Origin of the sequence: Barnesiella sp. ET7 (assembly GCF_024733785.1) — a bacterium.
Lineage (GTDB): Bacteria > Bacteroidota > Bacteroidia > Bacteroidales > Barnesiellaceae > Barnesiella > Barnesiella merdigallinarum.
Genome location: NZ_JANRHM010000021.1, coordinates 1 through 57,671, shown reverse-complemented (window position 1 = coordinate 57,671; position 57,671 = coordinate 1). Strand labels below are relative to the sequence as shown.

The 57,671-nt window shown below is 55.1% G+C and carries 55 protein-coding genes and 1 riboswitch (1 of these 56 running past the window's edge); of the genes, 38 read left to right on the top strand and 17 right to left on the bottom strand.

What is annotated here, in order from left to right; translation table 11 throughout:
• From ftsH to NW211_RS12215, 6 genes are all read left to right on the top strand, one after another.
• Positions 1 to 679 carry the 3' portion of an ATP-dependent zinc metalloprotease FtsH gene (ftsH, locus tag NW211_RS12240; protein ID WP_258328011.1) on the top strand. Its footprint begins 1,412 nt before the window's first position, so the window shows 679 of its 2,091 coding nt (coding positions 1,413-2,091); its start codon lies off the left edge, out of view; the stop codon is at positions 677 to 679.
• A gap of 235 nt (positions 680 to 914) precedes the next feature.
• Entirely contained in the window at positions 915 to 1,760 is an 846-nt protein-coding gene (locus NW211_RS12235) for a phosphatidate cytidylyltransferase (protein WP_258328010.1), read from the top strand.
• Positions 1,761 to 1,822: 62 nt separating this feature from the next.
• Complete coding sequence (locus tag NW211_RS12230) at positions 1,823 to 2,992, top strand: AIR synthase related protein (protein WP_258328009.1); 1,170 nt, start codon at positions 1,823 to 1,825, stop codon at positions 2,990 to 2,992.
• Between the two features lie 33 nt (positions 2,993 to 3,025).
• Entirely contained in the window at positions 3,026 to 3,637 is a 612-nt protein-coding gene (gene udk, locus NW211_RS12225) for a uridine kinase (RefSeq protein WP_087409675.1), read from the top strand.
• A gap of 4 nt (positions 3,638 to 3,641) precedes the next feature.
• Positions 3,642 to 5,036: a transglycosylase SLT domain-containing protein gene (locus NW211_RS12220; protein ID WP_258328008.1), complete on the top strand. Its 1,395-nt coding sequence runs from the start codon at positions 3,642 to 3,644 to the stop codon at positions 5,034 to 5,036.
• Positions 5,037 to 5,328: 292 nt separating this feature from the next.
• On the top strand, positions 5,329 to 5,880 hold the full coding sequence (locus tag NW211_RS12215) for a DUF3332 domain-containing protein (protein ID WP_087409677.1): 552 nt from the start codon (positions 5,329 to 5,331) through the stop codon (positions 5,878 to 5,880).
• A 113-nt stretch (positions 5,881 to 5,993) separates the two neighbouring features.
• Here NW211_RS12215 and NW211_RS12210 read toward each other — a convergent pair whose 3' ends face one another.
• The gene (locus tag NW211_RS12210) at positions 5,994 to 7,454 is read right to left on the bottom strand and encodes an aminoacyl-histidine dipeptidase (RefSeq protein WP_258328007.1); all 1,461 of its coding nucleotides are present in this window, start codon (positions 7,452 to 7,454) and stop codon (positions 5,994 to 5,996) included.
• A gap of 317 nt (positions 7,455 to 7,771) precedes the next feature.
• On the opposite strand from NW211_RS12210, the gene NW211_RS12205 reads away from it, so the two are divergent.
• The 3 genes from NW211_RS12205 to NW211_RS12195 all read left to right on the top strand — a co-directional run bounded on the left by NW211_RS12205 (position 7,772) and on the right by NW211_RS12195 (position 9,545).
• Positions 7,772 to 7,963: a hypothetical protein gene (locus NW211_RS12205; RefSeq protein WP_258328006.1), complete on the top strand. Its 192-nt coding sequence runs from the start codon at positions 7,772 to 7,774 to the stop codon at positions 7,961 to 7,963.
• 29 nt (positions 7,964 to 7,992) lie between these two features.
• Positions 7,993 to 8,592, top strand: a complete 600-nt coding sequence (locus tag NW211_RS12200; protein WP_258328005.1) for an OmpH family outer membrane protein — start codon at positions 7,993 to 7,995, stop codon at positions 8,590 to 8,592.
• A gap of 92 nt (positions 8,593 to 8,684) precedes the next feature.
• Positions 8,685 to 9,545, top strand: coding sequence for an SGNH/GDSL hydrolase family protein (locus NW211_RS12195; protein ID WP_258328004.1), 861 nt, complete (start codon positions 8,685 to 8,687; stop codon positions 9,543 to 9,545).
• A 53-nt stretch (positions 9,546 to 9,598) separates the two neighbouring features.
• Here the strand turns inward: NW211_RS12195 and radC are convergent, their stop codons facing one another.
• From radC to efp, 3 genes are all read right to left on the bottom strand, one after another.
• Positions 9,599 to 10,300, bottom strand: a complete 702-nt coding sequence (gene radC / locus NW211_RS12190; RefSeq protein WP_258328003.1) for a DNA repair protein RadC — start codon at positions 10,298 to 10,300, stop codon at positions 9,599 to 9,601.
• A 2-nt stretch (positions 10,301 to 10,302) separates the two neighbouring features.
• On the bottom strand, positions 10,303 to 11,298 hold the full coding sequence (locus tag NW211_RS12185) for a glycosyltransferase (protein ID WP_258328002.1): 996 nt from the start codon (positions 11,296 to 11,298) through the stop codon (positions 10,303 to 10,305).
• 233 nt (positions 11,299 to 11,531) lie between these two features.
• Complete coding sequence (gene efp, locus NW211_RS12180; protein WP_008862476.1) at positions 11,532 to 12,095, bottom strand: elongation factor P; 564 nt, start codon at positions 12,093 to 12,095, stop codon at positions 11,532 to 11,534.
• Between the two features lie 187 nt (positions 12,096 to 12,282).
• Here efp and rpmH point away from each other — a divergent pair, with 187 nt between their 5' ends.
• Entirely contained in the window at positions 12,283 to 12,438 is a 156-nt protein-coding gene (gene rpmH / locus NW211_RS12175; RefSeq protein WP_008862477.1) for a 50S ribosomal protein L34, read from the top strand.
• 86 nt (positions 12,439 to 12,524) lie between these two features.
• Here rpmH and NW211_RS12170 read toward each other — a convergent pair whose 3' ends face one another.
• From NW211_RS12170 to NW211_RS12155, 4 genes are all read right to left on the bottom strand, one after another.
• Complete coding sequence (locus NW211_RS12170; protein ID WP_258328001.1) at positions 12,525 to 13,826, bottom strand: phosphatase PAP2 family protein; 1,302 nt, start codon at positions 13,824 to 13,826, stop codon at positions 12,525 to 12,527.
• A gap of 96 nt (positions 13,827 to 13,922) precedes the next feature.
• Positions 13,923 to 17,180 (bottom strand): exodeoxyribonuclease V subunit beta, encoded by a 3,258-nt coding sequence (locus NW211_RS12165; RefSeq protein ID WP_258328000.1) that lies wholly within the window; start codon positions 17,178 to 17,180, stop codon positions 13,923 to 13,925.
• A 13-nt stretch (positions 17,181 to 17,193) separates the two neighbouring features.
• On the bottom strand, positions 17,194 to 17,538 hold the full coding sequence (locus NW211_RS12160) for a translation initiation factor (protein ID WP_258327999.1): 345 nt from the start codon (positions 17,536 to 17,538) through the stop codon (positions 17,194 to 17,196).
• A gap of 206 nt (positions 17,539 to 17,744) precedes the next feature.
• Positions 17,745 to 19,418 carry a T9SS type A sorting domain-containing protein gene (locus NW211_RS12155; protein ID WP_258327998.1) on the bottom strand — a complete coding sequence of 558 codons (1,674 nt, stop codon included), beginning with the start codon at positions 19,416 to 19,418 and terminating at the stop codon, positions 17,745 to 17,747.
• Between the two features lie 289 nt (positions 19,419 to 19,707).
• Between NW211_RS12155 and porU (NW211_RS12150) the strand changes: the two genes are divergently transcribed.
• From porU (NW211_RS12150) to NW211_RS12085, 14 genes are all read left to right on the top strand, one after another.
• Positions 19,708 to 23,136 carry a type IX secretion system sortase PorU gene (porU, locus tag NW211_RS12150; protein ID WP_258327997.1) on the top strand — a complete coding sequence of 1,143 codons (3,429 nt, stop codon included), beginning with the start codon at positions 19,708 to 19,710 and terminating at the stop codon, positions 23,134 to 23,136.
• Positions 23,137 to 23,176: 40 nt separating this feature from the next.
• On the top strand, positions 23,177 to 23,794 hold the full coding sequence (locus NW211_RS12145; RefSeq protein ID WP_258327996.1) for an NYN domain-containing protein: 618 nt from the start codon (positions 23,177 to 23,179) through the stop codon (positions 23,792 to 23,794).
• Between the two features lie 234 nt (positions 23,795 to 24,028).
• Positions 24,029 to 24,676 carry a redox-sensing transcriptional repressor Rex gene (locus NW211_RS12140; protein WP_258327995.1) on the top strand — a complete coding sequence of 216 codons (648 nt, stop codon included), beginning with the start codon at positions 24,029 to 24,031 and terminating at the stop codon, positions 24,674 to 24,676.
• A 6-nt stretch (positions 24,677 to 24,682) separates the two neighbouring features.
• Positions 24,683 to 25,300: a fumarylacetoacetate hydrolase family protein gene (locus NW211_RS12135; RefSeq protein ID WP_258327994.1), complete on the top strand. Its 618-nt coding sequence runs from the start codon at positions 24,683 to 24,685 to the stop codon at positions 25,298 to 25,300.
• Positions 25,301 to 25,316: 16 nt separating this feature from the next.
• On the top strand, positions 25,317 to 28,709 hold the full coding sequence (porU, locus tag NW211_RS12130) for a type IX secretion system sortase PorU (RefSeq protein ID WP_258327993.1): 3,393 nt from the start codon (positions 25,317 to 25,319) through the stop codon (positions 28,707 to 28,709).
• 52 nt (positions 28,710 to 28,761) lie between these two features.
• The gene (porV, locus tag NW211_RS12125; protein ID WP_087409568.1) at positions 28,762 to 29,970 is read left to right on the top strand and encodes a type IX secretion system outer membrane channel protein PorV; all 1,209 of its coding nucleotides are present in this window, start codon (positions 28,762 to 28,764) and stop codon (positions 29,968 to 29,970) included.
• Entirely contained in the window at positions 29,967 to 30,443 is a 477-nt protein-coding gene (gene ispF / locus NW211_RS12120; protein ID WP_087409569.1) for a 2-C-methyl-D-erythritol 2,4-cyclodiphosphate synthase, read from the top strand. The genes porV and ispF overlap by 4 nt, the downstream gene beginning before the upstream one ends.
• A 538-nt stretch (positions 30,444 to 30,981) precedes the next feature.
• Entirely contained in the window at positions 30,982 to 32,091 is a 1,110-nt protein-coding gene (mnmA, locus tag NW211_RS12115) for a tRNA 2-thiouridine(34) synthase MnmA (protein WP_258327992.1), read from the top strand.
• The gene (locus tag NW211_RS12110; protein ID WP_258327991.1) at positions 32,088 to 33,686 is read left to right on the top strand and encodes a S8 family serine peptidase; all 1,599 of its coding nucleotides are present in this window, start codon (positions 32,088 to 32,090) and stop codon (positions 33,684 to 33,686) included. Before mnmA ends, NW211_RS12110 begins: the two co-directional genes overlap by 4 nt.
• Positions 33,683 to 34,948 (top strand): exodeoxyribonuclease VII large subunit, encoded by a 1,266-nt coding sequence (gene xseA / locus NW211_RS12105; RefSeq protein ID WP_258327990.1) that lies wholly within the window; start codon positions 33,683 to 33,685, stop codon positions 34,946 to 34,948. Before NW211_RS12110 ends, xseA begins: the two co-directional genes overlap by 4 nt.
• A gap of 8 nt (positions 34,949 to 34,956) precedes the next feature.
• Complete coding sequence (xseB, locus tag NW211_RS12100) at positions 34,957 to 35,160, top strand: exodeoxyribonuclease VII small subunit (RefSeq protein ID WP_087409573.1); 204 nt, start codon at positions 34,957 to 34,959, stop codon at positions 35,158 to 35,160.
• 107 nt (positions 35,161 to 35,267) lie between these two features.
• Positions 35,268 to 36,785, top strand: a complete 1,518-nt coding sequence (gene gltX, locus NW211_RS12095; RefSeq protein ID WP_258327989.1) for a glutamate--tRNA ligase — start codon at positions 35,268 to 35,270, stop codon at positions 36,783 to 36,785.
• Positions 36,785 to 37,864 (top strand): hypothetical protein, encoded by a 1,080-nt coding sequence (locus NW211_RS12090; protein WP_087409574.1) that lies wholly within the window; start codon positions 36,785 to 36,787, stop codon positions 37,862 to 37,864. The genes gltX and NW211_RS12090 overlap by 1 nt, the downstream gene beginning before the upstream one ends.
• A 27-nt stretch (positions 37,865 to 37,891) precedes the next feature.
• The gene (locus tag NW211_RS12085) at positions 37,892 to 39,139 is read left to right on the top strand and encodes a 3-deoxy-D-manno-octulosonic acid transferase (protein ID WP_258327988.1); all 1,248 of its coding nucleotides are present in this window, start codon (positions 37,892 to 37,894) and stop codon (positions 39,137 to 39,139) included.
• Positions 39,140 to 39,191: 52 nt separating this feature from the next.
• Here the strand turns inward: NW211_RS12085 and NW211_RS12080 are convergent, their stop codons facing one another.
• Positions 39,192 to 39,668 (bottom strand): low molecular weight protein-tyrosine-phosphatase, encoded by a 477-nt coding sequence (locus NW211_RS12080; protein WP_375379592.1) that lies wholly within the window; start codon positions 39,666 to 39,668, stop codon positions 39,192 to 39,194.
• Positions 39,669 to 39,945: 277 nt separating this feature from the next.
• Between NW211_RS12080 and NW211_RS12075 the strand changes: the two genes are divergently transcribed.
• On the top strand, positions 39,946 to 42,072 hold the full coding sequence (locus tag NW211_RS12075) for an Ig-like domain-containing protein (protein WP_258327986.1): 2,127 nt from the start codon (positions 39,946 to 39,948) through the stop codon (positions 42,070 to 42,072).
• A 166-nt stretch (positions 42,073 to 42,238) separates the two neighbouring features.
• The gene (locus NW211_RS12070; RefSeq protein WP_258327985.1) at positions 42,239 to 42,877 is read left to right on the top strand and encodes a recombinase family protein; all 639 of its coding nucleotides are present in this window, start codon (positions 42,239 to 42,241) and stop codon (positions 42,875 to 42,877) included.
• Positions 42,878 to 42,958: 81 nt separating this feature from the next.
• Here NW211_RS12070 and NW211_RS12065 read toward each other — a convergent pair whose 3' ends face one another.
• Together NW211_RS12065 and NW211_RS12060 are read right to left on the bottom strand one after the other, a co-directional pair.
• Complete coding sequence (locus NW211_RS12065; protein ID WP_258327984.1) at positions 42,959 to 43,729, bottom strand: glycerophosphodiester phosphodiesterase family protein; 771 nt, start codon at positions 43,727 to 43,729, stop codon at positions 42,959 to 42,961.
• A gap of 35 nt (positions 43,730 to 43,764) precedes the next feature.
• Positions 43,765 to 44,721 (bottom strand): HAD family phosphatase, encoded by a 957-nt coding sequence (locus tag NW211_RS12060; RefSeq protein ID WP_087409590.1) that lies wholly within the window; start codon positions 44,719 to 44,721, stop codon positions 43,765 to 43,767.
• A gap of 448 nt (positions 44,722 to 45,169) precedes the next feature.
• On the opposite strand from NW211_RS12060, the gene NW211_RS12055 reads away from it, so the two are divergent.
• The 4 genes from NW211_RS12055 to NW211_RS12040 all read left to right on the top strand — a co-directional run bounded on the left by NW211_RS12055 (position 45,170) and on the right by NW211_RS12040 (position 49,791).
• Positions 45,170 to 45,799, top strand: a complete 630-nt coding sequence (locus NW211_RS12055; RefSeq protein WP_258327983.1) for a hypothetical protein — start codon at positions 45,170 to 45,172, stop codon at positions 45,797 to 45,799.
• A gap of 27 nt (positions 45,800 to 45,826) precedes the next feature.
• Positions 45,827 to 46,393: an RNA polymerase sigma-70 factor gene (locus NW211_RS12050; protein WP_258327982.1), complete on the top strand. Its 567-nt coding sequence runs from the start codon at positions 45,827 to 45,829 to the stop codon at positions 46,391 to 46,393.
• Position 46,394: 1 nt separating this feature from the next.
• Positions 46,395 to 47,360 carry a FecR family protein gene (locus NW211_RS12045; protein ID WP_258327981.1) on the top strand — a complete coding sequence of 322 codons (966 nt, stop codon included), beginning with the start codon at positions 46,395 to 46,397 and terminating at the stop codon, positions 47,358 to 47,360.
• 121 nt (positions 47,361 to 47,481) lie between these two features.
• Positions 47,482 to 49,791, top strand: a complete 2,310-nt coding sequence (locus tag NW211_RS12040; protein WP_258327980.1) for a TonB-dependent receptor — start codon at positions 47,482 to 47,484, stop codon at positions 49,789 to 49,791.
• 112 nt (positions 49,792 to 49,903) lie between these two features.
• On the opposite strand, the gene NW211_RS12035 is transcribed toward NW211_RS12040, so the two are convergent.
• From NW211_RS12035 to NW211_RS12025, 3 genes are all read right to left on the bottom strand, one after another.
• Complete coding sequence (locus NW211_RS12035) at positions 49,904 to 50,083, bottom strand: DUF4250 domain-containing protein (RefSeq protein ID WP_025279088.1); 180 nt, start codon at positions 50,081 to 50,083, stop codon at positions 49,904 to 49,906.
• Between the two features lie 127 nt (positions 50,084 to 50,210).
• The gene (locus NW211_RS12030; protein ID WP_087409583.1) at positions 50,211 to 50,849 is read right to left on the bottom strand and encodes a hypothetical protein; all 639 of its coding nucleotides are present in this window, start codon (positions 50,847 to 50,849) and stop codon (positions 50,211 to 50,213) included.
• Entirely contained in the window at positions 50,837 to 51,349 is a 513-nt protein-coding gene (locus tag NW211_RS12025; protein WP_258327979.1) for an NAD(P)H-dependent oxidoreductase, read from the bottom strand. The genes NW211_RS12030 and NW211_RS12025 overlap by 13 nt, the downstream gene beginning before the upstream one ends.
• Before the next feature lie 405 nt (positions 51,350 to 51,754).
• On the opposite strand from NW211_RS12025, the gene NW211_RS12020 reads away from it, so the two are divergent.
• The 6 genes from NW211_RS12020 (at position 51,755) to NW211_RS11995 (ending at position 54,999) form a co-directional block, all read left to right on the top strand.
• Positions 51,755 to 52,084 carry a helix-turn-helix transcriptional regulator gene (locus NW211_RS12020; protein WP_087409585.1) on the top strand — a complete coding sequence of 110 codons (330 nt, stop codon included), beginning with the start codon at positions 51,755 to 51,757 and terminating at the stop codon, positions 52,082 to 52,084.
• A gap of 78 nt (positions 52,085 to 52,162) precedes the next feature.
• Positions 52,163 to 52,393, top strand: coding sequence for a thioredoxin family protein (locus NW211_RS12015; RefSeq protein WP_087408833.1), 231 nt, complete (start codon positions 52,163 to 52,165; stop codon positions 52,391 to 52,393).
• Positions 52,394 to 52,404: 11 nt separating this feature from the next.
• Entirely contained in the window at positions 52,405 to 52,809 is a 405-nt protein-coding gene (locus NW211_RS12010; protein WP_258327978.1) for a nitrophenyl compound nitroreductase subunit ArsF family protein, read from the top strand.
• Positions 52,810 to 52,819: 10 nt separating this feature from the next.
• Entirely contained in the window at positions 52,820 to 53,533 is a 714-nt protein-coding gene (locus NW211_RS12005; RefSeq protein ID WP_258327977.1) for an aromatic aminobenezylarsenical efflux permease ArsG family transporter, read from the top strand.
• The gene (locus tag NW211_RS12000) at positions 53,530 to 53,979 is read left to right on the top strand and encodes an arsenate reductase ArsC (protein ID WP_258327976.1); all 450 of its coding nucleotides are present in this window, start codon (positions 53,530 to 53,532) and stop codon (positions 53,977 to 53,979) included. Before NW211_RS12005 ends, NW211_RS12000 begins: the two co-directional genes overlap by 4 nt.
• A gap of 51 nt (positions 53,980 to 54,030) precedes the next feature.
• Positions 54,031 to 54,999: a permease gene (locus tag NW211_RS11995; RefSeq protein ID WP_258327975.1), complete on the top strand. Its 969-nt coding sequence runs from the start codon at positions 54,031 to 54,033 to the stop codon at positions 54,997 to 54,999.
• A gap of 121 nt (positions 55,000 to 55,120) precedes the next feature.
• Here NW211_RS11995 and NW211_RS11990 read toward each other — a convergent pair whose 3' ends face one another.
• The 3 genes from NW211_RS11990 to NW211_RS11980 all read right to left on the bottom strand — a co-directional run bounded on the left by NW211_RS11990 (position 55,121) and on the right by NW211_RS11980 (position 56,421).
• A complete protein-coding gene (locus NW211_RS11990; protein WP_258327974.1) occupies positions 55,121 to 55,483 on the bottom strand; it encodes a DUF190 domain-containing protein in 363 nt (120 codons plus the stop codon).
• Position 55,484: 1 nt separating this feature from the next.
• Positions 55,485 to 55,862 carry a fluoride efflux transporter CrcB gene (gene crcB, locus NW211_RS11985; protein ID WP_087408837.1) on the bottom strand — a complete coding sequence of 126 codons (378 nt, stop codon included), beginning with the start codon at positions 55,860 to 55,862 and terminating at the stop codon, positions 55,485 to 55,487.
• A gap of 22 nt (positions 55,863 to 55,884) precedes the next feature.
• Positions 55,885 to 55,947: riboswitch (Fluoride riboswitch) on the bottom strand.
• A 126-nt stretch (positions 55,948 to 56,073) separates the two neighbouring features.
• Positions 56,074 to 56,421 (bottom strand): helix-turn-helix domain-containing protein, encoded by a 348-nt coding sequence (locus NW211_RS11980; protein WP_087408838.1) that lies wholly within the window; start codon positions 56,419 to 56,421, stop codon positions 56,074 to 56,076.
• A 156-nt stretch (positions 56,422 to 56,577) separates the two neighbouring features.
• On the opposite strand from NW211_RS11980, the gene NW211_RS11975 reads away from it, so the two are divergent.
• Complete coding sequence (locus NW211_RS11975) at positions 56,578 to 56,961, top strand: nuclear transport factor 2 family protein (protein WP_087408839.1); 384 nt, start codon at positions 56,578 to 56,580, stop codon at positions 56,959 to 56,961.
• Between the two features lie 18 nt (positions 56,962 to 56,979).
• Positions 56,980 to 57,519: a flavodoxin family protein gene (locus tag NW211_RS11970; protein ID WP_087408840.1), complete on the top strand. Its 540-nt coding sequence runs from the start codon at positions 56,980 to 56,982 to the stop codon at positions 57,517 to 57,519.
• The last annotated feature ends 152 nt before the right edge of the window (positions 57,520 to 57,671 follow it).

The window sequence follows — 57,671 nt, the reverse complement described above, 5'->3', positions numbered from 1 at the left end:
GGTGACCATCGTACCACGCGGTCGCGCGCTGGGCGCTGCCTGGTATCTGCCCGAAGAGCGGCAAATCACCACCCGCGAGCAGATGCTCGACGAGATGTGTGCCACGCTGGGAGGCCGGGCCGCCGAAGAGGTATTCCTCGGACGCATCTCGACCGGCGCCTCGAACGACTTGGAGCGGGTCACCAAGCAGGCCTACGCCATGGTGGTCTACTTCGGTATGAGCGAGCAGTTGCCCAACCTCTCCTACTACGACTCTACGGGTCAGGAGTATGGATTCACCAAACCGTACAGCGAAGAGACGGCCAAACTCATCGACAAAGAGGTGAGCCGAATCGTAAACGAACAGTACGAGCGCGCCAAGTCGATTCTGCGCGAGAATGCCGAGAAGCATGCCAAACTGGCCGAGGTACTGATTACCCGCGAGGTTATCTTTGCCGAAGACGTGGAGCAGATATTCGGCAAGCGTCCGTGGATTTCGCGTACCGAAGAGATACTGCAAGACGAAGAGGCAGCCAAGAAGGAGGAAGAGGCCGAACACAAAAAACCGGAGGCCGAAGGCAACCCGACACCATCTGACGAAAAACCTCAACCGACAGCCGAAGGCACGGCCGACCAACCCAAGGCTGAAAACGGCGAAACAAAAGGAAATGAAAAAGATACCTCCGACTCGAAGGCCTAACCGCCCGACAAGCGAGAGAATCTACATGATACAAGAGATACAGCCGACAATCGACTGTATCTCTTTTTTTATCGCTTTATCACAAAAAAAAACTACCCAGAAGGGCCGCTTTATGGGATTATACCTATATTTGTAAACTATATGAAAGCGTAAAGCACAGCCTATGCCGAGTACCCGCTGCCCGCAACTGTCGCTATATGCCTTATAATTCACCCAACATCAAAAATAAGGAACCGTGAAAAATCTACTGACCCGAACTTTTACCGGTATACTGTTTATCGTTATCATTACTACGGCTGTCTTGTCGGGAGCCTATACCTTTCTGGGCATTTTTGGTATCGTCGCCCTGCTTGGCTATGTCGAATTTCTCATGCTTACCCGATTCGGCAGGCCATTCGATCAACTCACTTTTGTCATCGATATGGCAGGAGCCTGCGCCCTGTTTCTCACGGCCTTTTCCTATTCGGGCCAATTAGGCGAGTCGCTTCATAAAGCCTCGATACTCACCTACCTCATCTATCTGGTAGCACGCCCCATCATCCAGCTCTACCTGTCGCCCGACAAGTTGCCCGTCATGGGTTGGGCATACAGCATATTGGGACAAATCTATATCGTTCTGCCCCTTGCGCTGCTCGGTGTATGGGGATACAGTACCGAATATCAACTGCTGTACGGTCACCCCGAATACATACTGATGGCCCTCTTCGCCTTCATCTGGATAAACGATACCGGCGCCTACGTCGTAGGCAGCACGCTGGGGCGCCACCGGCTCTTCGAGCGCATCTCGCCCAAGAAGTCGTGGGAGGGATTTTTCGGCGGCCTGCTCTTCTGCATCATACTCGCCCTGTGCCTGAACTACATCATACCCGGCATGCTCACCACCGTGCAATGGGTAATCATGGGGATACTCACCTCGGTATTCTCGACCTGGGGCGACCTGTGCGAATCGCTGCTCAAGCGTACGGCCGGAGCCAAAGATTCGGGCAAACTGCTCCCCGGGCACGGCGGCATTCTCGACCGGTTCGACAGCGAACTTCTGGCATCGCCCGTGATATTCATCTACCTGACACTCGTTTTATAAACCAGATGCTTGCACCGATGCCATTTTTGCACTAATTTTGTAAGCATCAATTACACATACCTATGAGCGACCAACGTTACAACCTGCGCGGCGTATCGGCTTCGAAAGAAGATGTACACAACGCTATCAAGAATATAGACAAGGGTATCTTTCCCAAAGCCTTCTGTAAGATCATTCCCGATATTCTGGGCGGCGACCCCGAGTATTGCAACATCATGCACGCCGACGGTGCCGGCACCAAGTCGTCGCTGGCCTACATGTATTGGCGCGAAACCGGCGATCTGAGCGTGTGGCGAGGCATTGCACAGGATGCCCTCATCATGAACATCGACGACCTGCTCTGCGTAGGAGCCACCGACAACATACTGGTTTCGTCGACCATCGGCCGAAACAAGCTGCTGGTCCCCGGCGAAGTGATTTCGGCCATCATCAACGGCACCGAAGAGCTGCTTGCCGAACTGCGCGCACTGGGCGTGAACGCTTACAGCACGGGCGGCGAGACGGCCGACGTGGGCGACCTGGTGCGCACGATTATCGTCGACAGCACCGTGACTTGCCGCATGAAGCGCAAGGATGTGGTATCGAACGAGCACATACGCCCGGGCGACGTCATCGTGGGACTCTCGTCCTACGGCAAAGCCTCGTACGAAAAAGAGTACAACGGCGGCATGGGCAGCAACGGACTCACCTCGGCCCGCCACGATGTATTTGCCAAATACCTCGCAGCCAAATACCCCGAGAGCTACGACAACGCCGTACCCGAAGAGCTGGTATACTCGGGCAAGTTGAAACTGACCGACCAGATTGCCGAACTGGGTATCGACGCCGGCAAACTGGTGCTCTCGCCCACTCGTACCTATGCCCCCGTCATCAAGAAACTGCTCGACGAGATGCGTCCGCGCGTGCACGGTATGGTACACTGCTCGGGCGGAGCCCAGACCAAAGTGATGCACTTCGTGGAAAACATGCGGGTCATCAAGAACAACCTCTTCCCCGTACCCCCGCTGTTCAGCATCATCCAGGAGCAATCGGGTACCGACTGGCACGAGATGTACAAGGTCTTCAACATGGGTCACCGCATGGAGGTCTATGTCGACGCCGAGGATGCCCAACGCGTGATCGACATCAGCCGCTCGTTCGACATCGATGCCCGCATCATCGGCTACACACAGGCAGCCGACCACAACGAGCTAATCATCGAATCGGACAAAGGCCGGTTTGAGTACAAATAACGATCAAGTCACACCCCTAAAACCAGAAGCGTCATGTTAATCATAGGAATAGCCGGTGGAACCGGGTCGGGCAAAACCACCGTCGTGCGAAAAATCATTGAGAGCCTTCCTCCCGGACAAACAGCCGTTATTCCCCAGGACTCCTATTATTGGGACAGCAGCGATGTGCCGGAAGACGAACGTCAGAACATCAACTTCGACGAGCCGGCAGCCATCGACTTCGACCTGCTGGTCAAGCACCTCAAAGAGCTGAAGGCGGGCCGCCCCATCGAGCAGCCCATCTACTCGTTCCTCACCTGCACCCGGTCAAAGGAGACGATTACCGTCGAGCCTCGCGACATCATCATCGTCGAGGGTATCCTGATTCTCTGCAACGAAGAGTTGCGCAACATGATGGACATGAAAGTATTTGTCGATGCCGATGCCGATGACCGCCTCATCCGGGTCATCAACCGCGACATCATCGAGCGGGGACGCACGGTCGAGATGGTAATCGACCGCTACCAACGGGTACTCAAACCCATGCACCTGCAACACATCGAACCTACCAAACGCTACGCCGACATCATCATCCCGCAGGGCGGTCACAACACGGTCGCCATCGAGATTATGACCAACTTTATCTCTCACAAGCTCAAAGGGTAAGCCTATGCCGAGGAACATATCCCGCTGGATATATGTGCTCCTCGCCCTCTGTCTGCTCACGGCCTGCGGAGGGAACAAGCAGCACACCGCCGAAGAGGTGCCGAACGACTTCGACTCCATCTGCGAGCGGGGCGAACTGCGAGTTCTCACGCTCTACAGCTCCACCTCCTACTTCCTCTACCGAGGCGAAGAGATGGGTTATGAATACGAACGCATCAAACAGTTTGCCGACCACTACAACCTCAAGACCACCGTCATCGTAGCCGACAACATCAAGCACCTCACCGAGATGCTGCAACAGGGCAAGGGCGACGTCATCGCCTACGAGATGCCCATCATCGGCGACGCCAAAAACGAGTGGCTCTACTGCGGTGCCGAAAACATCACCCACCAAGTGCTCATCCAGCCCCGCAAGCCCAAGGACGAAATGATAAACGACGTGGTCGACCTCATCGGGAAAGATGTCTACGTCGAAGCCGGCTCGAAATACGAAGAGCGCATCAACAACCTCAACAACGAATTGGGCGGCGGCATACACATCCACCACATCGACAAGGATACGGTGGTGACCGAAGAGCTCATCGAGATGGTCTCGACCGGCGAGATACCCTACACCCTGGCCGACAACAACCTGGCGCAGTTGAACCGCACCTATTACAACAACATCGACATCCACCTGCAGGTGAGCTTCCCCCAACGGGCCTCGTGGGCCGTGAGCAAGACCTCGCCCGCCCTGGCACACGCCATCAACCAGTGGGTGAAGGAGAACCAGAAATCCGACTCCTACCGCAGCATCTCGCGCCGGTATTTCGAACTGAGCAAGTCGTTCCCCAACTCGGCCGTGCTGTCGGTCTCGAAAGGACAAATATCCATCTACGACCACCTATTTAAAAAGTATGCCCGCGAACTCGACTGGGACTGGCGCATACTCGCCGCACAGGCCTACAACGAGTCGCACTTCGACACCCTGGCCGTATCGTGGGCCGGAGCCCGGGGACTGATGCAACTGATGCCTCGCACGGCACAGGCCTTCGGGGTATCGGCCCAGGAGATTACCAACCCCGAGAAGAATCTGAAGGCGGCCGTCAAAAGCATACAATCGCTCAACAAAAGCCTCTCGGCCATCCAGAACAAGAACGAGCGGCTCAAGTTTATCCTCGCCGCCTACAATGCCGGGCTCGGCCACGTGCTCGACGCCATGGCGCTGGCCGAGAAGTACGGCAAGAACCCCTATGTATGGGACGACAACGTGAGCGACTTCATCCTGCTCAAGAGCAACCCCGAGTATTTCAACGACGAAGTGTGCAAATTCGGCTATTTCAGAGGACGCCAAACCGTAGCCTATGTTCATGAGGTTCTGCGATATTACAAAATATATCAAGAAAAAATCCCCTTATAAAAACCTTTTTCTCCAAAAGTTTTTTATCTTTGTAAAAGATAGAAGTCAATCGGTCTGGTAGAAGAACGTCGATTTTCACCGGTCTCTGTACTCGTCAGTCCTCCCTCTCCCCGACAAGAGACGGGAAATGCCGTGTGTGAGTCTCCTGCTCGATGAACCTGAAATTGGCCCTATCGCCATCAAATGAATTGCCGTGCAGCATGTTTCGCGCCATCTTTTGCCACCATGCCGCCCTCTTTTTCAACTTACTAAATTTTGCGTATTACATATTTCTAACTAAAAATTTAAAACGATGAAAAAGAACAAACTGAATGTGGCTATTGCCCTTACCTTAGCAGCGACTCTCTGCTTCTCGTCTTGTATCGGATCGTTCAGCCTCACCAACAAGGTACTTAGCTGGAACGGCGGTGTAGGCAACAAATTTGTAAACGAACTCGTATTTATCGCCTTCCATATTATCCCGGTATACGAGGCAACCGTATTTGTTGACCTCATTGTGCTCAACTCTATTGAATTCTGGACCGGCAGCAGCCCCATCGCTCAGGAATCGACCAAGGAAGTGAAAGGCGAAAACGGTGACATCTATCTGGTAAAGACCGATAAAGACGGCTACACCATTACCAACACGGCCGACAACTCGACCATCGGTTTCGTATTCGACAGCAACGACAACTCCTGGTCTCTCTCGGCTAACGGCGAAACGACCAAATTCATGACCTTCGTCGATGACAACCACGTACAAATGGTAGGTGCCGACGGCAACAACATGACCGTAGAGCTTTCGCAAGCCGGTGTACTGGCCTACCAACAAGCTGCACAACAGCTCAATCTGGCTATGAAATAAGCACCGTATCACATACAAAAAAGGGAGGCAATCGCGCCTCCCTTTTTTTGTATCTATCCCCGCCAACGGCGAGACTATGCCGGGGAGGGAATCCCCTCCCCGAGCGGAATGTATCAATGCTCGGCAGCCACCTTCTCCAGAATGAGAACCAGGTGGTTCCAGAACTTCTCTACGGCCGGGATGTGCATCATCTCGTCGGGAGAGTGTACGCCCCGCAACGTGGGACCGAACGAAATCATGTCGAGTTGCGGATACTTCGTCAGGAACAGGCCGCACTCGAGACCGGCGTGGATAGCCTTGATGGCCGGGGTCTGCTGGTAAAGCTCCTCATAGGCAGCCACGGCAATATCCTTGATGTGCGAGTGCATGTTGGGTTTCCATCCGGGGTAACCGTCGCCATGCGTAGGCTCGGCACCGGCCATCCGGAAAAGACACTCTACCTGATAGGCGATGTCGTACTTCTCCGACTCGACCGAACTGCGCTGGCTCGTAGCCACCACAATCTTACCCGGCTCGGTCATCTTCACCGAGGCCAGGTTGGTCGAGGTCTCTACCAACCCCTCAATATCGTGGCTCATGGCTATCACCCCGTGAGGTGCCGCATAGAGGGCACTGACGAGCGAACGGGCCACTCCATCTTCAATCATGAACTCGGGTGCATCGGCCGTAGCAACATCTACCGTCACATTCGGGTCCACGCCACTCAACTCGGCAGCCACATCGGCAGCAAAGTGGTTGACCTCGGCCCGGATAGCCTCCTTATCCTCGGGATTCACGGCAATCACCGCCATGGCCTCGCGCGGTATGGCGTTGCGCAGGTTACCGCCGTCGATGGCACACAGGTGAATCTCGTGACGTTGCATGCACAGCCACAGGAAGCGGGCCAGCAGTTTGTTGGCATTGCCGCGGCCCAGATGAATATCGCCACCCGAGTGGCCGCCCAGCAGGTTCTTTACCTCGACCCGCAAGTAGAACTTACCGGCCGGGAGGGGCTCCTGCTTATAGGTAAAGGTCGACGTGGTATCGATACCGCCGGCACACCCGATAAAGATTTCGGCCTCGTCTTCCGAATCGAGGTTCAACAGATATTTGCCGTCAATCATACCGGCTTCGAGACCGAAGGCACCCGTCAAGCCCGTCTCTTCATCGACGGTAAAGAGGGCCTGTATGCGACCGTGCTTCAGCTCCTTGTCGGCCAACACGGCCAGGGCGGCAGCCATACCGATACCATTGTCGGCACCCAACGTCGTGCCCCGAGCCTTCACCCACTCGCCATCGACATACGTCTCGATGGGGTCATTCTCGAAGTCGTGTTTCACATCGCCGTTCTTCTCGCACACCATATCCATGTGAGCTTGCAAGATAACGGTAGCAGCCCCTTCGCAACCCGGGGTAGCCTCTTTGGTAATCACTACGTTGCCCGTCTTGTCGACCTGGGCTGCCAGATTTTGTTCCCGGGCAAAAGCCAACAGGAACTCACGAATGCGCTCCTCCTTTTTCGAAGGACGGGGAACCTGAGTAATGGCATCGAAATAGTGCCAAATTGATGAGGGTTTCAGTTCTTTAATCTCCATTTTTTTCTATTTTAGTTACAATTTGTTCATTGCTAAACTTTCTGTACTCGAAGAAATTTATGTTAAATTTCCCGTTTTTACCGATTCTATCGTCAAAATATTTCCATTCTTCGACCAAATTCACATTTTCCTTTCCTATATTTGCACAGCAAAGACGGCCGTAAGGCATACACAACCAACACGTTTGTTTCTGCCCGCTCGGGGGTCTTTGTTTTACTATACAAATATAGTGAAAGGGAAGTGCAAAGACAAATGAAAACCGAGTTTTCAAATTGTGAAAAGCCCAACCGGCCATCTGTATTTTAATATTGGAAAGAATGTGGACAATTATCCTTTTTACCGCAGGGTTTCTTGCACTGGCAGTCGTACTGCTGGGCGTACGGGTCTTCTTCGTAAAAGGTGGACGTTTCCCCAGCCCGCACATCAGCGACAACAAATATCTGCGTAAAAAAGGAATTTCCTGCGCCGTCTCGACCGATGCTCAGGAGAGGAAGGAGAAACTTGTATAACGATATAAAATTTTAGACTGATAAATAACATGAAGACTTTTACCCTTGCAATCCGGACTGTAGCTGTGATTGCCGTTTCTTTATTGATGGTACAATGCGGCAACAAACAAAACGCATCGAATCAACCCTCCAACAGCACCGCATCGTCGGCCTCCTTCGAAGGGAAATTACCCATCGCTTACATCAACGTAGATTCTTTGCTCTCCAAATACAACTATGCAAAAGATCTCAACGAAAAGATGATCAACAAACAGGAGAACGCCCGCGCCTCAATCAACGAAAAGGCCCGGCAGTTGAAGAAAGAGCAGGACGACTTCCAACGCAAATACCAGAACAACGCTTTCCTCTCGCCCGAAAGAGCTCAACAGGAGTACCAACGCCTCGAAAAGAAAGCTGCCGACCTGCAAGAGTACGCTCAACGCCTCGACAACGAGAACATGCTCGAGCAACAAAAGATGCTCATGCAGATGAACGACTCGATCAACACCTTCATCAAAGAGTATAACCAAGAGAAAAAATACGAGGCTATCTTCAACAACGCCAGCACACTCTACATCAATCCCGCCTACGACATCACCAACGAGGTTGTCGAGTTGCTGAACAAGCGCTACGCCGCCGCTAAAAAATAAGATTACAAAACATTTTCCATAAGACAGGGAAGGGCTGTGTCGAAAACAATTTCAGGCGCAGCCCTTCTTCATTACAACAACAATCACACGGCATGACAGCAATTCGCTCCATTCTCTCCATCGGCATCGGACTGATGCTGCTGACCGGTTGCCAGCAGCAAGAGCAGGTTCAACCCGAAGCCCCCGCATCACTCGTCGGGAAACAACTGGTTGCCCTGGGCAACAGCATCACGGCACCCAGCGACTCGTGGGCCTGGGTCACGGCCCAACACTTCGACATGTCACTGACCAACCTGGCCGTGTCGAGTGCCTGTTGGATTGACTACCCCGGGACAGCAGTCGACACCAACCCCCAACCTGTATACGACGGCAACAACACCAACAACGTCATCTCCAACCAGGTATTCCGCCTCCTGCAAATGGTCGTCCCCGAGGGAACGGTCATTCCCGAAACCGAGGGCGAACCATTTCACAGCGACACCCCTGCGCCGCTCGTTGGGCACAAGCAGGCCGGCTCTGATTTCGGCCCCTTCCTCGTGATTATCTCGTGCGGTACAAACGACTCGGGCAACGGAGTTATCGGCGACATCTCCGAGCTGGAGAAGCCCTACAACGAAGCCAACCGTGAGACCCTCTACGGAGCCATCAACTGGGCCGTATCGGCAATACGAAAATATTGCCCCGAGACTCAAATCATACTGCTCACCCCCATACAGCGCGCTCCTATGGTCGACCGCTTACCCCTGTTTGTCGAGGCCATACAACTGGCGGGCGAAAAACTGGGCTGCCCCACCATCGACATGTACAACGAGTCGGGAATCACCGAAGCCGAAGAATCGCAAGGGCACAAATACCTCTACGACGGCTTGCACCCCAACGCCGAAGGGAGCCGGCTGATGGGAGCAACCGTCATTCGCCACCTCGAAAGTCTATATCCGACAGAAAAGAAATAAGAAAAACAGGCCACTCCCATGGCCCAAAAGATTGAGGGAAGAGCGACAATGTTTTACAGCCTCCCCTCGTCGGCATAGCTGAAGTACCCCTCTTCGCCCACGATGATATGGTCGAGCACCGCCATATCGAAGAGGGCGGCAGCCGCCTTTATCTTGGCCGTCACCTTGTCGTCGGCCGCACTGGGTGTGAGATTGTTCGAGGGGTGGTTGTGACACAGGATCAGGGCCGAGGCCAACTGCTGCAAGGCCGACCGCATAATCAGCTTCACATCGACTACTGTCGCCGCAGTGCCACCCTGGCTTACCCGCAAGGTATCAATTACCCGGTTGGCCCGGTTGAGCAGGAGCACCCAGAACTCCTCGTGCGGCAAGTCAATCATTTGCCCCCGCATGAGGCTGTACACATCGGCACTATGGGTAATAGCAGGACGCCTGGGCAACTCCTCGTCGCGCCTGCGGCGCCCTATTTCCAACGCCGCCATAATGGTAATGGCCTTGGCTTCGCCTATCCCTTTGAACGGTTTCACGAAATCGTCTATCCCATATTTACCCAGCCGGTTCAGGCTGTTGCCTGCCGCATTGAGAATGCGTTGCGACAGCTCCACCGCCGTCTCGTCGACATTGCCCGACCCAATGAGAATCGCTATCAGCTCGGCATTGCTCAAGGAGCGGATACCGTGCAGCATCATCTTTTCGCGCGGACGGTCTTCGGCCGCCCACTCGGTTATCTTCAACTTGTCGCGCTTGCGGTCCATGGCTACTTTCCTTTACGCAGGCGCACCTCTTCGGCTTCGTCCCGACCACGACCAAGAATCACCTTCAAGAAGTAGGCTTTCAAGAAACCCACACCATATCCGCACAATTGTATGAGACTGGCTACCACCGACAACGCGGCTATTTTGAGCCGCTTGTTCACGCACCACGACACGATAAAGACCGCCAACAGATAGGCAACCAACGGCAGAATGGCCGGCCACCAGAAGAGCGACCCTATAATCATGACCAACGCCCCTACGACAAAACAGGCCGGCAGCCAGTGCACAAGCTTCAGCGTATCGGGGTAAAGCAGGTAGAGCGAAATGCGCGACATCCCGAATATATAGACCTGCCTGAAAAACAGCCGCAGGTTCACCCTGCGCTTGTGGTAGACAAAGGCATCGCGTATGAGGGTAATGGAGAATCCGGCCTGACGGATGCGGGTACTCATGTCGATGTCCTCGCTGAACATCTCGCGGAATCCGCCCACCCGCTCGTAGACCTCACGCGAAAAGCCCATGTTGAAGGTACGCGGGGTAAACTTCTCGAGCTGGACCTTCCCGCCCCGGATACCGCCCGTAGTGAGAAACGAGGTCATCGAATAGTTGATAGCCTTCTGCACATCGCTGAACGAGTCGTGAGCAGCATCGGGACCTCCGAAACAGTCGGTATAGTGCCGTTGCAAGGCCGCACTCAGCACCTCGAAGTAACGGGCCGGTATCACGCAATCGGAATCGAAAAAGATAAAATAGCGACCCGATGCCCGCTCCATACCGTAGTTGCGAGCAATGCTACGCCCCTCGTTCTCCTTATAATAGTAGTGTATGTCGACCGATGACTCGTAACGCGCCACGGCATCGGCACACCGCACGGTCGAACCATCTTCGACCAAGACGATTTCAAAATCCTTACAGGTTTGTTGCGACAGGCTCGCGAGCAGGTCGCTCACTTCGTCGGGCCGGTTGTATACCGGTACAATAATCGAGAAATAGGGCATAACGGTAATATTCTGTTTCGTACAAATATATAAAAAGGTAAGTGCAGAAACAAATGAGAAAACAAGTTTTCAAATTCGACTATGCCGAACCGGCTCCTATATCCGTGAAACAGATATACATCTTTCATCTCAAACACCCATCCAAGAGCTGGGCCGAAACATATCGGGCACAAAAAAACGGGCCCCGTTTGCACGAGACCCGTTTTTTATGGCATGAATGCGGAATCGATTCTTTATTTGGCACGCTCGATATACGAACCGTCGCGAGTATCGACTACAATCATCTCGCCCGTTTCGATAAAGAGAGGTACACGTACCGTAGCACCCGTCTCGACCGTAGCCGGTTTGGTGGTATTGGTAGCGGTATCGCCTTTGAGACCCGGCTCGGTGTAGGTCACCTCGAGCTGTACCTTTACCGGCAATTCGGCAAAGAGCACCGTCTCGGTCGAAGCATCGGAAACCACCTCGACAACCATACCCTCTTTCAGGAAGTCTACACCCGTGATAAGGTCTTTGTTGATAATCAGGTCGTCCCAAGTCTCCTGATTGAGGAAGTGATAGTGTTCACCCTCGTTGTACGAGAACTGATACGGACGACGTTCTACCCGTACATCTTCCAGTTTTTCACCGATATTGAAGCGGCGTTCAAGCACACGACCCGATACCACATCTTTGAGTTTGGTACGCATAATCGTGTTTCCCTTACCCGGTTTTACATGTAAAAATTCTACACAGAAATAGAGCTTTCCGTCCAAACGGATACAGGTTCCGTTTTTAATGTCTTGCGAGTTAATCATACTTTGTATACTGTTTTGTATTTATATTATTCTTTGTTTCTGAACTTTCGAGGTACAAAAGTAAACTAAATCAATAAAATCTCAAAAAGAAAATCCCCAAAAATGGGTAATCTCTTGGTTTATTAAAAAAAAGTATCTATTTTTGCAGTCCGAAAAAAGGAATAATAACGATAAAAATATAACGGCAATGAAAAGAACATTTCAACCTTCGAACAGAAAAAGAATTAACAAACACGGATTCCGTTTGAGAATGTCTACTGCAAACGGTCGTCGCGTACTGGCCAGCCGTCGTGCAAAAGGTCGTGCTAAATTGACGGTTTCGGACGAAAGACATCCTTTCTAAAAAAATTTATCCGACATATGAAACGGGGCTGTATCCGACGATACAGCCCCGTTTCATATTATATCGGCTCCTCCGGCCGATACCTGTCAGAACAGAATATTGGCCGAAGCTCCCCACGTGAGCGACCGGATAGCACTACTCCCCGAGCGGGCCTCCGAAACGCCCAACTCCTGCGAGGGCAACAGGCTGTACGAGACCAAGGCCGAGGTGTAGTCACAAAAGAAACGGGCCCCGAAGTTGCGCTTCATCATGTAACCAATCGACACACCGGTACTCCATACGAAGCTGTTGCGACCAAATTCGATAGACTCACAGTTCAGGGCATTCGACGGGATATAGTTGTACCCGGCCAATACCTTTCCGCCCAACGACCAGCGACTCGAACAGGGATATTGCAAGTAAACACCGGCCATGGCCCGCCCCTCGTCGATAGGTTCCAGTGCTGCATCGGGCCGGGTATTGAGCGAAACCGGAATATTCGACACCGTAGCCAAACCACCGCACCCGATGTATTTGTTGAAGAAATAGGCTCCCTCCACACCTATCCGGCTGCCAATGCCGGTATTGAGTTTCATGCCGTTACCGAGGCCTATACGTCCCAGCCCCGACGAAAAGCCCATGTAGAGGCCCACAAACGAAGGCTTCTCGAGCAAAGGGTAGTAGGTAGGATCGAGATTCAAACCCTTGTCTTTGAATATCAGATCGGCCAGGTAATAGCCCAGTTCGGTCGACAGGATACCGATGCCGGCACCGGCCAGTACATCGGAAACCCAGTGACGATTGTTCAACTGCCGGCTTACGCCGGTTACCGCTGCTACCGTAAAAGCCGAGATGCTGTACCAGGGACTGCGGTCGCCATACTCCTTGTGCAGCATCATGGCCGTCATAAAGGCCGTAGCCGTATGGCCCGAGGGGAACGACTTGTAGTTGCTGCCGTCGGGGCGCTGCACATGCGCCGTATATTTGACGGTGTTGACAACCGTAGCCATGATGGCGGCCGAAAAGGCATCGGATACCAGCATGCGCCCCCACGAACTGCGACTCTCTACGCCGAAGCCTTTCAGCCCCAGCATCACCACAGCCGGAGCATACTGCAGGTAATTGTCATACTCGTATTTGAACTTGGGTACATAGTCGTTACGCAACTGGCGGAAACGCTCGCGCCCCGGTATGGTAGCCACACCGGCAACCACCAGGGGCACCCCTACGTAAGTCATCTGGAAGCCCTTGGTCGAGGTAAACCGGTCGACCTTCTGGTTGAACCGCTGCCACGAGTTGAGCGGCCGTACATCGATTGTCGTATCGCGGGCTACGGACTGGAGCGTGATTTCGGCACGTGCCGGTAGCATGGACAGGACCACGACAACGGCAATCCACAATCTTGTCATGTGTTTCATCTTGTTTAAAAAACTTTTAGCATAACGGTATTACCGCACAAAGGTAAGGGCAATTATGCGGTATATCCAAAAAACAGAGCCTTGTATTTACTCGACCGCCTCTATCTTTCCCAACGAAAGATACCAGATGAAGCCCGACACGCGGGCATACCCCATCTCGCCAATCAGCTGCATGTAGGTGCGCACCTGCTTCTTGTAGGACGAACGCTCTATCGCACCGAACTTATAGTCGATTACCACCACCTCGTCGGGGGTCTCGACCACGCGGTCGGGCCGATAGAACGAGCCGTCGGCCTGCAAGATTTCCCGCTCGCTCCACACCTTGGCCCCGGGCAGAAACCACGACCTTACCCGCTCGTCACCCAGCCACGCCTCGAGTTTCTCGAGGGTTTCGGCTGCCTCGGCTGCCGAGAGTTCGCCGGTCTGTACAAAGGACTCGACCGTCTCGTCCAGACGATCGAGGGTATCGACCTCGCTCAAGATGCGGTGCATCAGGGTACCGTAGGCGCGGTCGTTACCCTCGCCAAAGACACCCTTGCCCTGCAACCGCAAGTGCAGCCGGTTGCCCGGCTCAATCGAGCGATAGGGCCCCGAGAGTAGCGTCAAGGCCGTCGATTCCGCCGTCGGCCGCACCTCGGCCCGCCAGTCGCTCCCCTCCTCGTAGTGCAGGTCTCCCCCATCGCCTCCGTCGGGGAAAAGTATCTCGTTCAACAACGCCGATATGCTGCCCACACTCTCCCGTTTGCCCCGGTTCTTCTGGGCCGGAGCGAAGATATGCAGCTCTTCACCGGCGCGGGTAAAGGCCACATAGGCCACGTTGAGGTTGTCGATATAGGCGTGCATCTTCTCGTCGAAATATTCGGTAGCGTAGTAGGTCTGGGCCAGCCGGCTGCCATACCGCAGGGGCAACACGGGAATCTGCGAGAAGGGCTCGCCCTGTGTGCGGCACCAGATGAAGTTGGTCTTGTCGGTACGGTGGTCGAGTTTCCAGTTGCAGAACGGGATAATCACCACCTTGAACTCCAGCCCCTTCGACTTGTGTATGGTCATCACCCGCATGGCATCCTGCTCTTGCGGGGTCGTGACCGAGAGCTTGTCTTCGTTGTCGTCCCACCAGGCCAGGAACGAAGCCAAATCGGCCGTATGCGTGCGGCAATACTCCAGCACATAATCCTGGAATGCCTGTATATAGACCCGCTCGCCCCGCTCGTCGTCGACCTGGGCAAAGCGGGCGATAATGCGCTCGCACATTTCGTAGAGCGGCTCCTTGCGCACACTCTCGACAAAGCGCATGAAGTCGTCGTCGAGGTGTTGCCCCACATCGCCGCGACGCTCGAAGTAGGTGAGTATCGCGGCCGTCTCGTCGCTGCCGGCAGCCTGCTGCCGGTTGTACTCATAGACTGCCATCACCCGGTTCAACTCGTCCGAGGGGTTCTGGATATAGCGCAGAATACCCACCAGCAGCCCGATGACCGGCGAGTTCTTGATGAGTAGAGACTCGCTCGAGATGACATCGAACCGGTAGCGCGGGTCGCTGTTCTCTTCGTTGAGGCGCAACAGCAGGTCGACCAGCAGCGTACCCTCGCGGGCCGTACGGGTGAGGAAGGTTATATCGCCGGGCGAATAGCCCCGGTCCTGCAACTCGCGCAACAGATCGGGGATACGAGCCAGAGCCTCTTCACAAAAGTCGTCGCGGGTATCGGCCTCCCACATCGTCACCGACACCCGTCCACCCCGTGCAAGGTTCGAACCGCACACCCGTTGCGCTATATCGGCATAGGCCTTGCGCACCTTCACCTCGAAACTGCCATCGACCAGAGCCGACTCGGCCACCTCACTCTCCAGCCCCTGTTGCAACCGCTCGGCCGCCTGACCGAATATCCGGTTGTTGAACTCGACTATGCGTGCACAACTGCGGTAGTTGGTATCCATCGTCCGCTCCTCGTACTGCGACGGGCGGAAACGCGATTGAACCCCCTCGTTCAGCAGCGACCAATCGGAGTTTCTCCACCGGTAGATGCTCTGCTTCACGTCGCCCACAATCAGGTCGGTATAGTCGTGGCTGAGACTCTCGCCGATAAGCGGCGCAAAATTGCCCCACTGCAGATTCGAGGTATCCTGAAACTCGTCGATCATAAAGTGGTTGACCCGGGTCCCTATCTTTTCGTAGATAAAGGGGGCATCGTTCTCGTTGATTACCTCGTTGAGAATACCGGCCGTATCGGAGAGCAGCAGCACGTTGTGCTCCCGTTCATACTCCTCGATGCGGCGGTCTATATCGACCAGAATGCCCAGGGCATAGATATATTTCGAGCTCTGTACCGCCGTATTGTAGCGCACATAGGGCTCGCCGAAGGCATCGACAATCGTCTGCATCACCGGGTTGAGCTCGGCATACAGGGCATCGAAGCACCCGGGCCGGCTGCTTTTGACGAACCAGTTGTCGCCGTTGTCGACATTTCCCCTGAAGGTTGCGGTAGGCGGGTCGAATTTTCCGCCGGCCAACTTGTCGAAATAGAAAGCCCACGAATTACTCTTACCCTTGAAACTCTCGGCTGCCACACCGTGCCGGTCGAGCACCTCGCGGCCCGTCTCGCCCAACTCGCGCAAGAGCGACTCATACTCGCTCTTCACCCGGCGCATCTCGCGCAAATAGCGGTCGAGCACCGTTTTGTCCTTGATCTGGGCGAGAATCGACTCGCGGAAAAGTTTGTAATTCTCCTTCGACAACTCGCCGGCCAACTCGCGCAGGTCGTCCTTGCGGTCGGCCCGGTTGCCCAGGCTCCACCAGTTGCCCGACTCGATACGCTCCTCGGCATAATGCACCAGCCAGTTGAGCAGCCCCTTCTGGCCGTCGTCGGAGAGGTCGGAATACATGCGGTCGATAGCCGAAGCGGTGACGAAATCGTTGTCCATCTCCACCTCGAAACTCCCCTGCAACCCCACCTCGCGGGTGAAGTTGCGCAACACCTGCTGGAAAAAGCGGTCGATGGTACTGATGTTGAAGTAGGAAAAGTCGTGCAGCAGCACATACAGCGTATCGGCCGCCGTCGCCTGCACCTGCTCGGGACCACAGCCAAACAGCCGCGTCAGCTCACCCAGGTAGGGCGACCGCCCGGTGTGGTGAGCCAGCAGGTCGAGCTGCGCCACGATGCGGTGCTTCATCTCCTCGGTGGCCTTGTTGGTAAAGGTCACCGCCAGGATGCGCCGATGCGCCGAATCGCTCTTGCGGTAGATGCGATAGTGCCCCTCTTCGTCGCGGTAGCCCAACAGCAGTTTTATGTATTCGAGCGTGAGGGTATAGGTCTTTCCCGACCCGGCCGATGCCTTGTAGATGTGCAGCATAGCGATACTCCTCTCAGATTATGCGGGCCCGATACCCGTCGGCCAGCAACAGTTCCAGTACCTTCTGGCGGAAGTCGCCCTGTATCAAAATCTCGCCGTCCTTGTCCGAGCCACCCACGCCACACTTGGTCTTCAGCTTCTTGGCCAGCGTGTGCAGGTCGTCGGCCGTACCCACGAAACCTGTCACAAGGGTGACCGACTTGCCGTTTCGGTTGCGCTTGTCGAGCGAGATGCGCAACTTCTGACGGGCCGGTTCCAGCGTATCGGGTTCGACCTCTTCGTCGGTTTCGAACTTAAAATCGGGATTGGTCGAATAGACCACATTGAGCCTATCTTTCCAGTCGTTATTCTTTTTCATTGCTGTTGTTTCTTGGATTCATACTCTTGAACAAAGATAGCGAAAGGAGAGAGCAGAGACAAACGGGAAAACTTGTTTTTCAAGTTTGGCTATGCCGAACCGCATCCTATCTTCGTGTAACAAAGATAGTGAAAGGCGAGTGAAAATACAAAAAGAGGGAGCCCCCGTATGCAGGAGCTCCCTCGGTATGATGTGACTAAAATCGATTATTTCACGAATTTAACAACCTTTCCGTCTACTACGGCCATGTAAACGCCACCAGCCAAAGACGATACCGAAACGGCATCGACATCGGCAGCGCTCATCACTACACGTCCGCTCAGGTCGTAAACCTTCACGCTGTGTGCGCCTTCGGCATAGAGCACGCCGGCAGCATAGTAAACAGCCGTGGCTTCAACCTCGTCGATACCCGATACAACCTGGAAGGTAACGGCAATCGCTACGCTCTCCTCTTCGACCGTAAAGTAGTAATAGTTATCGTCTTCGTTGGCCGTGAGAGCCTCGCCGTTTTTCGTCACGGTGCTTACGGCATAACCTTCGGCAGCCGTAACAACGGCACGCAACTGAGTACCGTATGCAACCTGAGTAAGGTCGGCCACTTCGCTCCACGTGTTGTCACCCTCGTTGAGAGCCTGGATTTCTACCGAGCCCTTGTCGGCCGGAACATCTACCGTCACAGCGCCATATTGCGTGGCAGCACCCTCTTCGGCAATCTTGACTACATAGTCGCAGTAGTTCAACTCGGTAGCCGTCGTAGTGCAGGGATTTCCATCAAAGGTAGCGCCTTCGGCCGTTTTGCAGACAATGAAACGGATAACCACCATTTCGCCTACCGAGAGATCGGACGGGATGGTAATGGGGAAGGTTGCCGTCTTGTCGGTGGCCGAAGCCGTAGCACCCGATTGAGTGTCGTTATTTATATTGGTATAAAGTTCGCCCGTACCCGCGCCGTTGTACCAGCTACCCTGGTAAGTACCGAAAATCTTGTCGGCAGCACTCGGTGCTACATCGCTTCTCAACAGGAATACCGTCAAACTACCCCAGGCATCGGAATAAGTAACCTTCAGATCGAAGGTGGCACCGGGATTGGCCAGGATAGGATTGTCGCTGTTGGCCCAAGCCTGATTAGCATTCGTTCCGGTGGGAGTGAAAGTCAGCGGCGATTCGGCCAACAGGCCTACACCGTTCAGCACTTCGCCTTTAGTTTGGGCCCGCTTGTTACCGGTAGTACCGGCTGTGGGTTTGCCAAAGTCATCGTAGCTGGCCTCTACAACCGGTTCCGGTTCTACGACCGCATTGTTTTTCTCCAGCTTAAACGAAGTGAAAGCATAGTAAGCCCAACCCGAAACGGGGACATTGGCGGCAAACCCCATGTTGTAGTTGGCACTCTCGTCGGCCGTAAACACATAGGTATAATCGGCATAACTGTTTGTTAATTCCACGTTCTCACCCACAAATACCTTCTCGGCACTGGCAGGATCGCCCTTGGAATAGAAGAAGCCCAGGTTTCCCACATTCTTCGAGCTGGGATATTTTGCCCGGAACGTAAACCGATACTCACCCGGCTCGAGCGTACTCTTTATGCAGAAAAAGTCGCCACGATTTCCATTACTAATAAGATAGAGCGGATAAATGCCGTTTTCCTTATAATTGGCATTGTATTTCAACTCACCATCAGAACCGCGTCCCGGGATATTGGCATAATAATTTTCGGGCAGCGAAGCCAACAGTTCACTTGTTCCCATGGATGTCGTCGAGGTCAAATCTTCTTCACTTACCAAAGTCCAATCCCCTTGTGCATACGATAACGACACGCAGCCCATAAAGGCTACAACCGTCATTACCAACTTCTTAAAATTAAAAAAAGTAATTTTTTTCATAAGAATATTGTATTAGAAAACTGTATTTTTAATGACAAGCAAATGTAACATTTTTTATGCAATTCCTCAAATTTATAACAAAATTATCGGCCCGATAATCGCTAAAAAAACATTTTTTATCAATTGAACCAACAATCTACCCGGGCAACAACGATCGAGCCCGCTGTCAAAAACCACCATATCAATCTGTAAACCAAATATTTAAACTACATCTGAATATTCCAAATCAATCGACTATATTTTCACGCGACTGCAATAATCGCACGACTTCTCCGTTGTATAAGATACGATGAAAGCAATTATACGACACACACTATATATACCTCACCTGCTCACCCGGCTACAGCTATGGCTGTGCCTGAGCCTTATCGTACTGGCAACCGGCCCGTTGCAGGCACTGAATGCCAGCCGCTACGCCTCGCGGTCGCAGCTGGCCGACGGACGGTGGGTGAAGATTGCCGTTTCCGAATCGGGTATCCACCAAATCACCTACCGGGAGTTGAGCCGATGGGGATTCTCCAACCCGGCGGCCGTGACCATATACGGGTATGGCGGCGCCATGTTGCCCGAAACCTTCTCGGACGACGACCCCGACGACCTCGAACAGATACCCTCTCTGAATACAGGCTCCAAGATTCTTTTCTATGCACAAGGGCCCGTGACCTGGAGCTACAACGCCAAGACTCAGGAGTATGACCACGAGACCAACACCTACTCTACGGCCGGGTACTACTTCCTGACCGACAGCAAAAGCGCCACCGCCACCCTGGGCCAACGCGACGGCGGAGCCACGACGGGCATGACCGACATCACCTCGTTCGACGAGCATGCCGTCTACGAACAAGAGAGCTATTCGCCCGGCGCTACGGGCCGTGTATTCCTGGGCGAAGACTTCCGCTACACGACTTCGCGCAACTTCACCTTCGAACTTCCCGGTGTCGACAACTCGGAGGCGGTGAAACTGCGCACCTCGTTTGCCGCCAAAATTATAGGCGGCACCGGTAAACTGGTCTTCACCTATCAGGGGCAGACTCTGCCCGAAAGCTCGACCGACAACCTCGCCTCGGGCTCGGAGAGCTCTTACGAATTTTTCAAAGCTACCTCGACCCTCAAGGAGGTCAACCTCGACAGCGAGGAGCTGGCCTTCTCGCTACTGTTCAAGCAAAACGGGGGCAGCCTCTCCCTGGCCCGGCTCAACTACTTCCGCTTCAACTACAAACGCAAATTGCAACTCTATAACGGCAGCATCCAGTTCCGTCTGAAACAGGTGCCGCAAAACAGCTGCTACAACCTGCAGGGCTACACCTCGACCACGCAAATCTGGGACATCACCGACCCGCAGCGCCCGGTCGCCGTCACCCCCGCGGTGAGCGGCAGCAATGCCCGGTTCGTGCCCTTGCAGGCTCACGAAGAGTATGTGGCCTTCGATACCCAGGCCACCGTAGGCTCGGTGTCGTTTGTCGAGGCCGTTGCCAACCAGGACCTGCACGGCATGGCCACCCCCGACATGGTGATACTCACCCCCAAGGAGTACCTCTCCTACGCCCAAAGCATCGCCCAGCTGCATAGCCAGCTCGACGGCATGGAGGTGGCCGTCATCGACCACGAGAAGGTGTTCAACGAATTTTCGTCGGGTACCCCCGACGCCACGGCCTACCGCCGGCTGATGAAGATGTTTTTCGACCGTGAGGGAGGCGTCAACGGCAAACAGCTCTACCTGCTGCTGTTCGGCAAGGGACTCTACGACAATCGCAAGATAGGCGAGACCGGCAAGTACATCAAATACCCCACCCTGCTCACCTACCAGCACGGGAGCGGTAACGACGAGCGGGCCTCCTACACGACCGACGACTACTTCGGCTTTCTCGACGACGACTCGGGTACCCGCATCGCTGCCGACAAGCTGCGTGTGAGTGTGGGCCGTCTGCCCGTGAAAAGCGAACAGGAGGCTCAAGATATGGTAAACAAGCTGACCGCCTACGTGGCCAACACCGACAAAGGGTCGTGGAAAAACCAGGTGTGTGTCGTAGCCGACGACGAGAACTACGCCATCCACATGCAACAGGCCGAAGACATCTGCTCCATCTTCAAGAACAGCGACGCCCACTGCTTCATCAACAAAATCTACACCGATGCCTATACGGCCGAGATCACCTCGACCGGCCGCACCTATCCCTCGGCCAAGAAGAAACTCTTCCAGGTACTCGACGACGGAGTGCTCGTAGTCGACTACATCGGCCACGGCAGCACCGTGGCCTGGACCCACGAAGACCTGCTCAACATCACCGACATACAGTCGATGTATCTGAAACGGCTGCCCCTCTTCATCACCGCCACCTGCGACTTCGGCCGCTACGACCACGAGGATACCTCGGGCGGCGAGATTCTCTGCCTCAACCCCAGCGGCGGAGGCATCGCCCTCATCACCACCACCCGCGTGGTATACATCAGCGACAACCACTACCTCAACACGGGAGTGGCCAACCAGATATTCACGCGAAACGAAAACCACGAGTATCCCCGCCTGGGCGACATCCTGCGCGAGGCCAAGTGCAGCATACAACAGACCGACAGCAACAAACTGAACTATACCCTGTTGGGCGACCCGGCCCTGCGGCTGCTCTATCCCGACTATCAAATCAAGGTAACCGAAATCAACGGCTACGACATCACCCAGACGACGCCCACCATCCAGGCCCGCGACTCGGTATTCATCAAGGGCGAAATCTACACCCCGCAAGGGCAAAAGGCCACCGACTACAACGGCATCATCTGCCCCACGGTCTACGACTCGGAGGTATCGGTGGTGACCCACGGGTATGGAGAGGAGGGCAAAGCCTTCGAGTTCTCGGAGCGCAGCAACCGCCTCTATGTGGGCAAAGACTCGATTGTGGGGGGCGAGTTTGAAATCGCCTTCAAGGTGCCGCGCGAAATCAACTTTGCCGACGACAAGGGGCTGATAAACCTCTACAGCTACAACGACGCCGGCCAGGAGGGGAGCGGCAACGAATCGAACTTCGTCGTGGGCGGCTTCAACGACGACTCGAACGAAGACTTCGACGGGCCCGAGATTTACTACGCCTTCCTCAACTCGCAGGACTTCCAGAATGGCGATGTCGTGAACGAGTCGCCCCTGCTGGTAGCCGAGGTGTATGACCCCTCGGGTATCAACATCTCCGATGCAGGCATAGGCCACCAGATGACCGTCACGCTCGACAACCACACCATCTATACCGACGTGGCATCGTACTTCGACCCCGCCATCGGCGACTTCGGCCGCGGCTACATCAACTACCCGCTGAGCGACCTGAGCGAGGGCAACCACACCCTGCGGCTGAAGGTATGGGATACCGAGAACAACTCGTCGGAAATCGAAATCGCCTTTACCGTACAGGCCGGTCTGAAGCCCGTCATCTACGACCTCTATGCCGACCAGAACCCGGCCAGCACGTCGACCAACTTCTACCTGCGGCACAACCGCCCCGACGCCCTCATCAACGTGACCATCTCGGTCTACAACCTCATGGGCGTGGAGGTATGGCGATACACCGGCAAGGGACTCTCCGACATGTACCGCTCATACCCCGTCAACTGGGACTTGACCGACAGCAGCGGCCGACGGGTACCCGGCGGTATCTACCTCTACAAGGCCGTCATCTCGACCGACAACGAGCACGAGACCACCCGCTCGAAGAAGCTCTGCGTCACCGGGCAATAGCACGGTCTGAAAAAAGATTCGAACTTAACCATTACACACCATGAACAACACCTATCAATCGATTGGACTCTTTATCGACGGAGGTTACTACGCCAAGGTGAACGAAGCCTTGAGCGACCACTTCGACCTGAACATAAACCTGCGTGCCCTGATGACACTCATCCGGGAACAGATAGCCCGGATGAGCGGGGTGGCGCCCGCCTCGTGCCACATCACCGAGAGCCACTACTTCCGCGGCCGCTATCGGGTGAACAACGCCCACGACAAACGGCTGCTGTACAGCGAACGCAAGTTTGAGGACACGCTCATCGAAAACGACGTCATCTTCCACTACAAACACCTGCGCGAGATTCGCAAAGAGGGCGAGACAACCGTCATCGAGAAGGGCATCGACGTGTGGTTTGCCCTCGAAGCCTACGAGCTGGCCCTCTTCCGCAAGTTCGACTATGTGGTGCTGATTACGGGCGATGCCGACCACGAGATGCTCATCAAGAAACTCAAGGCACTTAAGATAGAGACCATCCTGCTCACCTGGGATGTCGAGGAGAACTCGAGCACCTCGGGCCTGCTCAAGGACGAGGCCTGCATACACCTCGAGATAAGCAAGCTGCTGGCCGAAGACCGCAATCTGCTCAAACGTCTCTGCCAGGCCGGATAGCCCCGGAGCCCGACCCTCCGGACCACAAACAGCAGAACCGCCTCGCACGAGCCGGGCGGCACCCGCTCCGCGACAAAAAAGAATGGCTAAAAAATCTTATTTGTCCCAAAATTCGGTATTTTATTATACCTTTGTAAATCAAATGAAACAGACCCTCTCCGGCATAATCGGGCGTGCACCCGTTTCTGCCGGCGGTTCGTCGTTTCGTTGTAGGGATAAAACAGATGAAAGAAGATGTACAGTTCTGATTCGAAATCTACCGTTAAGTTACCGGAGCCCTCGCTTCGCCGGCTCCCCTGGTATTTGGCTTACATCAAATTGCTGCAAACCAAAGGCGAGGAGTATGTCTCCTCCACACAGATAGCAAAAGAGATTGGCGTAGATTCGTCGAAAATAGCCAAGGATCTCTCATTTATCAACATCTCGGGGAAAACCCGGGTGGGATACGAAATCAATTCGCTGGTTGCCGTACTGGAAGAGTTTCTCGGATTCACCTCCATGCACAAGGCCTTCATCTTCGGGGTGGGCAGCCTGGGAGCCGCCCTCATGCAAGACTCGGGTCTGTCTCAATACGGGCTCGAGGTGGTAGCCGGCTTCGATGTCAAGCCCGAGCTGGCCGGCACCTTTGTCAACCACATACCCATCTACCACCTCTCCCAGTTTGCCCAAAAGCAAAAGGAGATGGGCGTGCAGATCGGGATTCTCACCGTCCCCATCGACAAAGCCCAAAGTGCTACCGAAGAGATGATTGCCGGAGGCATCAAGGCGATATGGAACTTCACCCCCTATCGTATACGCGTGCCCAAGCACATCGTCATCCAGAATACATCGATTTATGCCCATTTGGCCGTCATGTTCAACCGGCTGAACAACATCAAGTAACTGCCTATGAAAATTATTGCCGTTGGCTGGAACTATCAATCGCACAATGCCGAAATGGCCCAACAGGAGCTGCCGCAGGCACCCGTTGTATTTACCATGCCCGAGACCTCGCTGCTCAAAGAGGGGAAGCCCTTCTTCCTGCCCCAGTTTTCCAACCGCATCGAATACGAAACCGAACTGGTGTTCCACATCTCCCGCCTGGGGAAAAACATCGCCCCCAAGTTTGCCTACCGCTACTACGACGCCGTGACCGTAGGCATCGACTTCACGGCCCGCGACATACAGGCCGAGGCCCGGCGCACGGGCAACCCGTGGGACATCTCCAAGGGGTTCGACTACTCGGCTCCCATCGGCCGGTTCGTGCCGCTGCCCGAGATGCCGCCCAAGGCCGACAACATAGAGTTTTCCATGCGGTTGAACGGCGTCCCGGCGCAACAGGGCAACAGCCGCGACATGATTTTCTCGATCGACCGCATCATCGCCTACGTGAGCCAGTTCTATACCCTCAAAATCGGCGACATCATCTTTACGGGCACTCCCGCCGGAGTAGGCCCGGTGAAGATAGGCGACCACATCGAGGGGTTCATCGGCGATACCCGAGTGCTCGATTTCTTTGTCAAATAGCCCGTCCGTCACACCCATGCGTCCTTTTGCCCGAAACATCATCGTACCGATACTCACCGCACTCTGCCTGCTCATGGCCCCGGAGGCCTTCGGCCGGCCCGGCAGCGACTATGCGGCAACCTCGGTATTGGCCGAAGGGAGCTGGGTGAAAATATCGACCGACGAGGCCGGCATCTACCAGATTACCGACGAGCAGCTCGCAGCGTGGGGATTCTCCGACCCGTCGAAGGTCAAGCTCTTCGGCTACGGGGGTCTCGTCATCGACGAGCTCTTTGCCAACGACGACAACTACATCGACGACCTGCCGCAGATTCCCCTCTGGCGGCACAACGGCAAACTCTATTTCTACTCCACCGGGACTACCCGCTGGACGCTCGACAACGTCAACCTCGAGTTTGCCCACCGGCTGCACCCCTATTCGACCCACGCCTACTACTTCCTCACCGACCGGGAGGTACCGGCTGCCGAGATGCCCCTCCGCAACGGCATACCCACCGGCAACGAGAGCGCCGTCTCGACTTACGACGCCTACACGGTACACGAGCAGGAGCTCGTTTCGGTAGGGAAAACCGGGCAGAACTTCTTCGGCGAGAGCTTCACGCAGACCGCCGAGCAGGATTTCACCTTTCACCTGACGGGGGCCCAATCGGCCACCCTGAAGATACGGGTGAACTTCGGGGCCAAAATCAGCAGCGGCGAGGGCTATATACACATATCATACAACGGCACCGAACTGCCGGCAGGCACCGCCAACCGCATCTCGAAATACTACGACTCACACGAATTTCTGCGGCAGGCCACTCCGCTGCACACCGTAGGCCAGGCTACCGAAGAGTCGACCATCGGGCTGCGGTACGAACACAGCGGTCCATCGGAGTATGCCTACCTCGACTACATTCGCCTCAACTACCGGAGGGCTCTGCAACTCTACGACGGACAAGTTGCCTTCCGCTTCATCAACCGCCGGGACAACGATTGCTATCAGATAGGCAACACCACCGACTCGACGCAGGTGTGGGACATCACCACGCCTCATGCACCGCAACAAGTCGCGACCGCCTTTGACGGGCAAACTACCCGCTTCGTCCCGGGCGACATCCAACTGCGCGAGTTCATCGCCTTCGACCCCGGCTACACGTTCCCTTCACCGACCTTCGTCAAGCAGGTCGAGAACCAGAATCTGCACGCATCGCCCATACCCGACCTCACCATCATCACCCCCACCGTCTTGCGAAGCGAAGCCGAGCGAGTAGCCCGCCTGCATCAAGCCGAAGGACTGACGACTCTGGTCGTGGACCAGGAGCAGATTTTCAACGAATTTTCGTCGGGAACCCCCGACGCCACAGCCTATCGCCGATTGATGAAGATGTTTTACGACCGGGCTGCCAACGAGAGCGAACGCCCCCGTTACCTGCTGCTCTTCGGCGACGGCTCCTACAACAACCGCCAGGCCATGGCCTCGCTGCATACCCCGCAATGCAACAGCCTGCTCACCTACCAGTCGAAGACCAGCATCGACGAGCGGGAATCGTTCGTGGTAGAAGACTATTTCGGATTTCTCGAGGACGGTTCGGGCACGGAAATCAAGACCGACCGCGTGTGTCTGGGCATAGGCCGCTACCCCGTAACCTCGCTCCAGACCGCCAGACTGGCCGTAGACAAACTCTACCAGTATGCACAGAACACCGACCTCGGCCCGTGGAAGAATACCTTCTGCATAGCAGCCGACGACGGTGACGAAGCCGTACATACCAAACAGGCCGACCAGGGATGCGACACCCTGCTACTCGAAAACACCGATACCCCCCGGCTGGAGTTCCGCGTCAACAAGGTGTATGTCGACTCTTACTACCTGGACCCCGTTTCGAAAAAATGCCCCGATGCCAACCGGGAGTTGATGAAGAATCTCGACGAAGGGGTACTCGTGTTCAACTACATCGGCCATAACGATGCCGAAGTAGGGTTCACGGGCGAAGGCCTCTTCTCGCGATACGAGATGGACAACCTCACCAACAGCCGCTGGCCCCTCTTCATCACCATCACCTGCAGCTATACCCGGTTCGACGAAGAGGACCTGACAGCGGGAGAAAACGTGCTGCTCAACCCCACGGCCGGAGCCATCGCCCTCATCACCACCACCCGCGTGGTCTATACCGACGGCAACGACAAGATAAACCGGCGACTGATGAACCGGCTGCTGTCGCGCGACGAGAACGGCAACTCCCTGCGCATAGGCGACGTTTTGAAACTGGCCAAACGCGACTTCAATACCGAAATCGATAAAAACAAACTCAATTTCGTGCTTCTGGGCGACCCGGCCTTGCGACTATTCTACCCGCAGAACAAGCTGAAAATCACCCGAGCCGGCAGCACGGGCGAACGGTTGGCCGTCTACATGAAACCCGGCAAAAGCTACACGGTCGAAGGCGAGGTATACGACTACGGAGGCCAACTCCTCGACGACTTCAACGGCGAGGTATACTACTCGCTCTACGACGAGAAGAAAAGCTTCACCACCCTGGCGCATCAGGATAAAAAGACCTATACCTACAACTATCGGCCCGACCTCCTTTCCACGGGAAAAGGCTCGGTAGAGAACGGCCGGTTCCACGTCGATGTCACCCTGCCGGTCGAGAACTCCCATTCGGGCAAATCGGCCCTGCTCATCCTCTATGCCTGCGACCCCACGTCGGGACAAGAGGCCAACGGATATACCGAGGAGCTGTTTGTCGACAGCATTGCCGGCAATTCAACCCTCGACAGTCAAGGCCCTGCCATCCAGTATGCCGGAGTCAATACCCGCTCCTATGCCGATGGCGCCTCGGTAGCCAACCCGGCCACCTTCTATTGCCAGATGTCCGACCCCTCGGGTATCTACACCGGCAACACGCTGGGCCGGCAAATGATGCTGTTGCTCAACGGTTCGACCCTCGACGACAACCCTGTGCGTTACTTCCGCCCCTCGACCGACGGCTCGACCGGCGAACTCGCATTCCCCTTGCCCACCCTGCAGAGCGGTAACTACACGATTACCCTCCGGGTATTCGACAACGCAGGCAACTCGTCGGAGGTCAACACCACCTTCGAGATTACCCCCGAAACCTCTTCCTATATCCTCTCGCTCGACGAGAACCCGGTCACCGAACTGGCTACCCTGTCGTGCCTCGACACAGAGGGCCGTGAAATCGGAGAGGTGAAACAGGCTCGCATCGCCATCGTCAACAGCCTGGGCGAAGAGGTGTGGTATCGCGAGACAACCGGCAGCAACCCCTTCCCGATTACCTGGAACCTGCTCGACCTCAACGGTCAACGGGTACCGGCCGGCCGATACGAATGCCGGGCCTACCTCGAAACCGAATCCGGAACCCTCGCCACGCCGTCCAAAAAAATCGTGGTCATCACGCAATAATCGGGGGGAATCTCTGTTTATTATATACATGTAATTTGTAATACCCTGTACAATGAAAAGAGGCTTTTTGCATATCATACTCCTTACGCTCGTGTCGCTCGTCTTCCCTACGGGTGCCCTTGCCGCCGGCGGTAATACGACCAAAAACGAATTCAACCCCATCAACACCGGTGTCACCTCGTTGAGCATCACGCCCGACTCGCGCGGTGCCTCGTTGGGCGACCTGGGTGCGGCTACCGACCCCGATGTCAACTCGCAATTCTGGAACCCCTCGAAATATGCCTTTGCCTACAGCCAGGCCGGTGTGTCGCTCTCGTACACCCCGTGGTTGCGCAAGTTGGTCAACGACATCTACCTGGCCTATCTGGCCGGCTACTGGAAGCTGGGCAGTAACGACATGCAGGCTATCAGCGCCTCGCTGCGCTACTTCTCGCTGGGCGAAATCACACTCACCGACAACCAGGGTAATGCCCAGAACAGCATCACCCCCTACGAAATGGCCTTCGATGTAGGTTACTCGCGCAAGCTCTCCGAGAAGTTCTCGATGGGTGTCGTATTCCGCTACATCTACTCCGATCTGGGTTTCCACTACGACGAGTCGAGCGTATCCGACGCCTCGGGTGCTTCGGCCTTTGCCGCCGACATATCGGGTTACTACACCACCTACCCCATCATCGGCCGCAACGAGTGCCAGTGGTCACTGGGTTTCAACATCTCGAACATCGGTACCAAAGTATCGTATGACGGGGGTAACGAAAGTGCCTTCCTGCCCACCAACCTGAAGATAGGAACCTCGTTCCTCTTCCCGCTGGCCGACTACAACACGCTCTCGCTCAACCTCGACTTCAACAAACTGCTGGTACCCTCGACACCTCAGGTAGCCAACTACGAGACCGATGCCGAGTATGAAGAGGCCAAAGAGAAGTGGCAAAACACCTCGCCCATCTCGGGTATCTTCCAGTCGTTCAGCGATGCCCCCGGCGGATTCAAGGAGGAGTTGCGCGAAATCAACTTTTCGATTGGTGCCGAATACTCCTACAACCAGCAGTTCTTCCTGCGGGCCGGATACTTCAACGAAAACAAATACAAGGGTAACCGCAAATACTTCTCCTTCGGTGCCGGCTTCTCGCTCAACGTGCTGAAAATCGATGCCGCCTACATGGTGGCTACCGCACAGACGAGCCCGCTGGACCAGACGCTTCGTTTCACCCTCTCGTTCGACATGGACGGACTTAAAGAACTGGTAGGACATCGCCGATGAAGACACGTGTAGGTTTTGGTTTCGATGTGCACCGGCTGGTCGAAGGCCGGGAGCTTTGGTTGGGCGGTATCCGCATAGACCACTCGTTGGGATTGCTGGGCCACTCCGATGCCGACGTGCTCATCCACGCGCTGTGCGATGCCCTGCTGGGGGCCGCCAACATGCGCGACATTGGTTATCACTTCCCCGATACGGCTGGCGAATATGCCGGTATCGACAGCAAGATTCTCTTGAAAAAAACCGTGGAACTCATCCACGGCAAAGGCTATTCCATCGGCAATGCCGACATCACCGTCTGTGCCGAACGCCCCAAACTCAACCCTCACATCCCGGCCATGCAACAGACACTGGCCGCCTGCATGGGCGTCGACCCCGACGACATCTCGATCAAGGCCACTACCACCGAACGCCTGGGCTTCACGGGCCGTGAAGAGGGAATCTCGGCCTATGCCGTCGTACTCCTCGAAAAATAAACGAAGAGAAAGCTATCACCCAACAGCTCTCTCTTCGACATTCTGCGTAAAGCCTAACCAAACAATTTTACCGGCATACGAGCTATGACCCAATAAGTAGTTCATATACCGTATTCGTTTATGGCCTTTTGCAGAAAAAAGTAAACCGAAAATTCCCCTTCTTTGTTATAGCCCCATCTCGTCGCGGCTCATGAAATACAGAGCCTGATAAAAAATAAAAAGCGTGAGCCCGATGGTTTATCCTATTCGAGGTCCAGCAAAAACCGTAGGTGGATAAAACAACCGGCCCACGCTTGCTTTATGTAACAAGCGCAGGCATTTAGTTGTCAATTACCCCACCTAAGAGAATTTTGCTGATTCCGAATAGAGGTAATTTTCTAAACGCTTATATTTTCAATATTTTCGTCAAAGATATTCTTTTTCTGTTAAATAGTCCAAGAGCTCCCCACACTTTAACATTTCAGGTTTATATGTTTTTTAGAATATAATTGCTCCCCGCCTCATAAAAGTTAATTATTTTTGTACCCTTATGAAACGTATGGAACCGAACAAACGAGTATTGATAGGCATGAGCGGAGGCATAGACAGCTCTGCGGCCTGCATGATTTTACAGGAACAGGGCTACGAGGTCGTAGGGCTCACGATGCGCATGTGGGACCTGCCCCGCCACTTTCCCCGCGAAGGACAGACCATCCCGCAGTTTGCCCTCGAGGCCCGGGAGCTGGCCGAGAAAATCGGCATCGAGCACCACATCCTCGATGTGCGCAACGAGTTCAAGAGCTCCATCATCAAAGGCTTTATCGACGAATACCTCAAGGGCAACACCCCCAACCCGTGCGTCATGTGCAACCGCCTGTTCAAGTGGCACTACCTGTTGCAGGAGGCCGACCGGCTGGGCTGCTCGTGGGTGGCGACCGGCCACTACGCCCGCATACTCGACCGCGACGGCTACCGGGTGCTGGCCCGGGGCGTAGACCCGAAGAAAGACCAGTCGTACTTCTTGTGGCGGCTGGGGCAGGAGGAGCTCTCGCGCACCATCTTCCCGCTGGGTGGAGTCACCAAAGAGGAGATCAAGCGCTATGTCGAGGGCAAAGGATTCCACGAAAAAGTCGAGAAAAAGGAGAGCATGGAGGTCTGCTTCATCCCGGGCGACTACCGCGACTTCCTGCGGGAGCAGTTGCCCGATCTGGCCCAACAGGTGGGAGGCGGATACTTTGTCGACTCGATCGGCCGCAAGCTGGGACAGCACAAGGGCTTCCCCTTCTATACCATCGGGCAGCGCAAAGGGCTCGAGATTGCTCTGGGCAAACCCATGTTCGTCACCCGCATCAACCCGATCAAGAATACCATCCGGCTGGGCGACCGCGACGAGCTGCTCACCCGCCGCATGGTCATCACCGATGTACTCGAGGCAACACCCGGCATACTCGAATCGGCCGGCCCCGTCGACGTGCAGATACGCTACCGCAGCAGTGCCATACCGGCCACCCTGCAAAAGGGCGACACTCCGGGCGAATGGCTCGTCTGCTTCGAGAGCGACGCCTCGGCCGTCACGCCGGGACAGTCGGCCGTCATTTACAGCGACAACACCGTCATCGGCGGCGGCATCATTGCCGACCAACGATTGTTGAAAAAATATAAGGAATGAAACTACGTCTACTCACCCTGCTCGTCGTGCTGGCCACGCTCCTCGGCAGCGAGGCTCAGGAGTGGCATTACCGTCTGTGGTTCAGCAACAAGGGAGAGTCGGGCTACTCTCTCGACAGACCCGATGAGTTTCTGTCGGCCCGGACTGTAGCCCAACGCGAGAGGTGGGGCATCGCCATCGACTCGACCGATCTGCCCATACCGGCCACCCGGCTGCAACAGCTGTCGCAACTGGGCGGTCGCATCCTGGCCGTGTCGAAATGGCTCAACACCGCCACCATAGCCCTGACCGATACCGCCCTGTTCGGCAACATCGAGCGGCTGCCGTTCGTCGCCCGGTACGACTACCTGGGTTCGCCCGTGCAGAGCAGCAATACCGTGAGGCCCCGACAAAAGCAGGTAGAAGAGACGGACGACACCACCTACGGCGATGCCGCCTGGCAAATCGCCCTGCACAACGGCGACCGGCTGCACCGGGACGGATTCCGGGGCGAGGGGATGACCATCGCCGTCATCGACGGCGGTTTCCTCAATGCCGACCGAAACCCGCGCTTCGACCCCGACCGCATCGTCGGCTACCACGACTTCATCGACGACGAAATGGACTTCCGCAACGGCAACGCCCACGGCTCGTCGGTACTCTCGACCCTGCTCACCAACGACAGCAACTACTTCGTCGGCACCGCTCCGCAAGCCTCGTACTGGCTGCTGCGGTCGGAAGACACCGACACCGAATACCCCACCGAAGAGGACTACTGGGCCACGGCACTCGAATATGCCGACAGCCTGGGCGTCGATGTCGTCACCTCGTCGCTGGGCTACACCGGTTTCGACGACCCGCGCTTCAGCCACACTTGGGAGCAACTTGACGGCCGCACCGCCTACATCTCACAGGCTGCCGCCCGGGGGGTACGGAAAGGACTGCTCATCGTCGTGAGTGCCGGAAACGAAGGGGGTGGCGACTGGAAGAGACTGACCGTGCCCGGCGATGTCGACGGGCTCCTCACCGTGGGGGCCGTCACCCGGGAGCGGCAACGCGCCTACTTCTCGAGTGTGGGCCCCACCGCCGACGGACGCATCAAGCCCGACGTCGCGGCATTGGGTGCCGGAGCCGCTACCATCGACCCCGACGGGAACCTGCTGCAGAAAGACGGCACCTCGTTCTCGACCCCCATCATCGCAGGGCTCACCGCCTGCCTGCGGCAAGCGTTGCCCCACCTCTCGGCCCGGGAGATTATCGATCTCATCCGGCAAAACAGTTCGCAATACCTCACCCCCGACAGCCTGCTGGGATACGGTATCCCCGACTTCTATGCCGCCTACCGCCAAGGCTCGGGCTCCGAGACCATCCGCACCGGCCAGACTCCGCTGCAACTCACCTACCGGGAAGGCAGCCCCGTCGTCACCATTGGCCCGCTGCCGCCCGACGAGAGCGAAATCGCCCTCGGCATCTACGATCTGGAGGGGGCGTTGCTGCAGGAATACCGCCTGCCCGAAGGGGCCGAACTGGACCTGCACGATTTGAAGAAGGGAATATACCTGCTGTCGGCCCGCGGTCGGCAACACAGTTGGACTCAAAAAATACAGCGGTTATGACCGAAGCACGAAAAGAGTTATCGCTGTTCGAGCTGAATGCCCATGTGCGCGACGCCCTGCAAGAGGCGTTGCCCGAACGCTACTGGGTGCGGGCCGAGGTGAGCGAAGCCCGCGTACACCCCTCGGGCCACTGTTACCTCGAGCTTATCGAGAAAGAGGAGGCCACGGGACGAACCATCGCCAAGGCCCGGGCCACGATATGGGCCTCGACCTTCCGCCTGCTGCGCCCCTGGTTCGAGCAATCGACCGGGCAAATCTTCACGGCGGGCATCAAGATACTCATCTCGGTGAGCCCCATCTTTCACGAGCTCTACGGCTACAGCCTCACCATCCACGACATAGACCCGGCCTACACGCTGGGCGATGCAGCCCGCCGGCGGGCCGCCATCCTGCAGCAACTGCGCGACGAGGGGGTGGCCGACATGAACAAGGAGCTCGTCTGGCCGGCACTGCCGCAGCGCTTTGCCATCATCTCCTCGCCATCGGCCGCCGGGTATGGCGACTTTATGAACCAGATTCAGAACAACCCCTACGGGTATAAAGTATACACGGCGCTCTTCCCCGCTTCGATGCAGGGCGAGCAGACCGAGAGCTCCATCATCGAAGCCCTCGACCGCATTGCCTGCCACGAAGAGCTCTTCGACGGGGTGGTCATCATCCGGGGCGGCGGTGCCACCTCCGACCTCAACAGCTTCGACAGCTACCCGCTGGCCGCCAACATCGCCCAGTTCCCCCTGCCCGTCATCACCGGCATCGGCCACGAGCGCGACGATACCGTCATCGACCTGGTAGCCAATACACGGGTCAAGACCCCAACCGCCGCGGCCGAGTGGATTATAGCCCGCCTGCACGAAGCCGACCTGCACGTGGCCGGCCTCTCCCTGGCCGTGAGCGACGAAGTGCACAACCGCATCCTGCGCGAGAAGCAGACCCTGCAACGCACCACCTCGTCGCTGCCCCTGCTCATCGAGCGACGCATCGCGGGCGAACGGCACAAGACGGCAATGTGGCTCGAGCAGATACGCCACGCCCTGCGCTCCCGCCTCGACGCCGAGCGCAACCGCCTCGACACGATGGAGACCACCGTCACGCTGGTATCGCCCCAATCGCTGCTGCAACGGGGCTACAGCCTCACCCTGCACCACGGCCGGGTAGTCAAGAGCATTGCCGACGTCGCCCCGGGCGCAACCCTCGAAACCTTGCTGGCCGACGGCTCCGTCACCAGCCGGGTCGAAAACATCCAACCTTCGAAAACAAAATAGATACCGATATGGCCCAGAATACCGAACTCTCCTATGCCCAGGCGATAGCCGAGCTGGAGAAAATCGTCACCAAACTGCAAAACAACGAATACGAAATCGACGAGCTGCAAAAGTGCACCGCCCGGTCGCTCGAACTGCTCAAGTTCTGCAAGTCGAAACTCTTCGAGACCGACGAGGCCCTGCAGAAAATCCTGAACGAGCTGAACGAGTAGCCGACCCGTCGGCCGCCCGGCCCAGCGCCCCACATAGAATATATGCGGGGATATAGGCTAAATCAAAAAAAATGTTTAATTTTGTCGCGTTTTTCAACGATATGAATATGACCGAAAGAAAAGTACGGGTGCGTTTCGCACCAAGTCCCACGGGCCCCCTGCACATTGGCGGAGTCCGTACCGCTCTCTATAACTATCTGTTTGCCAAGCAACACCACGGCGACATGATTTTTCGCATCGAAGATACCGACTCCCAACGGTTCGTACCGGGAGCCGAGGCCTACATCATCGAAGCCCTCGAATGGCTGGGCATCCACTTCGACGAAGGGGTGAGCTACGGCGGCAACTACGGCCCTTATCGCCAATCGGAACGCAAAGAGATCTATCGCAAATACGTAGACCAGCTGCTCGAAGCCGGCAAAGCCTACATCGCTTTCGACACTCCGGCCGAGCTCGATGCCAAACGTCACGAAATACCCAACTTCCAATACGACGCCTCGACCCGCATGCAGATGCGCAACTCGCTCACGATGAGCAAAGAGGAGGTCGACCGGCTCATTGCCGACGGCACCCAGTACGTGGTGCGGTTCAAGATTGAACCGGGCGAAGACGTGGTAGTCGATGACCTCATCCGCGGCAAGGTGACCATCAACTCGTCGATTCTCGACGACAAGGTGCTCTACAAGTCGGCCGACAACCTGCCCACTTACCACCTGGCCAACATCGTCGACGACCACTTGATGCTCGTCTCGCACGTCATCCGCGGCGAAGAGTGGTTGCCCTCGGCCCCGCTGCATGTACTGCTCTACCGCGCCTTCGGCTGGGAAGATACCATGCCCCGCTTTGCCCACCTGCCGCTGTTGCTGAAACCCGACGGGAAGGGCAAACTGAGTAAACGCGACGGCGACCGCCTGGGATTCCCCGTATTCCCGCTCGAGTGGCACGATCCCAAGACGGGCGAAGTTTCGTCGGGCTACCGCGAGGCCGGATACCTGCCCGAAGCTGTCGTAAACTTCCTCGCCCTGCTGGGCTGGAACCCCGGCAACGACCAGGAAATCATGTCGATGGACGAGCTCATCCAACTCTTCTCGCTCGAGAAGTGCAGCAAGAGCGGCGCCAAATTCGACTACGAAAAAGGCAAATGGTTCAACCACAAATACATCCAGGAGAAGAGCAACGAAGAGCTCACGACCCTCTTCATGCCCATCCTCAAAGAGAAAGGCATCGAAGCCGACCCCGCTACCGTGGCCCGCATCATCGGACTGGTCAAGGGCCGTGTAAGTTTCGTCAAGGAGCTGTGGGACCAGGCCGCCTTCTTCTTTGTCGCTCCCACCAGCTACGAAGAGAAATCGGTGAAGAAACGCTGGAAAGAGGATACTCCCGCCATCATGCGCGAGCTCATCGAGATACTGCGCAACCTCGACGACCTCTCGTCGGCTCATGCCGAGAAAGTGGTCCTCGACTGGATCGAGCGCAACGGCTACCACCTGGGCAACGTGATGAACGCCTTCCGGTTGGCCGTAGTAGGTGAATGCAAAGGCCCCCACATGTTCGACATCACCGAAATCATGGGCAAAGAAGAGACTATCAAACGCATCGAGAGAGCCATCGAATACCTGGGTTGATGAATCGTCGCTGCACACATACGCTACTGCTCGTCGCCCTCGTGGCCGCCCTGCTCCCCGCCCGGGCGCAGGAGGTGGCGTGGAGTGTCGACATGACCGCCTTCTTCGACAACCGGGAGTACAGCTACTCCAAGGTCGAGTCGCAAACCTTCTTCGGCACGCGGCTCTCGCCCGAGATAGGCTTGCGTATGGGCAACAGCTCCATCATGGCCGGCGCCTCGTGGGTACAGCCCATCGACGGCTCTACCGACCATGCCCGCATACACCCCACGGCCTACTACCGGTACCAGTCGTCGAGGTTCCGCATGTCGATGGGTATGTTTCCCCGCACCCAACTGCTCGAGAACGTACCGGCCATTCTGCAATACGATTCACTCACCTACTTCCGCCCCAACATCGCGGGTGCCCTGTTCCAGTATGTGCACCCCAAGGGCTTTGCCGAGCTCTATGCCGACTGGCGGCAGGTACAGACCGAGGTGAAACGCGAGGCCTTCATGGTGGTCTTCAACGGACGGTGGCAACCCCTGCCCTACCTCTTCGCAGGCGGGCATCTGGTGATGAACCACCTGGCACGCCCCCGAAACTCGGACGACCGCTACACCGTGACCGACGACCTCATCGCCAGCCCCTACGTGGGTCTGGACCTCACCCCCTGCACCCCGCTCGACACGCTCACCCTCAAGGTGGGCTACCACGTCAGCCTCGAGCGGCTGCGCAACGTGGGCACCTGGCACCACCCGCAAGGCATCCTCATCGACCTGTTGGCCGAGTGGCGGTTCCTGGGGCTGCGCAACACCTTCTACAAGGGGGGCGCGCAAATGCCGTTCTATCCCCAGTTGGGCGCACAGCTCAACCAGGGCGACCCCTTCTACCAGTCACCGACCTACAACCGCACCGACGTATATGCCTATATCTTCCGCAAGAGCTACCTCAACTGCATGGCCTCGATCAACGTGCACTACACACCGGGGCACTGCGACCTGCAACAACAGCTCATCGTGCGGTTCTATCTCGACGACCAGGCCTGGAAAGACCGGGGGCAGACAAAGAAACGAGAATATCTGAAAAACATCTTGTAAACCCGACAAGAGAATTTTTGGTTGGCTATGAAATGTATCTATAATTTTGGAATATATTGCTACAAACAACTGGTCGCTCTGGCCGGCATGCGCAACGCCAAGGCCCGCAAACTGACGCAGGGGCAGAAGGGTATCTTCGACTACCTCTCCCGCAAGGCCGACCCGCAGGGCGGATACCTGTGGATACACGCCTCGTCGCTGGGCGAGTTTGAGCAAGGCCGCCCGCTCATCGAGGCCATCCGCAAGGCGCGCCCCGAGACCCGCATCCTGCTCACCTTCTTCTCCCCCTCGGGATACGAGGTGCGCAAGAACTACGAGGGGGCCGACCTGGTGTGCTACCTCCCCTTCGACCTGCCGGGCAACGTGAAGCGTTTTCTCGACCTCACCCGCCCCACCGAAGCCATATTCATCAAGTATGAATTTTGGGCAAACTACCTCAACGAACTCAAACGTCGGGAGATTCCCACCTACATCATCTCGGCCATCTTCCGCCCCAACCAGATATTCTTCCGTTTCTACGGAGGCTATTTCCGCCGTATCCTGCGCAACTTTACCCACCTCTATATCCAGAACGAACAGTCGCGCCAACTGCTCGCCGGCATCGGCATCACCAACGTATCGGTGGTGGGCGATACCCGCTTCGACCGCGTGAGCGACATACGGCGCTCGGCCAAGGAGCTGCCCCTCATCGAGCGCTTCGCCCAGGGCAAAAAGGTACTCATCGCCGGCAGTTCGTGGCCCAAGGACGAGGAGTTCCTCATCGACTACTTCAACCGTCGCGACGACATCAAGCTCATACTGGCTCCGCACGAGATTCACGAGTCGCACCTGCTCTTTATCGAGAGCCTGCTGAAACGCCCCGCCCTGCGCTACACGCGGGCAACCGAGGCCGAGGTGACCGCGTGCGACTGCCTCATTGTCGACTGCTTCGGGCTGCTCTCGTCGATCTACCGCTACGGCACGCTGGCCTACGTGGGCGGCGGGTTCGGTGCCGGCATCCACAACATTGCCGAGGCGGCCGTCTACGACCTGCCCGTCATCTTCGGGCCCAATCACCAGCGGTTCAAGGAGGCTCACGAACTGATAGCCTGCGGCGGCGGATTCGCCATCGCCTCGAGCGAGGAGTTCGACACCACGGCCGACCGTCTGCTCGACAACCCCGAAGCCCTGGCCACAGCCAGCCACAACGCCGGCCACTACATCTCGTCGCACACGGGGGCAACCCGGCGCATTCTCCAATCGCTCTTCGGTATCGAAAGCGAAACAAAAGACTAATTGTCAAAGGGAACCTCCTGCCCCTCCCGGCAGCACACCAAGAGCGCGAAAGCTACGCATCGACCAACGAATCGATAAGCCCCTCGCAGGCATCCTCGAGGATATTCAGCACATTTTCAAAGCCATCGGCCCCACCGTAATAGGGGTCGGGAATGCAATCGACCGGATAGTACCGGCAATAGTCGGTCACGCGTTGCACCTTGGCCGTCTGCTCGGGCGTGTCGGCCATCGAGCGGAGGGTGTCGATGTTGTAGTCGTCCATGCCCAGAATCAGGTCGAAGCGGTCGAAATCGTCGGGCTGCACCGGACGGCTGCGATGCTCCAGCAGATACCCGCGACGGGCGGCATGTGCCCGCATGCGAGGGTCGGGCAAATCGCCCGCATGACCACCGTAAGTCCCGGCCGAATCGACCTCGAAACAATCGGTCACCCCACGCTCGCGCGCCAGGTGCAGAAACACCCCCTCGGCCGCCGGCGACCGGCAGATATTCCCCAGGCATACAAACAAAATCTTGACCGGTTTCTTTATCTCGTCCTTTTTCATTGTGTCAGTTATTTGAGTCAATAGATGCTGCAAAATAAATAAAAAGCGGGCGAACCCGAAGGGCAATATGACATTTTCATTAAAAAAGGAAAGTTTCTTCCCGAAACGCTTTTACTTTCAAGAGCTATTTTATATTTTTGTTATTCCTTAACCAAGGCACTCAAAACGAAAGATATAGAATACGAGAACTCTAAAAATTATATCTATGAAGAAAAATTACTTTTTTCGCACAGCTATCTTATTAGTAACGCTGTTATGTGGAATGAATGCAGGTTGGGCCGACACCTATACCAAAATCTCCACCCTCGACGAACTGACCGACGGCAAATATGTGATTGCCTATGGAACGACTTGTGCAATGAACAACACGAATGCAGGTAAATATTTCAATCCGACCGATATAACGCCTGTTGACGGTTCTATTCTCAACCCCGACGCCTCGATTGTTTGGGAAATAAAAACGACCGAGACCGGCAGCACCATAAGTAACGGTGATATTTTTGTTTACTGCTCGGGCGAAAAAAATGTTCCTGCCAAAGCTTGGGCCGACGGAGACAATAAGTTTTACTGGACCTTCACAGAATCGGATGGCGAATTTATAGCAAAAAGCGTAGGGTCATCAACTGCATTGTATTTGAAGTACAACCCTTCAAGTCCTCGCTTTACGACTTACAAATCGGGACAACAAGACCTGACTCTCTACAAGCTGGAAGAATCGGGCAAATCGAATCCCAACCTGGCCTTTACCGGCATCACGGGCGATGTAACCAAACAACTCTCCGAAGGCAGCTACAGCAGTGTGGCCACTACGGCTTCCGACGCTACCATCACGTATAGCAGCAGCAACCAGGAAGTGGCCACGATTGCCCAGGACGGTCTCGTTACGCTGGTTGCCGGCGGTACGACTACCATCAAGGCCGAAGTAGCCGAAACAGCTACCTACGAAGCCTCTTTCGTAGAATATACCTTGACCGTTGTTGACCCGGCTATGATCAAGACCTTTGCCAAAGTGACCAGCGGTGCCGTAACCGATGGCAAATACATCATCGTATACCAAGACAGTGACGATGCTACCTCGGTAAAAGCCATGAACACCACCAACGAGAAGAGCTACTTCATGTATACCGACGTTGACCTTACCGACGGTAAAATCGTAACCGACGACCAATCGATTATCTGGGACATCACCACACAAGCCAACGGTAGCATGTCGATCAGCAATGGCGACAATATTTTCGTAGGTTACAGAGGTAGCGGCAACAACGCATACATCTACGAAGCATACACCGAAGAGAACTGCGATTGGACATTCACGTTTGCCGATGGCCTCTTCACTTGCGCAAACGGTTCCGTAACGAACCGTCTGCTCCAATACAATACCAATTCTCCCCGTTTTGCCTGCTACACCGGCAGCCAGAAAAACCTCACCCTCTACAAACTCGATGAAGGCAAACAGTCTGTAACTGTAGCTTTCAACGAAGTTAGCGGCGACAAAGAGGTATTCTTCACCGAGAGCTTTACCTACAACAGTGCCGCCACGGCTACTCCCGAGCGCCCCATCACCTACAGCAGCAGCAACCAGGAGGTGGCCACCATCAGCACCGAAGGTATCGTAACGGTAGTTGGCCCGGGTACCACGATTATCAAAGCTACCACCGAGGGCAATGACACCTACGAAGAGGGTGCCGCTCAATACACCTTGACGGTACGGGCTGCATCGGTTTCGCTGCCCTACTCGACAGACTTCAAATCGGGTCTGGGCGAATGGCTCACCTATGTTACCTACGGTACGACCGAATGGGGTTCGACCTCTTACGGTGCACAAGCCAACGGCTTTAACAAGGGCGACGGCGAGACTTACCTCGTTTCTCCGGCCGTAAGTGCTTCCAGCATCGTGCTCTCCTTCGGTAGCGAAGTGGCTTTCACGGGTCCTGCCGCCCAACTCTTCTACTCAAGCAATTTCGACCCCAGCACCATGACGCAACCCGCTGAGGCTACCTGGACCGAAATTACCGACATGGCCACTTGGGCTTCGTCGCAAGAGACTACCCCCTCGGGCGACATCGAGCTGAAGAACCTCACCGCTCCTATCCGCTTCGCTTTCAAATACACCTGCTCCGAGGCCGAAGGTGCTGCCCGCTGGACCATCACCGACCTCAGCATCAAAGAGGGTGTAGCTTCGGGTATCGAAACGGTAGAAGCCAACGGCATGAAGATTATCAACGGTAAGGGTCAGGTAACCATCGAAACGGCCGAGGCTGCCCGGATTGCCGTCTATGCCCTCACCGGCGCACAAGTTCGTCAAATCGAACTCGTCGAAGGTACCAACGTCGTAGAACTGCCTGCCGGCATCTACGTAATCGGTCACCAGAAAGTAGTGGTATTCTAATCGAATACAGCAATCGATCATCATACACAGGAGACGGGCTCGCGCCCGTCTCCTTTTTTTATACCCACCCGCCGACCTCATCGAGCCCGCCATCTCCGGGGCAGTCTCATTTTCTCACCCTCGCGGAAATACCATACCTTTATCCTCCGACAAAAAACAATACAGTATGGTAATTGCATATTTAAGAATCAGCACCAGCAGACAGCACCTCGACAATCAGGCCGACGAAATCAGACGTTTTGCCCGCTCTCGCGACATGAACATCGACCGGTGGGTAACCGAGATTGTAAGTGGAAAGAAAGACCAACGAGAGCGAAAACTCGGAAGGGTAATCAGACAATTGAAACCGGGCGACACCCTTATCGTAACCGAAATCTCGCGATTGAGCCGTACCCTCACCGAAATCATGGCCATCATGGGCCGATGCCTCGAGAAGCAAATCACCATCTACTCGACCAAAGACGGCTATGCCTTCGACAACACCATCAACAGCAAGGTGCTCTGCTTTGCCTTTGGCCTTGTGGCCGAAATCGAACGCAACCTCATCTCGATGCGAACCAAAGAGGCGCTGGCCCTGCGCAAGGCCGAAGGGGTGACCTTGGGACGCCGCAAGGGGAGCATCACCAAATTGCGTCTCCTCATCGACCACGAACCCGATATTGTCGAGCGGCTGGCCCGAGGCGAGTCGATTCGCTCGATATGCCGGGGATACGGTGTATCGACCGACACCTTTCTCAAGTTGCGCAAGCTGTCGCCCCGGGTAGAGTGCGCCTTCCGCTACAAACAGCTACCGGCCCCCGAATAAAAAGGGGGCTGTACCCGGATGTCACGGATACAGCCCCTTGTGAGAAATAGTCTAATCGCCTATTTAAAGTTCAGTCGTATCTTATTTCTTCAGCATCTCCAACAGCAGCACCGGCTCGTTGGTGGTGATATAGTCGGCCTTGTGGTCGATGAAGTATTGCAGGTCTTCGGCCTTGTTGACCGTCCACACATTCACGGTGAGGCCCAGGAGGTGTGCCTCGTCGATCCATTGCGGATTGGCTTTCAATACCTTATAAGCATAGTCGAGGCCGGTATAGCCCAACTCCTTGAGTTCGGCCGGGGTCTTGTCGCCGTTGAGATAGGCCACCTTGGCCTCGGGTGCCAGCTTTATCAGTTCGGTCCCCACCAGGTTGCTGAAGGCAATATACTCCACCTGCGCCTCCATCTTCTTGGCCTTCACCATATCGACCACCTTCCGGGCCAGTTCGATATTGCGCTCGGGAGTCGACTGGGTTTTCAACTCCAGCACCAGAATCATGGGAGCCAGTTTCTTGCCGGCATCGAGGTAAGCCTCGAGCGAAGGCAGATTCTCGCCGTTTTTCAGTTTCGACCGGGTGAGCCGGTCGAAATTGCTCTTCTCGATCTCCAGCCCGTCGAGTGTATGGGCATCGTGATTGACCACCAGCCTGCCGTCGGCCGTGAGCCAAATATCCAGCTCCGACCCCCAGCAACCGGCCTCATGAGCTTTTTGCAACGAGGTGAGCGAATTTTCGGCCGAACCTTCACACTTCCAATAACCGCGATGTGCCACAGCATGAGTGGTGTACTGAGCATAAGCACTCTGCGACAGGGCCAGCAATAGAGCAGCCGCCATAAAGAGTTTCGATTTCATAGTTATCTCACGTTTTTATTGGGTTTATAACTTGTTCAAGGTTTCATATTCTCGGCATTGGTCCTTATCTCGAAGAGAGCCGTCTTGAAATCGACCTGCGTATCGCGCACATCGTTGCAACGGACGATAAGGGCCCCCTCCTTCTCCCAATACGACTTCACGGTGTGGCCGTTCATGGGACCGTCGGCTTCGCCCCGCACGGTTACATCGTCGGGGTTGACGACAATCTTCAATCCCCGCGATTCGTTGAGCATGTCCATATCGCCCCGACTGTTCCCCCCCACAATGAGGGGCACCGCCTTGATGTAGGTAGGTATCACCTGTGCCTTACCGTCGTCCTGAGGTATGGGCATGATAATCTCGTCGCTCATCACACCGTTCTTCACCACCCCCTTCACGCCCAGTACATGCGTCACGGGGATACCCAACTCGTCGGCCACAAAGCGCTGATAGAGGAACTCGGGCGAGGCGGTAAGAATCCATACTTCAAAGCCAAACTCCTTCAGATTGGCAATCAAGGCCTTCATCTCGGGATACATTTTCCCCTTATAAGAGCGCATGTAGCAGTCGTAACCGATTGTCGCAATCTCCTCGGGAGTCATGCCGGCGAAGAAATGGACCCGATCCTCGACATAGGGTTTGCCCACGTTGTTGCCATCCTTCACCATGCGGTCGATAATCGCCATCTTCTGCCGGGCCAACCGGTCGGTGCGCTCCCGGTAATGCGTCTGGGCATAGGCATAGAGAGCCTCGTCGGCCAGATAGTAGGGGGCTTGCCCGAATACGGTACCATCGCAATCGAAGACGGCAACCTTGCGGTCGGTAATCGAGAGAGTCGTTTGCAGAAACTCCTCTATGCGTTCATTCGTCTCGGCGGGCCAGGTCGAAATGGGCCGATAGGTTTGAGCCGACAACACTGAGACTACACTCACGGCGAGTATTACCCAGGTTTCACGCAGCCGACTCAATCGGGGAAAATCTATCCTCTTCATATAATTATCATCGGTATGGTTTACAACATCGACAAATATACAAATTTTATTCTTCTCCACGGTTTTCAAAGGGAAAAATTTCGAAACAAAAAGCAAATTAAAAAATCAGAAATCGAAAGGAAACGAAAATTTAATATCTCTGTAATCTCCCTGTCAACAGACAAAGCAACCCAATGCCCCGGACAATCGCCTCGAATATTACGAAAGGCGATAAAACCGGAACGATAATTCCGAAAATTTTATTTTGCTGATAATAAGATAGATACGAAAAATTATGAAAATTTTTTTCAGCACAGGTAGGGGGATTTTCAAACTCCGGCGTTATAAGGTCAAAATCACATAGCTAAGCGACCCACACGGGAAAGCAAAAGCAGCCGGCTTCCCACCACGCACAACGCGGAGAGAAAAAACGGCTCACCATTTACACAACGAAAAAAATTAACAAATTATGAAAATCAAATTTATTGCATTACTTTTGTGCGCAGCCGTAAGCAGCCATGTTGTAAAAGGACAAGAAACCACCGCTAATAACACCCAGTCTATGCCCCGCCACGAAATACGCCTCTCGGCCAGCGACGGACTCACACTCGGACTTGCAAACGTCTTTGGCATGGGCTTGAGCGACGCAGTAACAGGCAGCAAGCGCAGCGACGAAAAATCGAGCCTGGTATACAGTCTGGGTTACAGATACTCGATTGCCCAATTCAGAGTAGGTGCCGACCTGGGATTCGTTCAATCGACCGGCAAGCTGACCCTGGCTGGTGAAACAGCCCCCTCGCTGAAAGAGAAAGACCTGAACTTCATGTTGTTGCCCACGGTCGAATTTGTATACTTCAAACGCGGTGTCGTTGAACTCTACGGTGGTGCTGCCGCCGGTGTAAATCTGGTGAACCACACCGAAAAGAGCCTGAACCAGACGGCTACCAGCAACGCCAAGAAGAGCGACCTCTCTACCACCTTTGCCTACCAGGTAAACCCCATCGCCCTGCGAGTTGGCAACCAACGCATCGGTGGATTCCTCGAAGCCGGCCTCGGATACAAAGGCTTTGTGACCGCCGGCGTAAGCTTGAGATTCTAATCACCCCATAACCTGCGAGTGCTACTTATGCGAGAGACCAGAAAAGAAACCTTCAAGTCCCTGTTCCAGAAACACTATCCCCGGCTATGCCATATAGCCTACGGATATGTGCTGGACCGAGACGACTCGGAAGACATTGTGCAAGAACTCTTCATCAATGTCTGGGACAAAGGGAAAGATACCTTGCCCGAGAAAGAGTTTGCCGCCTACATGACCACTGCTATTCGAAACAGCTGCATCTCTTTCCTGCGCAAGAAACAGGGCGCCTTCGTTTCGATCGACGACTATCCCACTGCCGCCATCGACACGCCTGATGAAATCTATGATGAAGCCGACGAAGCGAAATCGCCCGACAATCTCCTGCAAGTAGCACTCGCATCGTTACCTCCTAAATGCAAAGAGGTCTTTTTGCTGGCCAAACTCAAAGGTATGAAATACCGCGAGATTGCCGAGAAGCTGAACCTTTCGGAGAAGACTATCGAGAATCAAATGACCCGGGCTATCCGACTCCTGCGCACCTATGTGGCCGAAAACAATGCCCTGCGCATGATCCTTATCACAATCGTTTTATCAATCTTCTTAAACTGCATGTAAAATGGGAAATCACGACGACATAGACGAACTGTTGGCCAAACACTTCGCTCACGAACGGCTCACCGCCGCCCAGCAGGCCAAACTGGATCAATGGAAAGCTGCATATCCCGAAGAGAGCCAACGATTGCAACGGCTTATCGAGATGCCTATCTTCAGCGACACCTCGTTCAAGGTCGATACCGAAAAAGCCTGGGCCAAAGTCGAACCGCAACTCAAGGAGCACTCCCTGAAAATCGGTCGCTTCTCGCACAAAGCCTGGTTCTACTCCGCTGCCGCAGCCATTGCCCTCATACTGATAACTACCTGGATGATACTCTCTCACGAGACCGACACCCAAACCGTACGCTACGCCGATATAACCCAAACCGAAAACGTTCTTTTGCCCGATGGGTCGGAGGTTACCCTCTATCCCCATGCAACCCTGGCATTCCGATATGCCGACGACGGGACCGCCCGTCAGGTAGAGCTCACCGGGAAAGCGTTCTTTCACGTAAAAAATCGTGACAACGCCCCCTTCAAAATCTCTGCCGGACAGATGACGGTCGAAGTCCTGGGGACTTCGTTTCTCGTCGATGCCGCTCACGACAACAAGTCGGGCGTGTTTGTCGAGAGCGGACGGGTGAAGGTCTCTACCTCATACAACAACGTCATTCTGGAAGCCAACGAAAAGGTCGAAATCGCCGACGACCAGATGACACTGGGCCTGATCGAAGACCCCGCCTCCTTCTTCGGGAGGGGCGACTCGGTACTGGTTTTCAAAAACAGTCCCATCGCCACGGTGGTCCAGGAGGTGGAAAAGCAGACCGGTGTAAAAATCGAGCTGGGTAAAGGACTCGACCGAAACACGGTCACCACCAAAATCAATGTGAGCGAGCGTGAGAGCATAGCGGCCGAACTGGCTTTCGTGTGCGGCTGCCAATGCGACACTCTGGAAAAGGGGCGGCACTACAAACTTTATTATGAGTAAGTTACAATTCTTATTCTCTATAATAGCACTACTTTGGGTTCATTCATCGTTAGGTGAAATTACAAAAAGACCCGTTGCGATAGCAGAAGAGCGGATATCAGTCTCCGCCTCTTCTGCTTCTGTGTTACAATGGTTCGAGCAAATCGAGCGGCAATGCGACATCACCCTCTCGTACAACCCTTCGTCGATCGACCTCGACCGGGTGTGCACCTTCAAAACGGCAGGTGTCACCACCGTGGGGAAACTGCTGAAAGAGCTCCTGCGGGACTACCGCTTCAAGACCATCGAGATTTCACCCCGCAAACTGGTCATACAAATAGGCGAAGAGAAGTTCTTCACCCTCTCGGGTACCATCAGCGAAGAGGGAAGCAGCGAAAAGCTCTACGGAGCCATCGTCTCGCTTTACGACGAAAACGAACGGAAACAGTACACCCTCTCCGACGAAAACGGCCGATTCAGGCTGCCGTTGCCCGAAGGGAGTTACCGACTCTGCATCACCTGCATGGGATACGAGCCTTATGAACAGACGATTGTCGTCGACCGCGACCTGACCTTGCAACCCCAACTCAATGCCCAGCTCTTCGAAATCGAAGAGGTCACCGTGAATTCGCGCAAACTGAGCAACTCGCTCGACGAACTGGCTCCTTCGAGCATGCTCTCGTTCAACAGCAACGACCTCTTTTCGCAAATCTGGATTCTGCCGGGCGTGACCGGCATACCCACCGGCAACAACTTTCTGGTCGACGGAGGCGGATACGACGAGAACCAGCTCCTGCTCGACGGCGTGCCCGTATACCACCCGGGGCACCTCAACCTGATGCTGCCCGTATTCAACGGCGACGCCGTGAAGAATATCGTCTTTCACAAAGGGTTCTTCCCCACCAAACTCGAGGGGAAGCTCTCGTCGATTACCGAAATAAACCTCAAGGACGGCAACAAACAGGAGCACATGCGCACCCTCTCGCTCGACATGCCGGCCGCCTCGATCATGCTCGAAGGCCCCATACTCAAAAACAAACTCTCCTACCTGGTGAGTGCCCGGCGCAGTTGGCTCGACCTGCTCGACGAGTTTTTCTCCGAAGAGGACCGCCTCAACCACTCGACGCTCGACTTCAACGCCAAGTTGTCGTACGACATCTCGCCGTCGAGCTCGCTCAAGGCTCTGGCTTACCATGCGCAAGACATCTACCGCATGCCCGTCGGCCCCAAAGAGAAGATTACGGCCATGCGCTGGAACAACCAAATCTACCAGCTCGCCTACAACTTTTCGAAAGGGAAATTGAGCAACACCACCTCGCTCTTCTACACCTCACACGAAAATGTGGCGCATGCCGGAATACTGGGTTTCGAAACTGCGACACGCAGCTACATTCACAGCGGCATCAAGTCGATGAACGTATCGACCGAGTTCACATACAGCTACGACAACATCTACACCACCCGCTGGGGAGCCAAATATGCCCACGAGTTCTACGACCTGGCCATCCTGGGCGACACGGTACGTGTGCGCCACGAGCCCATCGACCAATTCTCGATTTTCTACGACAACCTCATCCGCATCACTTCGCAACTATTCACCCAGGTGGGAGTCCATTTCATCGGCTATCTGCCCGAGAAGCACCGCGACTATTACAGCATCCAGCCCCGCTTCTCGCTCAAATACTCGCCGTGGACCAACGACCTGTTCTATCTCAACTTCTCGCGCATGGAGCAGTTTTACCACTACCTGCGGTTCAACACCTTCTACATGCCCACCGACTTCAGGATGCCCAGCATCGAGTCGTACAAACCGCGCTCGTCGGAACACTACGAGGCGGGGTGGAAACACAACCTGCGCAACGGCGCCCTTGAGCTGTCGGCCTACTACAAGACCCGCCGCAACATCGTGGCCCTGCGCCCCGAGACCTTTGTCGAAGATACCGAGTGGGGCAACTACATCATGACCGGCAACGGCGACAGCTACGGCATCAAATGTTATTTCTACAACTACTGGCGGCACTGGTTGCTGCAACTCTCCTACACCTATGCCCGCAGCCGCGAGTGGTTCGACGAACTGAAGGCCAACGGGAAAATACCCTCGCTCTACGACATCCCCCACCAATTGAGCGGAGCCGTCACCTACAACCTCAACAGCAGCTCCTCCTTCTCGTTGGGCGGACTGTTGAGGTCGGGCAAGATACTCGAAATCGACGAGACAACTTTCGACCCCTTCCCCATCGAGCAGTTCCACACCCGGCGGGCTCCGCTCAACTACCGGGTAGACGCCGGCTATTCGTTCAAGAAAAATTTCGGGGACGACAAATTGCTGCTGCTTCGCGTAGGACTCTACAACATCGTGGGCAACCCGCCCGAAGAGGAGTTGCTCGACTTCTACTCCGTGCACTGGCCCTACAACTGCATGCCTTACGGGAGCATCAGCTTCAAGTTCTGAACAGGCAAAAAAAAATTCAGCTCCGGGTCTCGGGCTGAAATCAAAAGAGAGTCACAAACCGGTCACGGCACAAAACTCTCCCTGCGGGGAGGGCAAGAGCCGGTGCGACCGGTTACCAAAACTTGTTCTGGCTGGGGTTGTATTCAAAACCCGCACTGCCCAACTTGGCCACCAGGTCGGCCTTGCTGATGTGCATGTCGTCGCACAGCGCATCGAGCGAGGCATAGTTGTCGCGCAACTTGGTGTTGATAAACGAAAACAAGATCATCGGATCTTCGGGTAAGGTATTCATAATCTATTCCTTTCTGTTTCGGGGTGCAAAGATAGCAATTTCCCCCACAGGTGATACAAGAGAGCGGGAATAAAAATCACCACCCCGCCCCTTGCATATCGGCCGGGCCGGCAGCCGGGCCAGCGCCTCACTCTCCCGTCGGAGGCGTGTGGGGCAACCGCCCGTCCTCGATTTGCATCGTCTGCATCTGGCTCTTCGACACGCCGAACTTGCGGCCGAACGCGGTCCAATAGTACGTCGAGGCCCATATAAACAACCGCTTGCTCAGCGGCATGGTGGCCTGTATCGTGCGGTATTCCCCCCGGGCTACCGACCGTGCCAGCCGCTTGATGGCCCGCACGGCTACATACTTGAAGGGTGTACCCAGAATGGCCTCGCCGCTGCCCAACTCCAGAATAGACCCCAGCCGATAGCCGTTCTTCCGGCAGTAGAGGCGCATCATCTCTATGGCAATCTCGTTCTGGGTATACTCCAGAAAACCACAGTTAATCAGGATGGAGACCACCGGCTTACGTGCGGGTGGACAGCTCTCCAGCACCTTCAGAAACTCGAGGAACCCCACCGGCAGGGCATCGGCATAGAGGGGGAAGACAAAGAGCACATCGGTATACCCCGCCATCTGCTCGCACAACTCGCGATGATTGCGTCTGGTCAGGTTGAAATAGACCGTCTCGGCCGAGCAGTATTTCATAAAAAGTTCGGCATATCGCTTCGAATTCGACTTCGGAGCCCGGGGGCTGCCGTTGATAATCATTACTCGTCCCATAGTTCCACAATGTTTTTTACACAGTTTTCCAACTCGGCTTCGGAGGTGAATATCACCTCGTGACTCTCGAAGCTCATATTACTCGCATTGCGGGCTACCAGCCGACGGAAGAGAGCCTGCTCCTCGGCATCGATGTCGCCATAGGCCACAATCGTAGCCCGCTTGGGCACCACGGCCCGCTGCACATGGTGCGTCTCGCCCTTGACGATGCGGATAAAGGCCTGCTGCACCGGGATAGCCCGCTCGAGCATGCGCTTCATCTCCGTATCGTATCCGCCGTAAATCACCCGGCTCACATAGAGCACCCGGTCGCTGGCGGCAATATAGGGATAGACCCGGGTCGCATCGTCGCGCATCACACACTTGCCCGGCGTACGGGTCCAGCATCCGAAGCAGCCTGTACAGTTGGCTATCTTCAGCGACGAGAGGTCGATATACTTTATTTCCGAATGGTCTCGAATGTTCAATCGAATAGGTCGGTCACTCATAATCAGTTTCATAATCAATCGTTTTAAGGGTCAATACGCCACAGCAATCTACCGGCCAAATTTATATTGGTTCTAAATAATCCCCGAATTGGGTGGCAAAAATAGGCCATTTCACCACTCTCTCCAAAACGGCAGTTGCCGGTCTATCTATTTTTAGAACTTTTTATTGTTTCTTTTCAAGTTTGCCGAGGGGGTGTGTTTCCTTCGTCAAAACATTTCATAATCTTTTTGTTCTCAATGCAATACAGTTTTATACCATCTCCGGACATTCACTCTACAATACAACAACCGACCGCAGGCTCGTGTTCAGGCTGCACGCCTCGGCCCTTGTCTTGTAATACAATCGGAAAAAAAATGAGCGCGACCTGTTGTCCGGCAAACATATTGTTCGTATATTTGCGAACAACAATTCTGACTATGGACGAAAAACGAGACTATACCCTCACTCAGGAACAGTTGGCCCGGTATGCCAAAGCCCTGGGGCATCCGGCCCGGGTGGCCATCCTGCACTTTCTGGCCCAGCAGGAGACCTGCTACTTCGGCGACATCCACGAAGAGCTGCCCATCGCCAAAGCCACCGTATCGCAACACCTGAAGGAGCTGAAGGAGGCCGGCCTCATCCAGGGCGAGGTCGAGACACCCAAGGTGCGGTATTGCATCAACCGGCAAAACTGGGAGAAGGCCCGCCGACTGTTCGGCGAGTTTTTCGAGCAGTGCGTCTGCCCGTCGGGGAAGTGCTGCCCGTAACAGCCCCCCCCGTTTTTTTTTCGAACCTATTGTTCGTTATTCTACGAATTACGTTTAACTAATATAATTACAATAACTATGGAAATTAAAGTTTTAGGAACCGGCTGTGCCGGGTGCAAAGCATTGTATGAACGAGTAGAACAAGCCCTCGCCGAGCTGGGTATGACGGCCACCCTCACCAAAGAGGAGGACTTGATAAAAATCATGGCCTACAACGTGATGACCCTTCCGGCTCTTGTCGTCGACGGAAAGGTGGTAGCCAAAGGCAAAATATCGACCGACGAGATAAAAAGCATTCTCACCCGATAAACGCAGCAGCCATGAAACCGATACTCCTCACCCTTTCGTTCCTGCTCTACCTGACGGCGAGCCTGGCACAAACCACATCCGATACCTATGTCGAGGTGCTCTACTTTCACGGCAAACAGCGCTGTGTCACCTGCAAAGCCATCGAGGCCTGCACCCGCGAAGTTATAGACGAACAGTTTAACGCTCAAGTCAAAGAGGGAAAAGTACGATTCCGGGCCATCGACATTTCGACCCCCGACGGTGAAAAACTGGCCGACCGCTATCGGGTAAGCCGCTCGTCGCTCTTCATCAACGGGTGGAACAACGGCAAGGAAAGCCGCAACGACCTCACCCTCTTTGCATTCCGGAATGCACGCAGTCACACGGAGCTATTCAAGCAGGAGGTAAAAGAGACGATTGTCCAACTCCTGAAATAACCCCATCCCCATGGAATATCTGCAAACCCTGCTCGAACAGAGCGAGATGCCCGTCATCACCGCCTTTCTGCTGGGACTGCTCACGGCGGTAAGCCCCTGTCCGCTGGCTACCAACATCACGGCTATCGGCTTCATAGGCAAAGACATGGCCAACCGCAACCGCATGTTTGCCAGCGGCATTCTGTACACCGTCGGGCGCATAGTCGCCTACTCGGTGCTGGGGGCCATACTCATTGCCATCCTGCGAAGCGGAGCCGATACCTTCCTCATCGAAAAGGAGATAAGTCGGTGGGGCGAACAACTGATTGCACCACTGCTTATCTTCATCGGTCTGTTCATGCTGATAGGCGACAAACTCCCGCTCGCCCGGTGGGGCTTCTCGCCATCGGCCAAGAGCGAACGGTTGAGAGGCGCATGGGGCAGCCTGCTGCTCGGTCTGCTCTTTGCCTTGGCCTTCTGTCCCACCAGCGGGGTGCTGTATTTCGGTATGCTCATCCCCATGTCGGTCATCGAGCCCGAAGGCTATCTGCTCCCCGTGGTCTTTGCCCTGGCTACCGGACTGCCGGTTGTCGTGGCGGCCTGGATACTGGCATACAGCGTGGCGGGTATAGGCAAATTCTACAACCGCATGCAACTCTTTCAAAGATGGTTCAACCGCCTGGTGGCAATCATTTTCATCGCCATCGGCATCTATTATGCACTCACTCAACTCAATTGGATATGAAAATCTTGATTCTCTGCACCGGCAACAGTTGCCGCAGCCAGATGGCTCACGGCTTTTTACAATCGTTCGATGCCAATCTGCAAGTTTTCTCGGCAGGAACCCATCCGGCCGAGCAGGTCAACCCGCATGCCGTCGAGGTGATGGCCGAAGCCGGCATCGACATAAGCCATCACCGCCCGACCGATGTCGCAACCTGCCTGAACGAAACGTGGGACTATGTCATCACCGTGTGCGACCACGCCCGCGAGAGTTGCCCCGCCTTCTCGGGAGAGGTGCGCCACCGGCTGCACATCGGCATCGAGGACCCCTCGGAAGTCACCGGGTCGCCCGAGACGATAAGGCAAGCCTTTATCCAGGCTCGCGACCTGATAAAAGAGAGGTTCTCCCGATTCTATCTGACCGAGATTCTGGGGAAAGAACTGCCCCGATGTGCCTGTGAACGATAAATTTTTAAACGCAATGTTCGTAATATTACAAACAAAAAAACTTAGCCTGTTATGATACAACAATTTGCCGACTGGCTGGTATACGACCTGTTCGGGTTGAGTGCCGCCACCCCGCTCGGCAGCTCCCTCAACTTCTTTTTCTACGATTCGATAAAGATCATTATCCTGCTTTTCTTCATCAGTGCGATTATGGGTATCGTCAATGCCTACTTCCCCATCGAACGGCTGCGCGACTACCTCACCTCGCGGCGCCTCTACGGACTGCAATATCTGTTCGCCTCGCTTTTCGGAGCCATCACCCCCTTCTGCTCCTGCTCGTCGATACCGCTCTTCATCGGGTTTGTCAAGGGAGGCATTCCTCTGGGGGTCACCTTTGCCTTCCTCATCACCTCGCCGCTGGTCAACGAGGTGGCCGTGGCCATGTTTCTCGGCACCTTCGGGTTGCGCATCACCCTCGTCTATGTGGTGAGCGGCATCCTGCTGGGCATGATTGGCGGCTTCGTGCTGGGCCAGTTGAAGCTGGAGCCCTACCTGAGCGACTGGGTAAAGCAGATACAACAAAACGCCTCGGCCGACTTCAACACCTGGGAGCGCGAACAGACCCCCTTCGTGAAACGGTTGCCCTCCATCCTGCGCGAAGCGTGGGGCATCGTGAAAGGGGTACTCCTCTACATCGTCATAGGCATAGGCATCGGGGCCGCCATGCACGGGTATGTGCCCGAAGGATTTTTCGAGCACTACATGTCGCGCGACAACGTGTGGGCCGTACCCCTCTCGGTTGTGCTGGCCGTACCCATGTATGCCAACGCCGCCGGCATCGTGCCCATCATCGAGGTATTTGTAGCCAAGGGCATACCCATCGGTACCGCTCTGGCTTTCATGATGGCCGTCGTGGGGCTCTCGCTCCCCGAAGCCACCCTGCTGAAAAAGGTGATGACCTGGCGACTTATTGGTATCTTCTTCGGCATCATCACCCTTTTTATTATCTTGTCGGGATACCTGTTTAACGCCATTCTGTAACCGACAGCAATCGGGGAGAGTGAGCCGGGATTCCTTCATCTCGACTCCCCTCCCCGTTTCTCCTTTTTACCGGCATGGCGAAGATAGCGCCACCGACCGCTACGGGCACTGCATCGTGTATCTACCGAACGGCCGGTCTGTCCCCCTTTTTCAGGAAGAGAACCTCGACATCCTGGCAGGTAACCAAACAGCCTTTAGGCAACGATTCGAACCACGGAGCCATTTGCTCGACAAAGGCATCGATCTTGCTCTCTTCATCGATCATCTCGACCACTACCGGCACCTTCTCGGTAAACTCCCAAAACTTGACCGGAGTCAGTTCGCTACTGGTTCCGTAACCCATGAGACCTTTATATACGGTAGCTCCTGCCAAGCCAGATTGCCGGGCCTTGTAGGCAATCGTCTCATAAGCCGATGTGTGATCTACCTTATCGGTATTGCTCAAATAGACCCGCAATGCCTTATACTTTTTTCCCAATTCCATATCACAACCATTTTACAAGGGAATACCCCACATACAACATGAAAAGGCCGCCCAACAAACTCAACCCCACATAGAGAAACAGGTAAAAGAAGTTGGCATCCCTGATCATCTGGAAACTCTCATTGATAAATGTCGAAAAGGTGGTAAAGCCGCCGCACAGTCCTACGGTAAGAAACAGGCGTAGATTCGCACTCATCAGGTTGTTCCGTTCAAACAGTCCGTAAAAAAGACCTATGGCCAGACAGCCCAGAATATTTACACAAAAGGTGCCGACCGGGAACGAGTGAAAGCCCCAGCTTTGTATCGCTTTGGAAAGAAGATAGCGCAGCGCACCCCCGGTAAAACTGCCGGCCCCTACAATCAGCAATGTCTTCAGCATAAAATGTCATTTTATTATTGTATCACAAGTAGGGATCATCAGCACATAAAGGCGGTTAAAAGCTAATCCCATAGCCGGTGCAAAGATAGTGAAAGGTGAGCGACAAGCAAAGATGCTTGCATTATTTGCTTGGCCGAACCGCATCCTATCTTCTGTAAAAAGAGGATAAAGGCGCGGCCTCATACCGTCTCAAACAGAAAATTCACCGGCCTCACTTGCCGTACTTCCGCTCAAAAAGCTCTTTGTTTTTCGTACCCCACTCGAGCATGGCGTCGATGATGGGAATCAGGGTCATGCCCAGCGGCGTGATGGAGTATTGCGAACGCGGCGGCAACTCGGCATAAATGGTCTTTTCGACCAGGCCATCCTCGACCAGCTCCTTCAACTGCAGGTCGAGCACCCGCGGAGTTGCCTCGGGCAAAGCCTTGTGCAGTTCACTGGGGCGCATCGACCGGTACCGGAGTTCGTCCAGAATACACGATTTCCACTTCGAGTCGATCAGACTCATGGTCAGCCGCAAGGGACAATCCAAATCGACAGGTATCTTACGCTCATACATAATCGCACTCCTTTCTGATTACAAAGACAAATGTACAACATACTGCCCAAAATGGCGATATACCGAAAAAATTTTCAGTACCCGAATAATTTTACGGTACTTGTAGAAACAAGGATTACCCCATAGCTTTGCAACAAACATAAAACCCAACTGAATATGAGAGCAAGTATAGCAGAGTACAAGGCAGTCGAAGCGGCTGCCATGAAGTTTGTCAAGAGTGTGGCAGAGGGCAACAGCCGCTATGCCAAAGAGTTGTTTGTCGACGAGGCCGTGCTCTTCGGCTTTCTGGACGGTAAACTGGAACATGGCTCCATCGAGCAGTTCTACCACAACGTCGATACCGTGGGCGCCGGCGAGAACTTCGATGCCCGCATCGACATCGTCGCCCTCGAAGAGACGGTAGCCGTCGTGCGCGTGCTCGAAGAGAAGTGGGGCGGACGCATCGACTTTACCGACTACCTGCTGCTGTTGAAAATCAATGGCGAGTGGAAATGTGTAGCCAAAGCCTATAACCAAAATTCCGATACGATTCAACAATAAGAAAGGAGAAAAACGACCATGAAAATAGTAGTCATCACCGGCAGCCCCCGCAAAAACGGCAACAGCTTTGCCATGACCGAAGCCTTTATCCACGAAGCCGAGCAACGGGGCCACTCGGTACGCCGGTTCGATGCCGCCTTCCTGAAGATAGGCGGTTGCCACGCCTGCATGACCTGTTACAAAACGGGCAAAGCCTGCTCGTTCGACGACGATTTCAACGACATCGCCCCCGCCATACTCGAGGCCGATGCCGTGGTATTCACCATGCCGGTCTATTGGTATTCGATTCCGGCCCAGATCAAAGGAGCCATCGACCGCCTCTTCTCGCTCGTGGTGGGCGGCAAAGAGGTAGCCGGCAAGAAATGGGGCTTGATTGCCTGCTGCGAAGAGGACGACACCACCGTACTCGACGGCGTACGCATCCCCATGGAGCGCACCGCAGCCCTGCTGCAGTGGGAGATGGTAGGCGAAGTCCTCATCCCCGGCGTGCTCAACGTGGGCGACATCGACCACACCGACGGCTGCCAGCAAGCTGCTGCCCTAGCCGACAAATTCTGATTACCCTCTTCATTTACACGCACTCCCCGGCCCTTGCATCACCACAGGGCCTGGGGATTTTTTTTGTGCCGCACCTCGTGCCGGAATATCGCTCATGCCACAACAAAAAAGAGCCTTTCTCCCGATTCTGGGGCGTCAACATGTATACTTGA

Excerpts from the sequence above, each read along its gene's own strand:
- NW211_RS12155 (WP_258327998.1), bottom strand. The coding sequence starts at position 19,418 with ATGAAAAAAATTACTTTTTTTAATTTTAAGAAGTTGGTAATGACGGTT.
- NW211_RS12075 (WP_258327986.1), top strand. The coding sequence starts at position 39,946 with ATGAATGCAGGTTGGGCCGACACCTATACCAAAATCTCCACCCTCGAC.
- efp (WP_008862476.1), bottom strand. The coding sequence starts at position 12,095 with ATGATTAACTCGCAAGACATTAAAAACGGAACCTGTATCCGTTTGGAC.
- porU (WP_258327997.1), top strand. The coding sequence starts at position 19,708 with ATGAAAGCAATTATACGACACACACTATATATACCTCACCTGCTCACC.
- NW211_RS11995 (WP_258327975.1), top strand. The coding sequence starts at position 54,031 with ATGATACAACAATTTGCCGACTGGCTGGTATACGACCTGTTCGGGTTG.
- porV (WP_087409568.1), top strand. The coding sequence starts at position 28,762 with ATGAAAAGAGGCTTTTTGCATATCATACTCCTTACGCTCGTGTCGCTC.
- NW211_RS12000 (WP_258327976.1), top strand. The coding sequence starts at position 53,530 with ATGAAAATCTTGATTCTCTGCACCGGCAACAGTTGCCGCAGCCAGATG.
- NW211_RS12200 (WP_258328005.1), top strand. The coding sequence starts at position 7,993 with ATGAAGACTTTTACCCTTGCAATCCGGACTGTAGCTGTGATTGCCGTT.
- NW211_RS12060 (WP_087409590.1), bottom strand. The coding sequence starts at position 44,721 with ATGAAGAGGATAGATTTTCCCCGATTGAGTCGGCTGCGTGAAACCTGG.
- NW211_RS12005 (WP_258327977.1), top strand. The coding sequence starts at position 52,820 with ATGGAATATCTGCAAACCCTGCTCGAACAGAGCGAGATGCCCGTCATC.
- NW211_RS12085 (WP_258327988.1), top strand. The coding sequence starts at position 37,892 with ATGAAATGTATCTATAATTTTGGAATATATTGCTACAAACAACTGGTC.
- NW211_RS12055 (WP_258327983.1), top strand. The coding sequence starts at position 45,170 with ATGAAAATCAAATTTATTGCATTACTTTTGTGCGCAGCCGTAAGCAGC.
- NW211_RS12185 (WP_258328002.1), bottom strand. The coding sequence starts at position 11,298 with ATGCCCTATTTCTCGATTATTGTACCGGTATACAACCGGCCCGACGAA.
- NW211_RS12045 (WP_258327981.1), top strand. The coding sequence starts at position 46,395 with ATGGGAAATCACGACGACATAGACGAACTGTTGGCCAAACACTTCGCT.
- NW211_RS12030 (WP_087409583.1), bottom strand. The coding sequence starts at position 50,849 with ATGGGACGAGTAATGATTATCAACGGCAGCCCCCGGGCTCCGAAGTCG.
- NW211_RS12160 (WP_258327999.1), bottom strand. The coding sequence starts at position 17,538 with ATGAAAAAGAATAACGACTGGAAAGATAGGCTCAATGTGGTCTATTCG.
- NW211_RS12050 (WP_258327982.1), top strand. The coding sequence starts at position 45,827 with ATGCGAGAGACCAGAAAAGAAACCTTCAAGTCCCTGTTCCAGAAACAC.
- NW211_RS12215 (WP_087409677.1), top strand. The coding sequence starts at position 5,329 with ATGAAAAAGAACAAACTGAATGTGGCTATTGCCCTTACCTTAGCAGCG.
- NW211_RS12010 (WP_258327978.1), top strand. The coding sequence starts at position 52,405 with ATGAAACCGATACTCCTCACCCTTTCGTTCCTGCTCTACCTGACGGCG.
- mnmA (WP_258327992.1), top strand. The coding sequence starts at position 30,982 with ATGGAACCGAACAAACGAGTATTGATAGGCATGAGCGGAGGCATAGAC.
- rpmH (WP_008862477.1), top strand. The coding sequence starts at position 12,283 with ATGAAAAGAACATTTCAACCTTCGAACAGAAAAAGAATTAACAAACAC.
- xseA (WP_258327990.1), top strand. The coding sequence starts at position 33,683 with ATGACCGAAGCACGAAAAGAGTTATCGCTGTTCGAGCTGAATGCCCAT.
- porU (WP_258327993.1), top strand. The coding sequence starts at position 25,317 with ATGCGTCCTTTTGCCCGAAACATCATCGTACCGATACTCACCGCACTC.
- NW211_RS12140 (WP_258327995.1), top strand. The coding sequence starts at position 24,029 with ATGTACAGTTCTGATTCGAAATCTACCGTTAAGTTACCGGAGCCCTCG.
- NW211_RS12230 (WP_258328009.1), top strand. The coding sequence starts at position 1,823 with ATGAGCGACCAACGTTACAACCTGCGCGGCGTATCGGCTTCGAAAGAA.
- xseB (WP_087409573.1), top strand. The coding sequence starts at position 34,957 with ATGGCCCAGAATACCGAACTCTCCTATGCCCAGGCGATAGCCGAGCTG.
- NW211_RS12035 (WP_025279088.1), bottom strand. The coding sequence starts at position 50,083 with ATGAATACCTTACCCGAAGATCCGATGATCTTGTTTTCGTTTATCAAC.
- ispF (WP_087409569.1), top strand. The coding sequence starts at position 29,967 with ATGAAGACACGTGTAGGTTTTGGTTTCGATGTGCACCGGCTGGTCGAA.
- NW211_RS11980 (WP_087408838.1), bottom strand. The coding sequence starts at position 56,421 with ATGTATGAGCGTAAGATACCTGTCGATTTGGATTGTCCCTTGCGGCTG.
- NW211_RS11970 (WP_087408840.1), top strand. The coding sequence starts at position 56,980 with ATGAAAATAGTAGTCATCACCGGCAGCCCCCGCAAAAACGGCAACAGC.
- NW211_RS12220 (WP_258328008.1), top strand. The coding sequence starts at position 3,642 with ATGCCGAGGAACATATCCCGCTGGATATATGTGCTCCTCGCCCTCTGT.
- NW211_RS12015 (WP_087408833.1), top strand. The coding sequence starts at position 52,163 with ATGGAAATTAAAGTTTTAGGAACCGGCTGTGCCGGGTGCAAAGCATTG.
- udk (WP_087409675.1), top strand. The coding sequence starts at position 3,026 with ATGTTAATCATAGGAATAGCCGGTGGAACCGGGTCGGGCAAAACCACC.
- NW211_RS12170 (WP_258328001.1), bottom strand. The coding sequence starts at position 13,826 with ATGACAAGATTGTGGATTGCCGTTGTCGTGGTCCTGTCCATGCTACCG.
- NW211_RS12025 (WP_258327979.1), bottom strand. The coding sequence starts at position 51,349 with ATGAAACTGATTATGAGTGACCGACCTATTCGATTGAACATTCGAGAC.
- NW211_RS12110 (WP_258327991.1), top strand. The coding sequence starts at position 32,088 with ATGAAACTACGTCTACTCACCCTGCTCGTCGTGCTGGCCACGCTCCTC.
- NW211_RS11975 (WP_087408839.1), top strand. The coding sequence starts at position 56,578 with ATGAGAGCAAGTATAGCAGAGTACAAGGCAGTCGAAGCGGCTGCCATG.
- NW211_RS12090 (WP_087409574.1), top strand. The coding sequence starts at position 36,785 with ATGAATCGTCGCTGCACACATACGCTACTGCTCGTCGCCCTCGTGGCC.
- radC (WP_258328003.1), bottom strand. The coding sequence starts at position 10,300 with ATGGACCGCAAGCGCGACAAGTTGAAGATAACCGAGTGGGCGGCCGAA.
- crcB (WP_087408837.1), bottom strand. The coding sequence starts at position 55,862 with ATGCTGAAGACATTGCTGATTGTAGGGGCCGGCAGTTTTACCGGGGGT.
- NW211_RS12205 (WP_258328006.1), top strand. The coding sequence starts at position 7,772 with ATGTGGACAATTATCCTTTTTACCGCAGGGTTTCTTGCACTGGCAGTC.
- NW211_RS11990 (WP_258327974.1), bottom strand. The coding sequence starts at position 55,483 with ATGGAATTGGGAAAAAAGTATAAGGCATTGCGGGTCTATTTGAGCAAT.
- NW211_RS12195 (WP_258328004.1), top strand. The coding sequence starts at position 8,685 with ATGACAGCAATTCGCTCCATTCTCTCCATCGGCATCGGACTGATGCTG.
- NW211_RS12070 (WP_258327985.1), top strand. The coding sequence starts at position 42,239 with ATGGTAATTGCATATTTAAGAATCAGCACCAGCAGACAGCACCTCGAC.
- NW211_RS12135 (WP_258327994.1), top strand. The coding sequence starts at position 24,683 with ATGAAAATTATTGCCGTTGGCTGGAACTATCAATCGCACAATGCCGAA.
- NW211_RS12165 (WP_258328000.1), bottom strand. The coding sequence starts at position 17,180 with ATGCTGCACATCTACAAGGCATCGGCCGGGTCGGGAAAGACCTATACC.
- NW211_RS12145 (WP_258327996.1), top strand. The coding sequence starts at position 23,177 with ATGAACAACACCTATCAATCGATTGGACTCTTTATCGACGGAGGTTAC.
- gltX (WP_258327989.1), top strand. The coding sequence starts at position 35,268 with ATGACCGAAAGAAAAGTACGGGTGCGTTTCGCACCAAGTCCCACGGGC.
- NW211_RS12065 (WP_258327984.1), bottom strand. The coding sequence starts at position 43,729 with ATGAAATCGAAACTCTTTATGGCGGCTGCTCTATTGCTGGCCCTGTCG.
- NW211_RS12210 (WP_258328007.1), bottom strand. The coding sequence starts at position 7,454 with ATGGAGATTAAAGAACTGAAACCCTCATCAATTTGGCACTATTTCGAT.
- NW211_RS12020 (WP_087409585.1), top strand. The coding sequence starts at position 51,755 with ATGGACGAAAAACGAGACTATACCCTCACTCAGGAACAGTTGGCCCGG.